Source organism: Mycobacterium mantenii (assembly GCF_010731775.1).
GTDB classification, from domain to species: domain Bacteria; phylum Actinomycetota; class Actinomycetes; order Mycobacteriales; family Mycobacteriaceae; genus Mycobacterium; species Mycobacterium mantenii.
This window is the reverse complement of sequence record NZ_AP022590.1, coordinates 1,083,480-1,140,320: the sequence shown is the minus strand read 5'-3', so window position 1 is coordinate 1,140,320 and position 56,841 is coordinate 1,083,480. Positions and strand designations below refer to the sequence as shown.

Below are 56,841 nucleotides of genomic sequence, written 5' to 3'. Positions count from 1 at the left end.
GACCGGTACCCGCACGTCACGGAAGTGCACCTCGTTGGTGCGATAGCCCGACCAGGCGTACAGCGGGCGGATTTCGACGCCCGGGCTGTCGATCGGCACGATGATCACCGAGATGCCGCGATGCCGGGCTGCGGCCGGATCGGTACGGACGCAGAGCCATTCGTGCGTCGCGCGCTGGGCGCCGCTGTTCCAGATCTTGGTGCCGTTGATCACCCATTCTTCGCCGTCACGAAGGGCACTGGTCCGCAGGCTGGCCAGGTCGGTTCCCGCATCGGGTTCGGAATAGCCGACCGCGCAGATCATTTCGCCCCTGGCGATCAGGGGCAGCCATTCGGTCTTGTTGCGCCCGGTGCCGTGCCGCATGATCATCGGCGCCACCGACGTCACGGTCAGGTCGGGTCCCGGCACGCCCCAGTATTCGAATTCGCTCATCAGCAGATGCAGGTGAATGGCGCCGAGGCCCCGTTCGCCGGCAAGCCCGCCATACTCGCGCGGCCAGTTCAGCCCGAACCAGCCCTTGGCCCCGATCTTGCGCCGAAACCGGGCAACCTCGCCACCGGGGAATTCCAAGTCGTGCTCGGCGAGCTCGGCGCGCACTTCCGGGGTGACGTTGTCGTGCAGGAATTCACGAACCTCGGTGAGCCAGGCGCGCTGCCCGGCGTCGAGTTCGAAATCCATTCCGGCGCCTGTGCCTTTCTGCATGCTTTTCACCGAGCAGCGTCAGCGTAACGCGACGGCGTGATGGCGCAGGGAATTCCGCGGTTGCGGCACGCTCGCCGCCGACGGCGCTGACTGTAAATACGCTGTCAAACTCCCGTTAATTCACGTGGACGCTATCGCGGTTATCCGCGCCAGCTGCGAAAATTCTCAGATCGGCCGGTCGACGCGGACCAGGCATTCTGCCCAGCCCGAGGGAGAAGTCATGCCAACTATTGAGATGCGCCTCCGCGAAGATTTGCGCAACTACGCCGTCGAATTGCGGCAACTGGCGTACACGTTGCCGCTGGGCGTGGGCGAGCACGATCTGCTGCAGCTGTCGGACCGCATGCGTGCCGCCGCCGAGGAGATGGTCCGCAGGCGCGCCTGACGGTCCCGCCCTCAGCCGCTCCTGAGGCGGATCTTCCAGCGCACGAAACCCAGGTAGACGGCGCTGATGACGAACAGCATGCCGACGTCGAACCACCACGTCGCCGGCGTGTGCCGCCAGTGCGCATCCTTCGGGGTCAGCGGGCCGGGCACCAACTTGGTCAGGTCGGCCGTCGACGCCGACGCCGCGAATCCCCACCGCGCCGGTGTGGCCCACGACATCTGGTCGAGCCCGATGCGCGCGGTGACCGGAATCATCCCGCCGGAGAACACCAGCTGCGACATGACCGCCACCACCAGCAGCGGCATGATCTGCTCGTTGGACTTCGCGACGGCCGACAGGGCCAGGCCGAGCATGGCCGACGCGACACACGTCAGCGCGACGTCGGCGAACAGCTCCAGGGCCGGCTTGCCCAGCGCCACGGCCCCCTGCGTGGGGGCGCCCTTGCCAAGCACCGCGATGATGCTGACGATCGCCGACTGGACGATCGCGAAGACCGTGTACACGCAGACCTTGGCCAACAGATAGGCCGACGTGGACAGGCCGACCGCCTGTTCGCGCAGGAAGATGGCGCGCTCGCCGATGAGGTCGCGGATGGTCAGGGCGGTCCCCATGAACACCGCGCCGACGTTCAGCAGCACCAGGATCTGCCCGGGCTCGTTGGGCGCGGCGCCCATCGGGTTCGGGATGCCGAAGCCGACGTCGCCGGGCACCGACATGGACAGCGAACCCATGATGAACGGCAGGAGCGCCAGGAAGACGAAGTAGCCGCGGTCCGAGACGATCAGTCGCATCTGGCGCCGGGCGATCGTGGAGAACTGCCGGAGCAGGCTGGTGTGTGCGGGATCGCCCAGCTCGGCGGGTTTCTCGGCGGGCGGCGGAGCGGGCGGCGGACCCGTGCGGGCCAGGTAGCGCGCGCGGGACCCGTCGGGGTCATTGGCGACGGTGCTGAAGATGTCGGCCCAGTTGGTGGTGCCCATGGCCGGCCCGATCTGGCTGGGCGGCCCGGAGAACGCCGTCTTGCCGCCGGGGGCCAGCAGTAACACCTGGTCGCAGACGTCCAGGTAGGTCAGCGAGTGGGTGACCACCAGCACCACCCGACCGGCGTCGGCCAGCTGCCGCAGCATGGTCATCACCTGCCGGTCCAGCGCCGGGTCCAGGCCGGAGGTCGGCTCGTCGAGGATCAGCAGCGACGGCCCGGTGAGCAACTCCAGCGCCACCGACGCGCGCTTGCGCTGACCGCCGGACAGCTTGTCGACCCGGGTGTGCAGGTGCTGGGTCATCTCGAGTTCTTCAAGTACCCGGGCCACCACCTGGGCGCGGTCGTCCTTCGTGGTGTCCGGCGGCAGCCGCAGTTCCGCGGCGTACATCAGCGCCTGCTGCACGGTCAGCTGGCCGTGCACCACGTCGTCCTGCGGCACCATCCCGATCCTGCTGCGCAGCGACGCGTATTCGGCGTGGACGTTGTGGCCCTCGAACGACACCGTTCCGGTCGTCGGGTGCGTGTACCCGGCGATCAAGCGGGCGAAGGTCGACTTGCCGGCGCCGGACGGCCCGATGATCGCCGTCAGCGTGCCGGGAAGCGCGGTCAGCGAGATGTTGTCCAGCAGCGATTTGTTGCCCTCGATCGTCCAGGTCACCCCCCGCACGTCGAGGCCACCGCTGCGCGTGGCGGTCGCGGCCTGGTCGCGGCGGGCCAGGTTGCCGCCGTGGAAGACCAGGTCGATGTTGCCGATCGTGACGACATCGCCGTCGTGCAGCACGGCCGAATCGACCCGCACGCCGTTGACGAAGGTGCCGTTGATACTGCGGTTGTCGTGGATCTCGGTGCCGGTGGGCGTCGGGACCAGGGTGGCGTGGTGACGCGACGCCAGCACCTCGGGGATGACGATGTCGTTGTCGTTGGCGCGCCCGATCTTGATCGCACCCGGCACGTCCGGCCCGGCCTTGCCCGGCCGCAGGATCTTCATCATCGACGTCGCGAGGATCGACGAGTCGCCGCCGATGCGGCCCGCCTGGGACGCCGCCGGCGCAGCGGTGGTCGGTGGCGCCGCGTGCATCGACGTCGACCGGTATATCTGCGGCGCGGGCTGGACTCCGCTGGGCGGCGCGCTCGGGAGGCCGCCGGTCGGGTATCGCGGCTGAGGTCCCGACGGATAGCTCGGCGTGGGCCCGCCGGCCGGCTGGCTGGGTTGCCCGGCGGTGGGCGGATGGACGGGGTGGCGGAACGATGCCGACGCCGGCTGCTGGGGCTGCCCGGGAGGCGGCGCGCCGAACGGCGCGCTCTGCGGCGCCCGCGACAGCGGTTCGCTGGGGTTGCTGACGATCGGTATCGACGTCGTCAGCGGGGGCCGCCCGGCCGAACCCTGATGGCGGCCGACCTCGAACGTGAGCGCCGGGCCGTCCGGATTGCCCATGTTGACCCGCAGGCCGTCCTGGATGTCGACGGCCGGGACGCGGCGATTGTGCAGATAGAGGCCGTTGAGGCTGCCGTTGTCGACGGCGATCCATCGCCCCTGGTCATACCGCACGATCAGGTGGCTGCGGGAGATCAACGGGTGGGCGACGCGCAGGTCGGCGCGCAGGTCGCGCCCGATCACTACGTCGTTGCCCGGCGCGAAGGTGCGTTCGGCTCCGTCGTACCGCACGGTCAGCGCAGGCGGGGCAGGTGAGGTCATCAGCACCAACTGTAACGGCAGCGGCGCGACTTATCCGCCCAGTTCTTCGTCGGGCACCGTTTCGCGCGATCTCCCGCGGGCGCGGGCCGCGAGGCATGGCGCGGTTGGGACAGAGCGGCGAACGTCAGCGAACCTGCTTGCGGTGCAACGACTTCCGCAGCCTTCAACCGGCCACCGCGGCGTTGCGCAGGCCGGTGACGCTGGGGACCTTGGCGCGAGCGGCGGTGACGTCCTTGATGAAGTCCCCGAGGTATTTGATGGCGCGCCTGCCCTCGGGCAAAATGTCTGCGGCCAAAGGGAAGTCGTGGATCTGTCCGTCCCACAGGTGAAGATCGCAGTGAATTCCGCTGGCCTCCAAGCGCTTCGCCATCAGCTCGGCATCGGCGAGCAGCAACTCGTCGGAGCTGGCGTGAATGGTGACCGGCGGCAACGACGACAGGTCGGCGTCCACCGGAGAAGCGACCGTGGAGTCGCCCTCGCCCTCCACAACCTGTGCGTTACTGAGGAATTGGGCGAACCGCGAGAAAGCCCGGCGGGTGAACATCGAGCACTTGCGGGCGTTGCGGTGCTTGAGTTTCCGCACCGGGTCGGCATCGGTGAACGGCGAGACGGTCGCGACGCCGGCGGGCTCCATGATTCCGTCCTGGATCGCCAAGAGCGTGGTCATGAACGCCAGGTATCCCCCGGCGGAATCCCCGGCCACGACGACCCGGTCGCCCTCGTAGCCACGATCCTGCAGCCAGCGCAGGCCGCTGATCCCGTCGTCGATGGCATCGGTGATCTGATGTTTGGGCAGCTTTCGGTACGCGACGGCGAGGATGGCGGCATCGGCTTCCTTCGACAGGCGGGTAACCATGGAACGGTGGGTGTTCAGGCCACAAGTCAGGAATGCGCCGCCGTGCAAGTACAGAATCGCGCGCTCCCCCGACACGCCGGGGGCGCGAACCCACTCGGCGGCACAGTTGTCCAAGCGCAGCGCTTCAATTGTCGCCGCGGATCCGAAACGCGGGACCAATCCCACGACACCGTCGACGTGCTCGAGCGGCCAATGCAGGTTCGGCGTCATGGACCACGCGCGGATCGCGTTCTTCACGATCAACCGGCTGGCAAGCCCCACGGCCACCGACTGCGGGCTGTGGCGGCGATGAACGCGCCTCGTCGTCGTCGCGCTCGGCAATATATGTGTCGGTTCGGCTGCACTCACCATTGGGTTTCAACCTCCTAAGTGGGGGGCGGGTACCCGCCGCCGCGGATGGTTAACTGCAAAAAGTCATCCGGCGGATGTTGGGTACGTCACTGTTTACCGACCATAGAGATGGGTATCACTCGTCCTCTGTCTCGCGGTCTCCGCGCGGGCGCCGTCGGGCTGGACCGGCTGTAGCCGAGGTCTCCGAATGGCCCAAGATATGAACGATGACACACGCTGGGCGGGCTGATCCGCTGCTGACCGGCCGGGTCGCGGTCGTCACGGGCGGCGCAGGAGGAATCGGCGCCGCGACCGCACGGCTGTTCGCCGACCACGGCGCAGATGTGGTCATCGCCGACATCGACGCCGGCCTCGCCGATGCGACCGCCACCTCGATCACCGAATCCGGTGGGTCGGCCCTGGCGGTCATCGGCGACGTCCGGAACCCCGAGCACGTGACCAACCTGGCGCGGACCGTCCTGGACCGGTTTGGCAGGGTCGACGTGCTGGTCAACAATGTGGGCCACTGGCTGCGCCATCCCGGCAACTTCGTCGACACCGATCCGCAGCTGTGGGACGACCTGTATCGGATCAACCTGCACCACGTCTTCCTGCTCACCCACGCGTTCCTGCCGGCCATGGTTGAGCGCCACGCCGGCGCGATCGTGAACGTCTCGTCGGTCGAGGGGCTGCGGGGCTATCCGGAGGACCCGGTGTATGCCGCGTTCAAAGCCGCCGTCATCGCGTTCACCCGCAGCCTCGCGGTCCAGGTGGGCAACGACGGGGTCCGGGTCAACGCGATCGCACCGGACGTCACCGAGTCCCTGCAAGTGCCCTATTCGCAATGGCTTTCGGACGAGGAGCAAGCGCAGTGGCCGCAGTGGGTCCCGGTCGGGCGGATGGGCCTGCCCGAGGATCAGGCCAGGGTCATCCTGTTTTTGGCCTCGGACCTCTCGGCGTTCGTGACCGGCCACGTTATCCCCACCGACGGCGGCACCGGCGCGGCCGGCGGGTGGTTCCGTTCGGCGCGCCGGCCCGACCGGCAGTGGACCAATCGGCCCAGCGCCCCCTGATCAGGCTCTGATCATGTATAGCCCAGCGCGGCGTTCTCCGCGCGGATGCGTACGGTGAGCACCAGCGCGTTGGCGGTACTGAACACGATCGCGGTCAACCACGCCGAATGCACCAGCGGCAACGCCGCCACCTCGGCCGCCACCGCGAGGTAGTTGGGGTGCCGGACCCAGCGGTACGGCCCCTGCCGCACCAACGGTGCGCCCGGGATCACGATCAGCCTCGGGTTCCAATGCTTGCCGAGCACGCTTACGCAGCGCCAGCGGACGACGGTGCTGAGCAGCACGATGCCCAGCATCGGCCAGCCCAGCCATCCGATGAACGGCCGACCCAGGCTCCAGGTCTCGACGATGCACGAAACCAGAAGCAGTGCATGCATGCTGACCATCGCCGGATAGTGATCACGCCCGAATTCCTTGCCCCCGTGTGTCATTGACCATCTGGCGTTGCGCTGGGCGACAGCCAACTCGACGAGGCGTTCGGCGCCGACGGCGAGAACGAACAGGTAGTAGTACATGGCACCGTTCCCCGTCACCATTGCAGCAGTAGCAGCTCGAAGCAGAAACCCGGCCCCATCGCGAGCATCACACCGAAGGCGCCCTCGCCCGGGGGCTCGGCGACCGTGCGGCGCAGCACGTCCAGCACCGACGCCGAAGACATGTTTCCGTTATCGCGCATCGAGTTTCGGCTGTGTCGCAGGGCTTCGGCAGGCAGACCGAGCGCGTTGTCGATCGAGTCGAGGACCTTCGGGCCGCCGGGGTGGCAGACCCACGTCGAAATGTCGGCGGTGGAAAGCCCGTTCACGGCCAGGAATGCGTCGACCTCGGCGCGCAGGTACTCGTCGGCCATCTTCGGGACGTCGCGCGACATCACAAGCTGAAATCCGCTCGAACCGACGTTCCAGCCCATCACGTCGACGGTCTCCGGGACGACGCGGCTGCGGGTCGCCAGTATGCCTGGACCAGTCGCGCTGTCCGACACAGGGATTCGGTCCGCCCCGACCGCGACGACGGCGGCGGCACCGTCGCCGAACAGCGACACCCCGATGAGCGCGGGGATCGAGGTGTCATCACGCTGCAGCGTCAGCGAGCACAGCTCGACCGACAGCAGCACGGCCACGTGCCCGGGATACCCGTGCAGGTAGTCGTGGACGCGCGCCATTCCGGCGGCGCCGGCCACGCAGCCGAGCCCGAACAGCGGGACACGTTTGACGTCGGGCCGCAACCCGATTCGCGTCATCAGCCGCGCATCGATGGTGGGCACGGCGATTCCGGTGCTGGACACCATCACGATGGTGTCGACGTCGCGCGGTGCCACGCCGGCGGTCGCCAGTGCCGAATTGATCGCCCGCTCACCGAGATCGACGGCCACCTCGAGGTAGGCGTCGTTGGCTTCGGTGAAGCCACTCAGCGTCGGGTAACGCGACAGCGGCAGCGCGAGGCTGCGCTGGTCGACGCCCGCGGTCTGCGCGAAACGTAAGAAACCCGGATCGGTGAACCCGGTGAGTTCGCGTGCGACATCGTCCTGGTTATAGCGGTGCGGCGTGAAAGCCACCGCGGTACCTGCGATCCGCGGCGCGCCGCACCCGCGGCCCGCTGCCCGATGCGGGAATGGGGAATACCTTGTTGCAGTCATGCCTATGCCGACGACCGCCACCCCGTAAAGGGTTCACCGAAAGAGCGCCGGGGTGAGATGAACCACAGACTGGCGCTTGGCGTTAACTTGCAGGAGGGGATAAAGGCTCATGGGACTTTAGAGTTTGTGCGCCGGGCGGAATCGGGCCTGATCGTCGATGATCGTGACCGGGATGCCGTTGAGCACCATGTTGCCGGATGGCTCGTCGAGAAACATTGGCGGGGACAGCACATTGGTGTTCGCGCCGGGCGAGTTGTTGGCCACCGACATGCGGGTGCCCGGCTTGCCATGTCCCCCCAGCCATGGGGCATCGAGACCACGCCGGGCCTGATGGACTCGGTGACCTCGACGGGAACTTTGATCTCGCCTGCTTCCGACTTCACCGTCACGATGTCGCCGTCGGCGATGCCGCACCGGACCGCGCCGTCGGGGTGAATCAGCAACGTGCACCGGTCCTTTCCCTTCATCAGCGCCGGAACGTTGTGCAGCCAGGTGTTGTTCGAGCGCAGGTGCCGGCGGCTCACCAGGACGAGCGGCTCGGCCGGACGCTCCATGCGCGCGGCCAGCCGGGGCAGGTCGTCGAGTAGGTATTGCGGGGCGAGCCGGATCTTCTTGTCGGACGTGGCGAGGATGTCGGGCAGTTGCGGCACCATCGGACCGAAGTCGATGCCGTTGGGGTTGGACTTGAGCATGTCCAGGGTGAGCCCGCCCGGGTTCTTGCCGTACTGGTCGCCGAACGGTCCGGTCCGCAACGTGAGGTAGAGCATTCGCTCGGGTCCGCCGTGGTCGTAGAGCTTGCGGATCTGCGCGCCGTCGAGCTCGCGGGTGAAGGCCAGGTAGTCGAAGAAGCCGTCGTCGATCGCCGCGACTCCACGTCCTTGGCGGGGGTGCCGGTGCACAGGCCGGTCAACCGGATCAGGATCTCCCATTCGTGCGGGCGATCGCCCGGATCGAACACCGGGGCCGAATAATTCGCGATGCTGTGGATCGCGAAGAGCAGGATCAGATCGTCGTGGTGCGGCTGCTCTAGCGGCGACAGGCCGGGCAGGATCACGTCCGCGTGCCGCGTCGTCTCATTGAGCCAAAGGTCAACGGAGATCATCGCTTCCAGCATCGGCAGCACTTCGTCGAGCTTGTCGCCGGCGGGGTGGACAACACCGGGTTGCCCGCGACCGTGATCAGCGCCTTGAGCTGGCCGTCGCCCGGCGTGGCAATCTCCTCGGCCATGCAGGACACCGGCGCCTGACCTTCTTGTGTTCGGAAAGGTGGGCGCTGACCAGTTCGTCCCCGCCGGGCGTCGACCGCAACGCCACCCAGACCACGCTGACCTGGGGGCTGCCGTCCGGATTTATGGTGACCAGGGTCGCGTCCGCACCCTTTCCGATGAGCTCGCGCGCGGCGTCGTTCAGTCTCATGTGTTGTTCGACAGCCGCGGGCGGCGATTCATTCTCCGGTCGCCGAGATGGCGGTGGCCCGGCCACGCCTGTGACCGGGCCACCATCGACTGCCGTTACTGTTCGGCTTTCTGGCGAGCCTCGTTGATGTCGGCGGCCTTGCGGGCGCTTTCGGCCTCGGCCTCTTTCTGGGCCGCCTCTCGTTGCGCGTCGGCCTTGTCCTGCTGAGCCTTGCCCTCTCGCATCAGGTCATCGCGGCCGGCAACCGCGCCGGCGACTTCCTTGACCTTGCCCTTGACTCCCTCGACGATGCCCTCGATGGCTTCCTCGGGACCACTCTTGTCCGACATGCGTTCTCCCTCCGTGTGGCGCACGACGCCCGTGTCGTGCGCTCGCCCCCCTTCTATGCCCAACCGGCGCATTCACGAAACGTGACCGGCGAGTAGCCTGCGCCACAGTCCCGAGCCGCCGGCCCGAGCTTACCGGCGGCCCACGCAGCGGGCCCACGTTCGCTCTGGTCAGCCTGCGGCCCGAAATTGCTTTGCCGTCGAACATAATTGACGACCCTGCGGCGACTGCGATGCCTACCCCGCCGCCTCATCACCGCGACGGCGCCGAAAGCGCTTACCCTGGTGGACCGAGGAGTCGGCGGCGGGGCGAGGAGTCGTGACGGTGGAAATGTGGGAATTGGTTGCCCGCGAGCGAATCCGGGATACCTTGGCGAGCTACAACTGGTCCGGCGACGCGGGCCGGCTCGACGGCCTTGCGGCGACGTTCTGCGTCGACGGCATCCTCGAAATTCGGGATTTCGAGCCCTTGCGCGGGCGTTCGGAGATCGCGGCCTTCCTGGACGGTGTCACGGGAAAGGTCGCCGCCGAGGCCGCGGTCAAACCGATTGTGCGCCATAACGTCGCGAACGTGTTGTTCACCGAGGTGACACCCGGGCAGGCCCGGGTCGACTCCTACTTCACCGTGGTCACCCACATCGGGCTCGACCACTCCGGCCGCTACCGCGACGTCCTGGTACCCGAGGGTGACAGCTGGCTGATCAAGCACCGCAAGGTCTCGATTGACTGGGCGGCGCCCGATTCGGCCATGGCCCGCCGGCCCACCGCAGGACAGTGATCGCGGTGCGGCGAGCGCACCAAACCTATTGCCCACGCGGGTATTTCACTGTGAGCGCCGGGGAGGCGCCGACTACGGCCGCTGCTGACACCGATCGAGTGGTGGCGTATCTGCTGGTTCGGCTGACCATCGAGGCGCTGCTGCTGGCCGGTGCGCTGACCCGCGCGCCCGTCATCGCCGGCGGCCTGGTGATGATCGTCTTGGTCCTGGACGCGGCCTCGATCGAGCACTTCAGCGCATCGGCGATCAGCTCGTGGACCGGCTGCTCGCGGCCGGCGGTCCACCCGCGCCTAACTGGCCGCGCCATGCGTCCGCGGAGTAGCGATTTCGTTAAATGTACCGGCACGATGTTTGCCGAACGCCCCGCAACGGCTACAGGTAAGAGTCACACCAAATAAGTTGCGGCCGCCCCGATCGTGCGTCCCCTCAGGAGCTCCGGGATGACCGCCGGTCACGTGACCAGCGGTCATGGCCGCGAAAAAGAGACGAGCAATTATGCAACGACTCAGTGGGTTAGACGCGTTCTTCTTATACCTGGAATCACCGACGCAGCCCTTGAATATTTGCTGTGTCCTGGAGCTGGACCCGATGACGATGCCGGGGGGCTACAGCTTCGATCGCTTCCGTGAGGCGCTGGGGGCGCGGGTGGATTCGGTGCCCGAATTCCGCCTCAAGCTGGCCGACAACCAACTCAACTTCGACCATCCGGTGTGGGTGGACGACGACCGGTTCGATCTGGCGCGCCACCTTCATCGCGTCGCGCTGCCCTCGCCCGGCGGCCCGAAAGAATTAGCGGACATCTGCGGCCACATCGCCGGACTGGCGCTGGACCGGGATCGTCCGCTGTGGGAAATGTGGGTGATCGAAGGTCTGCACGGCACCGACGGCTTGTCCGTCGTCCTCAAGGCCCACCACGCGGTGGTCGACGGCGTGGGCGGGGCCAACCTGCTCGCGCAGTTGTGCAGCGTCGCACCCGACGCCCCGGCACCGGAACCGGCCGAGCGCAGCGGAGCGGCACATCCGCTGCAGATCGCGGCCAGCGGGCTGATCGGCGCGGCGCTGCGGCCGTGGCGCCTGGCCAAGGTCGTGCCGGCGACGGCGCTGACGCTGGCGGCAACGCTACTGCGCGCCCGCGGCGGTGGGCACACCATGGCCGCCCCGTTCGCGGCGCCGCCGACGGCGTTCAACGGGCCGTTCACCCGGCGCCGCAACATCGCCTTGACCAGCGTGGACCTCGAGGACGTGAAAAAGGTCAAACGCCGGTTCGGGGTGACCGTCAACGACGTCGTGACCGGGCTGTGCGCCGGGGCGCTGCGGCAGTTCTTCCAGGACCGCGACGCGCTGTCGGGCATCCCGTTGGTCGCCAGCGTGCCGGTGTCGGTCCGTGGCAAGTCCAGCCGGCCGGGCCGCAACCAGATGACCTGGATGCTCTGCCGGCTCGAAACCCACATCGACGACCCGGTCGAGCGGCTGGCCAGCATTGCCGCCGGAAACGCCGCGGCCAAGGACCACGTCGCCGCGATGGGCCCGAGCCTGCTGCACGACTGGACGCAGGTGGCCGGACAGACCCTGTTCGGCGCCGCCATCAAGCTGCTGCCTCGCATCCCCCTGCCCGACAGACCGCCACACAACCTGGTGATGTCCAACGTGGCCGGCCCTCAGGACCAGCTCTACTTCCTGGGGTGCCGGCTCGACGCGATGTATCCGCTCGGCCCGATCATCGCCGGCGCCGCGCTGAACATCACAATGATGTCGCTCAACGGCAGGCTCGGCGTCGGGATCATTTCATGCCCCGACCTGGTTCCGGATCTCTGGGGCCTTGCCGACGGGTTCCCCGCGGCGCTCAAAGAGCTGTTGAATTGCGCCGAGCCCGCCGACGACCGGATCTGAGCGGCCCGGTCAGCGGAACCCCGTCCACCCTCGCCGTCTCGGCATGGCAGGGTGACAGCCGTGGCGGACACTTCTGAACCGACGACCATCGCAGCGCAAGACCTGCGTGAAATCGGCACCGAAAAGGGCGTTTTGCGCTACTACGACAGCGGCGGCCCGGAGTCCGGTCCGGTGCTGCTGTTTCTGCACGGGTCCGGCCCCGGTGTCACCGGCTGGCGCAACTTCCGCGGGGTGCTGCCCGCCTTCGCCGCCCGCTATCGGTGCCTGATCCTGGAATTTCCCGGTTTCGGCGTGAGCGACGACTTCGGCGGCCATCCGATGGTGACCGCGTTCGGCACTGTGTCGCCCTTCCTGGACGCGCTCGGTGTCGAGCGGGTGCACATCGTCGGCAACTCGATGGGCGGCGGCGTCGGCATCAACTTCGCCACCCACAATCCGGACCGCGTCGGTCGGCTGGTGACCATCGGCGGCATCGGCACGAATATCTTCAGTCCCAGTCCCAGCGAGGGGATTCGGCTGCTGCAGGAGTTCGTCGAGGACCCTACGCGGCAACGGCTGGTCGACTGGCTCAAATCAATGGTCTACGACCAGGCGCTGGTCACCGATCAGCTGATCGAGGAACGCTGGGAGTTGGCCACCGACCCCGACACCCTGGCTGCGGCGCGACGCATGTACGGCAAGGCGGCGTTCGCCGGGATGAACGCCGCGCTGAACGCCTCCGACCGGCCGCTGCCGTGGGCGACCATGCACAAGCTCACCGCGCCCACCCTGCTGACGTGGGGCCGCGACGACAGGGTGAGTCCGCCGGATATGGCGCTGATCCCGATGCGCACCATCCCCAACGCGGAGCTGCACATTTTCCCCAACTCGGGTCACTGGGCGATGATCGAGGCCAAGGAGGCGTTCGAAAGCACGGTGCTGGCGTTCCTTTCGCGATAGGTAGCGGCGATCGCGAGCGCGGCGTAGCCGGGCGAAGCGGGTCCCGCCATCAGGATCAGCCCTCTCCCGCAAGGCCTTTCGTGAGCAGAGCGTGCGCGTCGGGGTTACCGTCCAGTACCCGGCTGGTGCGGGTGGCGATCCGCCAGTCACCGTCGATCCGCCGCAACACGAAATGGTGTGCGGTGGCCCGCCACACCCGATAGCCGTCGCCGTCGCGGACGAGCACCAGCGATTCGCACACCGCCACCGCCGCGTCACCGTCGACCGTGACGACACACGGCCCGAGGAAGTGCGAGCAGCCCTTGGCCACCAGCTTCTGGTGGGCCTGCGAGCTGATCATCGCGTGCACGTCGGCGCGGCCCTCCATGCGCCAGCCGTCCACGTCGTACACGCCATCGGTGGCCCAGAGACTCGCGGCGGCGTCGGCGTCGCCGGCGTCGACCGCGGGACCGTATGAGGCGATCAACCGGGCGATGTCGCGTTCGTCCTCGAGCCGGCGCACCCGGGCCAGCAGCTCGTCGATGTCGGTCATGGGGTTCTCCTCATCGTTGGGTGGCTCCGGCGTCGACGGGCAGGACGATCGCGGTGATGTAGCGCGCCTCGTCGGAGGCCAGGAACAGCGCGGCATTGGCCACGTCCACCGCGTCCACCCACGGCACCGCAAGCATGTTCATCGAGCGGGCCGCCTCGGCGAACTCGGCGCGCGTGGGCGGACGGTCCAGGTCGGGCCGAAAGGCGGTGCTGACGACGTCGTTGTGGATCATGGGCGTGTCGACGTTGGTGGGGCTGATGCAGTTGACCCGGACATTATGCGGCGCAAGCTCATTGGCGAGGCTGCGCATCACGCCGATCACACCGTGCTTGGCGGCGGTGTAATGCGCAACGCCGACCAGCCCGCGCAGGCCCGCGATGGAGCTCGTCAGGGTCATCGACCCGACCCCGCGCGCGATCAGGTGCGGCGCGGTCGCGCGGCAGGTGTGCCACACCCCGGTGAGGTTGACGTCGAGCATGGTGCGCCAGGCGTTTTCGTCCAGGTCGACCGCCATGCCGCGGGAGGTGATTCCGGCCGTCGCGCAGACCGCGTCCAGGCCGCCGAACCGCTCGACAGCGCGATCGGTGGCGGCCTGCACACCGGAAAGGTCACGGACATCGACGATTTCGGTGTGCACCCGCCCGCCCGCCGCACCCACCAGCGACGCGGTGGTGTCGAGGTCGGCCGGGGTGCTGTGCGGGATGATCACCGTGTCGACCGGGCCGCACACGTCGAGCGCCACGATGTCGGCACCCTCCTGCGCGAACCGCACCGCCTGCGCGCGACCGATCCCCCGCGCCGCACCGGTGATCAGGGCGACCTTGTGTCTTAGTCGCCCGCCGGCCAGCCGCCCGGTCATGTCGTCTTCTGGGTGAGGCCGGCGTCGACGACGAGCTGGGTGCCGGTGATGTAGCGGGCCGCGTCGGAGGCCAGGAACAACACGGCGTTGGCGATGTCGACGGGCTCGACCCACGGCACCGGAAGCAGGTTCCGGGCCTGCAGCACCTCGGCCGCATCGGCGGCCGTCGGATTGTCCAGGTCCGGCCGCAGCCGCCGAAAGGTGGCCTCGTTGAGCACCATCGGGGTGGCCACCGGCCCGGGGTGCACGGTGTTGACCCGGATGCCGCGCGGGCCGAGCTCGTTGGCCAGCGTGCGCGCCAGTCCCACCACCGCGTGCTTGCTGGCGGTGTAGTGCGCCGTGTTGGGCAGGCCACGAAGACCGCTGGTGGAGCTGATGATGACGACCGAGCCGCCCTGGTCGCCTTCCCCATCAAACATGTGCGGCACGCTCGCGCGGACGGTGTGCCAGACGCCGGTGAGGTTGATGTCGAGCGTGCGCTGCCAGACCTGGGGGTCGAGTTCCCACGAGGGCGCGCCGGGCAGGTGGACGCCGGCGTTCGCCACGACGACGTCGAGCCGACCCAGCTCGGCCACCCCTGCGTCGACGGCGGCCGTCATCGCCGCGAGGTCGCTGACGTCGGCCAGGCCGGTCGCGCACCGCCGGCCGCGGACCTCGACTCCCCTTGCCGTGGCCCGTAACTCGTCGGCCGCGGTGTCGGCGTCGAGTGCGATCACGTCGGCTCCTTCATCGGCGAAGCGCTCACAGTGCACCCGCCCGGTCCCCTTGGCCGCACCGGTGACCACGACGACCTTGTTCAGCAATCCCGTCATCGTTCGATTAGATCGAAGCCCCGGTAGCCGGCGGCGGCGACCTCGGCGCAGATGTCGTTGTACGTGGCGAAGCCCCCGGTGAACAGCATGAAGCCGCGCGGCTTGCCGGGCACGTTCGCGCCCATGTACCAGGAGTTCGCCTTGGTGAACAGCGTCGCTTCGGCTCGGCGGGCGCATTCGGCGCCCCACCCGTCCACGCTGTCCACGCGGGCTTCCAGCGCGGCGTAACCGTGATCGTCGAGGAAGGCGATGGCCTCGGCGATCCAGTTCACCTGGGCCTCGGCGTGCAGCACCATGTTCGCCAACACGGCGGGTGATCCTGGGCCTGAGATCAAGAACAGGTTGGGGAAGCCGTCGACGCCCAGCCCCAGATACGTGCGGGGCCCGTGTGCCCAATCGTCACGCAGGGCGGCGCCGCGGCGTCCGATGATATCGATGTTGCCAAGCGCGCCGGTCATCGCGTCGAAACCCGTTGCCAGCACGATCATATCGATGTCGTAGTGGGCTGTGGTCTTATCGATCCCGACGGTGTTGATTCCGGCGGCGTCGACGGATTCGATCGGGGTGGTTCGGACGCTGATGAGTGACACGTTGGCGCGGTTGAAGGTCTGAAAGTAGTTGGTGTCGGTGCAGATTCGCTTGGTACCGATCGGATGGTCGGTGGGAATCAGTAGGTCGGCCAGGGCCGGATCGTCGATGACGGCCCGCACCTTCTGCTCGTAGAACGTGCGGGCCTCTTCGTTGGCCTCCAGGTCGGTCATCTGGTCGGGGAAGGTCTTGGAGAACAGCACGCCCCCCAGCTGCCAACGCTTTTCGAATGCCGCGCGGCGTTCCTCGGCGGTGAACTGCATCGTCGGCTTGGGGGCGGTGATGTGCGGCGAGCCGCCGGCGCTGCGCCACGACAGCGCACGCCGCCGCGGGTAACCCGCCTTGATCTCGCCGAGCTCATCGGCGGACAACGGCGTGTTACCCGCCGGGACACTGTAATTGGGGGTGCGTTGGAAGACGTAGAGGTGGGTCGCGCGCTCGGCGATGATCGGAATCGATTGAATGCCCGAGGACCCGGTCCCGATGACCGCCACCCGTTTTCCGGTGAAGTCGACGGGCTCGTGCGGCCAGTGTGCGGTGTGGTAGATCTCGCCGGCAAAGGTGTCCAGGCCGGGGAAGTCCGGGGTGAGCGCGGCCGACAGCGGCCCGGTTGCCATCACACAGAACCGCGCCGAAAGCCTCTGCCCCGCATCGGTGGTGACCGTCCAGCGCAGCGTCGTCTCGTCGAGTTCCGCCGAGACCACCCGGGTGCGGAGCGCGATGTCGCGGCGCAGGTCGAGCTTGTCCGCGACCCAGTTCAGGTACGCCAGGATCTCGGCCTGGGTCGCGTACTTCTCGGTCCAGTTCCATTCCTGCTGGAGTTCGTCGGAGAACGAGTAGCAGTAGTCGACACTCTCGACGTCACAGCGGGCCCCCGGATACCGGTTGTGGTACCAGGTGCCGCCCAGCTCGGGCGCGGCTTCCAGCACCCGCACCGACAGGCCCCGGCCGCGCAGCTTGTGCAGGGCGTACAGGCCGGCGAACCCCGCGCCGACCACGACGACATCCAGGGACTGTGGACCGGCATCGTTCACAAGCAGTCACCGTAGGGCCTTCGCCGGCGCGATCCGCGTGCCCTCCCGGTCACCGGACGGTTCGGGCGAGTTTTCCCGGCTGATTCATCCCCCGCCGGGCGTCCGCCGGCCGGTTGTTCACGTCGAAATTCGACGGCGGGGTGTCCGCTCATCGGGATTTCCTTTGGGACGGCCCGGAACTGCGGTAGACCATTACTAGGCCCACAGACGTAAGGACAACGATATGAGCGACCGGGTACTCGACCGGGTGGTGGCGATGGCCGACCAGTTACGCGACCAGGCCGCGGAAGCCGAACGCATCGGCCGGCTCACCGACGACACCGTCAAGCTGATGAAGGGCGCCGGCCTGATCCGGCTGCTGCAGACCAAGCAGTACCAGGGCTTCGAGGTCCATCCCCGCGAGTTCGCCGAGACGACGATGGCCACCGCGGCGCTGGATCCGGCGGCCGGCTGGATCGTCGGCGTGGTGGGCGTGCACCCCTACCAACTGGCCTACGCCGATCCCAGGGTGGCCGCCGAGATCTGGGCCGACGACGTCGATACCTGGATGGCCTCCCCGTATGCGCCGCAGGGGGTGGCCAAACCCGTCGACGGCGGCTACCTGTTCAATGGCCGCTGGCAGTTCAGCTCGGGCACCGACCACTGCGACTGGATCATCCTGGGCGCCATGCTCGGCGACGACAAGGGCATCCCGTTGATGCCGCCGCAGATGCTGCACATGATCCTGCCGCGCAAGGACTACCAGATCGTCGAGGACTCGTGGAATGTGGTGGGGCTGCGCGGAACCGGCTCCAAGGACGTCATCGTCTCCGACGCGTTCGTCCCGGCCTACCGGACCATGGACGCCACGAAGGTGATGGACGGCACCGCGCAGCGCGAGGCCGGCATGACCGAGCCGCTGTACCTGATGCCGTGGTCGACGATGTTCCCGCTGGGCATCTCGGCGGCCACCATCGGCATCGCCGAGGGCGCGCTGGCCGCCCATCTGGACTACCAGCGCGAGCGGGTCGGGGCCACCGGAACCGCGATCAAGGACGACCCCTACGTCATGCACGCGATCGGCGAGGCCGCCGCCGACATCAACGCCGCCCGCCAGGAGCTGCTGGCCAACGCCGACCGCATCTACGACATGGTCGCGGCCGGCAAGGAGGTGTCATTCGCCGACCGCGCCGCCGGACGCCGCACCCAGGTTCGCGCGGTGTGGCGCGCGGTCTCGGCGGTCGACGAGATCTTCGCCCGCTCGGGCGGCAACGCGGCACGAATGGACAAGCCACTGCAACGGTATTGGCGCGACGTGCACGTCGGGCAGATGCATGCGATCCATGTGCCCGGCACCACCTATCACGCGGCGGCGCTGAGTTCGCTGGGCGTCGAGCCGCCCGAGGGTCCGCTGCGGGCGTTGATCTGAGCAGGAGAACACAACGATGACGGACCTGAGAAGCCTGGGCTACATCACGATTTCGACCAACGACATCGACCGCTGGCGGCAATTCGCGTTCGGCGTCCTCGGTTTCGCCGAAGGGAAGGGCCCCGACCCGTCCGCCCTGTATCTGCGGATGGACGAGCGGGCGGCCCGGCTCATCGTGGTGCCCGGTGACACCGACCGGGTGCTGACCGTCGGCTGGGAAGTACGCGACCACCCGGCCCTGCAGCGAGTGCAGGCCGCGCTCGACGGGGCGGGCGTGGCGTACAAACAGCTGTCCCCCGACGAGGCCGAGGCCCGCCGCGTCGAAGAGGTGATCACCTTCTCCGATCCCGCCGGCACCACGCTCGAGGTGTTCCACGGCGCGGTGCTCGACCACAGTCCGGTCATCACTCCGTTCGGCGCGAAGTTCGTCACCGGCGATCAGGGCATGGGCCATGTGGTGGTGCCGGCCACCGATCCCAACGGCCTGTTCGACTTCTACACCGAAGTGCTGGGGTTCCGCGCCCGCGGCGCGTTCCGGGTGCCGCTGCCCAAAGAGTTTGGGCCCGTGCGGGTTCGGTTCCTCGGCATCAACGAACGCCACCACAGCCTGGCGATCGTCCCGGCCGCACACCAGCGCGACCCGCGCCTGGTCCACATCATGGTGGAGGTCGACACCCTGGACGCCGTGGGCCAAGCCCTGGACCGGGTCAACGCCGAGGGATTCCAGCTGTCGTCCACCCTCGGGCGGCACACCAACGACAAGATGGTCTCGTTCTACGTCCGCGCACCCGGTGACTGGGATATCGAATTCGGCACCGAGGGGATGCGGGTCGACGAAACCTACTACACCGCAGAGGAAATCACCGCCGACAGCTACTGGGGCCACCAGTGGGTCGGCGAAATGCCCGCGGCCATGCGGCTGTGACTCCCGAATCGGACGTGACGCCGGTCGCGGCGTCCTCGATCACCTCGTGGGATGACGAGGCCGACGTCGTCATCGCCGGCTACGGCGTCGCCGGTGCGGCCGCGGCGGTCGAAGCGGCCGCGTCCGGCGCCGAGGTCCTGGTGCTGGAACGCACCGGGTCCTGGGGTGGGGCAGCGGCGATGGCCGGCGGCTTCATCTATCTCGGCGGCGGCACGCCCATCCAAAAGGCATGTGGTTTCACCGATTCCGTCGACAACATGGCGGCGTTCCTCAACGTCGCGATGGGGCCCGGCGCCGACGAGCAGCGGATCGCCGATTACTGCGCCGGCAGCGTCGCGCACTTCGAATGGCTGGTCGGGTGCGGCGTGCCGTTCAAGGCGGAGTTCTTCTCCGAGCCCGGCTGGGAGCCGATGGGCGACCAGGGGTTGATGTACAGCGGTGGCGAGAACTCGTTCCCGTTCAACACCATTGCCTCCCCCGCGCCGCGCGGCCACGTCCCGCAGATGCAGAACAAGAAGCAGGGCGAAGCGAGCGCCGGCTACATGCTGATGAAGCCGCTGGTGGAGACCGCGACCATGGCCGGCGCGCGGGCCCTGTACGACGTGCGGGTGCAACGGCTGATCACCGAATCCGACGGCCGGGTGGTGGGGATCCGCGCCCGAAAGTACGGCACCGAGATGAGCATTCGGGCGCGTTCCGGGGTGGTCCTGGCGACCGGCAGCTTCGCCTACAACGACTCGATGGTGGCGCGCTTCGCGCCGCGGATCGCCGGGCGGCCGGCCGCGTCGATCGAGCAGCACGACGGGCAGGCGATCCGGATGGCCCAGGCGCTGGGCGCCGACCTGGCGCACATGGACGCCACCGAGGTCGCGATCTTCATCGACCCGCAGCAGCTGGTGCGCGGCATCCTGGTCAACGGCCGCGGTCAGCGCTACGTCGCCGAGGACACCTATCCGGGCCGGATCGGGCAGCTCACCCTCTACCAGCAGGACAACGTCGCCTACCTGATCATCGACGGCGACGCGCAGGAGGCGGCGATGGCTTCCTGGTCGCCGAAGTTCATGCTGCGCCCGGCGACCTGGGTGGCCGACACCGTCGCCGACCTGGAGCGCGACATGGGGCTGCCGCCCGGGTCGCTGCAGGCGACGGTGGCCGCCTACAACGAGGGCGCCGCGCGCGGCGAGGATCCGCTGCTGCACAAGAAGCCGGAGTGGATCAAGCCGATCGGCTCCCCAGTCGGCGCGGTCGACCTGCGCGAGAACACCGGCGGGTTCACCCTGGGCGGGCTGGCCACCACGCTGGACGCTGAGGTGCTGCACGTCAGCGGTGCGCCCATTCCGGGGCTGTTCGCCGCCGGCCGGTGCACCGCCGGCCTGGCCGCCTGGGGTTATGCCAGCGGCGTCTCGCTGGGTGACGGCAGCTTCTACGGCCGCCGCGCGGGGCGCTCTGCCGCGAAGGGCTGATCTCGTTCCGACGCCGCGAGCTGGGGGCACCTCCCCTTGCGGGGGAAAGCACACTGCGACAAATCCACCCAGGATTCGCAGTGTGCTTACGCTCGCGCGCTCGAGGTATTTCGTCCGGCGGCTTCAATTCACGCGCGTCGTGTGACAGTGGCCACAGCGGTATGGTAAACAGATATTCCTATTAGGAATATGCCAGCCAGGAGGACGCATGTCGGCGCCTGTCGAAACCCCCACCGCGGTCATCGACCGCATCTCGCTGGTCCTCGACGCATTCGACGGGCCCGGGCGGCTCACGCTGGCCCAGATCGTCCGGCGCACCGGCCTGCCGCGCTCGTCTGCGCACCGGATGCTCGAGCGCCTGGTGCAGCTGCGCTGGCTGCGCCGCAGCGGCCGTGACTACGAGCTGGGCATGCGCCTGGTCGAGCTGGGCTCGCTCGCGGTCCATCAGGACCGCCTGGTGCGCGCCGCCGGTCCCCTGCTGCGCGAACTGCACCGCGCCACGGGCCTGGTCGTGCACCTCGCGGTCCTCGACGGACCCGACGTGCTCTACCTCGACAAGGTCGGCGCCTCACCGCTGGCCCCGATACCCACCCGAGTCGGCGGCCGACAGCCCGCGCACTGCACCGCCGTCGGAAAGGCGATCCTCGCCTACCGCGACGAGGATGCCCCGGTGGACCTGGCGGTCCGCAAAACCAGGTACTCGATCGCCACCGGCGCGCAGCTCGCCGTCGAATTGTCCCGGGTGCGCGCGCACGGCGTCGCCTTCGAGCGCGAGGAATCGCTGCCCGGATTCGGTTGTGTCGCAGCGCCCATCGGCGAACCCGGCGAGGGCCAGGAGGTCAAAGCCGCCGTGTCGGTGTGCGGTCCGATGAGCCGGATGACGTTCGATCAGCGGTTGATCGCCCCGCTCCGGATGACGGCGATGGGCATCTGGCGGCACGCCGAGGACGGCCCGCACCGCGTCGCGCCCACCCTGCAGCCGTTGCGTCCGCTGCGCCCCGTGTTGCAGTACGCGTGAGCCTCGGTACCCCTCCTAATCGACACGCCGGAAGCCGCTGTGCTGTCGACTGACCTTGAGCCGGTGGCCGACGCCGTAGCGTGAAATGCCAGTCGGTGTCCGCGCTCATCCCCTCGGTCAACGGGATATCCAACCGGTGAACGGCGCCTCCCAGTGGACGGGACTTACTCATTCCGAACGCGAGACAGCGCCATACCCTTTGCATATGGCCAACGGTGAGATATTTGTCGTCGACCGCGTCATCACGCGCCCCGGTTGTGCCAGGGAATTTGTGGACACCTACCTCAACGAGTACGCCCCAGCCGCGCGCGACCGAGGTATGACGCTGCGTGACATCCTGGTCAGCCCGCCGATCTGGTTCGACGATCAATCCAACACCGTGACCGTCACCTGGTCACTGCCCAGTCTGCAGGCGTGGTGGGAGATGACGTGGCAGGGCCGGCCGGACCCCACCCTCGGGCCATGGTGGGAAGGCATCGGCGATCTCGTCGAGACGCGCGGGCGCAGTGTGGCCGCCGCGGCCAACGACGTCGATCTGCTCTGCGATGTATAGCGTGACCCAACTGCTCGACGTCATCGAGCAGGATCGAGACCGTGTGCTGGCCGCTGTGCGCGCCGCCGCCGCAAGCACCGCGGCGCAACGCCGACTCGTCGAGCCAACGCTACCGGGTGCACGCAACGGCGGCGATGTCCTGGTGCACCTGCGCTTCGAGGCGGAAAGCCAATGGCGTTCCGCTGAGCCCGATTTCGCGGCACTGCTGAATGATCCCGCGATCACCGCCATCAATGGCGCATGCTATTCAGGCGCGGCTTCCTGTACCGGCGCAACCGGCACCGTCTACCGCGCGCTGTTGCTCTGTGTGCGTCCCGGCACCGACTGCGACACCGTCGCTCGCTTCGAAGATGAGCTGCGTTTGATGCCGCGGTATGTCAAGACGATCACGGCCTGGCAGCTGAGCCGTGTCGAGCAAGCGGTCGGGACGCAGGGGTGGACCCACGTGTTCGAGCAGGAATTCACCGACGTCGACGGGCTGACGGGCGCGTACTTGATGCACCCGATTCACTGGGCCGTTGTGGACCGCTGGTTCGATCCCGAGTGCCCCGAAGTCATCATCCGGAATCCGGTGTGCCACAGCTTCTGTGCGATCACCGACCCGGTGCTGAGCTGAATCCTGCTAGATTCCCGCCGGCAGGATGTTCGGGTTGGCCGTCGTCGGTGGCTCCAGCGCGGGTAGCTCGCCTTCGCCGTCCAGTGTGTGGACTTGCAACTGCTGTGACCACGGATAGTGCAGACTGAATGCAACCAAGCCGGTGCGCTCGGCCGCGGGAAGGTGACACATTGCCAACACTGTTTCGGCCAGGTATTCCACCGATTCGGTCGGAAACGAGTCGGGAATCAACTGGGCTGCCCCGGGTGTCCGAACCGCCGTCGATGGACCCACGCAGTTGACCGCGATGTTGGCGTCGAGCAGTTCCGCCGCGACACCCTGGGTGAAGCGGTGCAGCGCGGCCTTCACGGACCCGTAGATCACGTCGCCCGAAGTCTTGTTGTAGTCCCGGTACGGCCTCACCGGCGCCACCCCGGTCACCGACCCGATGTTCACGATCCAGCCCGCACCCTGCTTGCGCATATGGGGCACTGCGGCTTTCGTCAGGACAAAAGGCGTGCGCAGGTAGTGCTCCACCGTACGGTCGAACGTCTCCAGACTCATCTCCTCGATCACCGAGTAGTCGGCGAAGCCCGCATTGTTGACCAGGATGTCGATACGGCCGGTGCGGTCGAGCACCTGGTCGATCAGACCGTCACGGGCACCGTTGTCTTCGAGGTCGACGGCCAGCCCGAACGCCGATCCCCCCGTGTTCTCGATCAGGGCAATCGTCTCGTCAATCGTTCCCGGCAGCACCGCATCTAGCCCCGCCCGGGTGGACCGCGAGGGTGTGTGGCTTCGCGCCGTCACCGCCACCGTGGCGCCCTCGGCAGCCAATCGCTGCGCGATCGCCCGGCCAATCCCCCGGCTGCTGCCGGTGACTAAAGCCGTTCTACCGGAAAGTAATCGCGTCATCGCAACTCGAAGTGCTCTTCGATCGGCGCTCGGTGTTCATGCCAGAGGTCCACCAGCCGGTACGGAGTGGCCACTACGACCCGCCCCGAACCGGAGCGGTAGTAAGTGTGCGCGTTCGGGGTGTGACACCACACTGTGTTGGCCATGGCCTCGTCGATGGCGGCCACATAGTAGTCGTAAGCCTGCTGCGTGACCTCAATCGTCGTCGCACCGCGCAGTGCCATCAGTTGCAGGCATTCAATGATGTAGTGCGACAGCACTTCCATCGAGAAATTGGCGCCGGCGCCATGACCGGGACTGTAGTTCGGGGCTGAGGTGATGAACAGGTTGGGAAAGCCCGGCACGGTGCCGCCGCGGTAGGCGCGGGGGCTGTCACCCCACTCGTCGGTGAGCTTGCGTCCGCCGCGGCCGCGAATATCGATGGTCGACAAGAAATCAAGGTGGTAGCCGGTGGCATAAATGATCACGTCGAGATCGATCTGCCGACCGTCCTGCGTGACAACACCTTTGGCGTTGACCTCGGCCGGCTCACTGGCTTCCACATCGACGTGCTCACGGGTCAGAGCCTTGTAGTAGCCACCTGGATCACGGATGATCCGTTTGCCGTAGGGCGCAAAATCCGGCGTCACCTTCTTCGCCAATTCAGTTCCCGAACCAAAGGTTGTGTCGATGTAGTCCATACACATACGCAAGAGCACGTCGTTCGCGGGCGAGATCGAGAGATGCGTTTCCGCCCACTCCGCGTCACGCAGGATGACGGGATAGTTGTTGTCCGCCGTGCCCCAGTAGGACTTCAGCCTGTTCCACTTGGCGTAATACGGGACGTGACGGCCGAGGTAACGTCGGTACTCGGGAACGTCGTCGGTCAGCCGCTTACGCGGCGCCACCCAGTGTGGCTGGCGCTGAAACACTGTGAGGTGCTCGACTTCGTCCACACAGGCGTCAACGATTTGCACCGCTGTGCAACCAGCACCGATGATCGCCACTCGCTTTCCCGCGAGATCTAGAGATGTATCCCATCGTGCGGAGTGAATACTGTTGCCTGCGAATGCCTCTCGGCCCGATAACTCGGGCCAACGCGGCCGGTTGAGGTAGCCTGCGGCGGTAACCACCACCCGCGAATGAGTGACGTCATGCTTACCGTCGCGGTCAACCGAGTGGACCTGCCAGCAATCACGGTCCTCATCCCACCACAGCGCCGTCACCTCGGTGCCGAATCGTATGTGCTCACGCAGTCCGTACTTGTCGGCCAACGCAACCAGGTAGGCCTGGTACTCAGCACCCTGCGGGTAGTAGCTCGTCCACTCCGGATTCACCTCACGCGACAGCGAGTAGTACGCCGAGGGCGTGTCGACCCCGATGCCGGGGTAGGTCGTGGTCAACCACGTCCCACCGACTTCGTCGTTGCGATCGATGACTTCGTAGCCAACCCCCGCTTCGGCGGCCGCGAGCGCGGCGATGATGCCGGCGATGCCCGCACCGATGATGGTCACATTCGTCGTTTCAGGGATCGGCACCGTTCGCGGCAGCGTGGGCCGTGAGAGTTGAAAGCCGCCCTGCTCGAGCAGCAGCGGAACGAACTCGTCGTCCACCTCCGAGCCCAGCGCCAGCGGAAGCAAGCGCCTGAACAGCTCGGGATCATCGACGGGCGGGGCACTCGCCTGCCGGTTCTCGACCAGGGCCGCAACCAGGGCGCTCACCAATTCCTCCGCGGTGTCGTCATCGGTGACGCCGGCCCGCTCGGGGGGATCGGGGACGTGGGAGATCTTAGGCCCGAACTTGTCGATCACAGACGAGTCGCCGGTCAGCTGAGCCAGGACTGCGACCAGCACGCCGGGGTCGGCCTGACCGAGGTGCGCCCGCAGTTCCTCGAGATCGAGCGCGGCCGAGATGGGAGGCGACGTCGATTCAGTGGCGGAGGTCATGGCACCGAGTATCGGAGCGTGTAGGCGGCTCGGGCACTGCCTTGTCTACTCAGCGGGAGGTGAGAAGTCCCGTCTCGACTATCGCGGCCTACCCTCCGACGTATGCAACGCGTGGATCCCTCCGAACTCGACGCTGTGATCGCAAAGGCACGCAGTCACACGCTCAGCGATATTCCGCGCCGGTCGGCCCGAAAGCATCCGGGCAAGCCCGCGATCATCGACGGAGCCGTCCTTCTCACGTTCGCTGAGTTCGACGCTGTGGTGGACAGGGCCGCAGCCGCGTTGCACGACAACGGCTTTGCACCCGGCGACCGCATCGCCCTGCTGTCGCACAACTGTTGGCAGTATGCGGTCCTGGTGTTCGCCACGGCGCGCGCCGGTGTGGTTTTGGTGCCGATCAATTTCATGCTCACCGCTGAGGAAATCTCCTACATCCTCGGTCACAGCCGAGTCAGTGGATTCGTAGTCGAGGGCGATTTGACGGCGACCGCCGAGCGTGCGATGCAGCTCGGCGGTGTGGTCACCACCAGGGTGGCGCTGATGCGGGCGGGGTGCACCGTTCCCCCGGGTTGGGATGACTTCGCAGGGTGGTTGACGACGAACACCACCGCGCCGGACCTCAACATCGGCGACGACCAACTCGTGCGGCTGATGTATACCAGCGGGACTGAGTCGCGCCCTAAGGCCGTGATGCACTCCAGCCGCAGCCTGATGTGGCAGTATGCGAGCACGATCGAGGCCGGCTCGATGTCGGGAGACGACGTCGAGATCCATTCGCTACCGCTTTATCACTGCGCACAGTTGGACAATTTCCTGGCCACCGACATCTATCTGGGCGCCACCAGCATCATCCTGCCACGTCCCGAACCGGACGCGGTACTGCGCACCATCGAGCGCTATCGGGTAACGAATTACTTTGCACCACCGACGGTGTGGATCAGCCTGCTGCGCTGCCCGACCTTCCAGGAGGTAGATCTGACCAGTTTGTGCAAGGGGTACTACGGCGCCTCGGCGATGCCGATCGAGATACTGCAAGAGATCCGCCAGCGGCTGCCGCGTCTGAGGTTGTGGAACTTCTACGGCCAGACCGAGATGGCGCCATTGGCCTCCGCACTGGGCCCCGATGAGCAGGATGCCCACGCCGGCGCGGCCGGGCGGCCAGTTGTCAACGTGGAGACGGCGATCCTCGATGACAACGACATCCCCCTGGGCACTGGTGCCGTGGGCGAGATCGCGCACCGCAGCCCGCACTTGATGTTGGGCTATCTCGACGATCCCGAACGCACTGCCGAGGCCTTCCGCGGCGGCTGGTTCCACTCGGGCGACCTCGGCTACTACGACGAGCACGGCATGCTGCACGTGGTGGACCGCAAGAAGGACATGATCAAAACCGGCGGAGAAAACGTGGCCAGCCGCGAGGTCGAAGAGATCGTCTACCGGCATAGCGGTGTCAAGGAAGTCGCGGTCTTCGGTGTGCCGCACCCTCTTTGGATGGAAGCCGTGGTGGCGGCGGTGGTGCCGCGCGATGGCATCGGGCTCACCGAAAATGACATTCTGAACCATTGCCGCAAGCATCTATCCGGCTTCAAGACACCTAAGCGCGTTTTCTTCGTCGATGCACTGCCGAAAAATCCCAGCGGCAAGCTGCTCAAGCGAGAGCTTCGGGATCGGTTCGGTCTCGAACCTGCCGGTCGCTGAAGCAGGCACCGCGCAAATCAGTGGCCGTGTTCCACTGACCGGGCATCCCGGTGTTTGCATGGCCACACCGGGGGTTGACTGATGCCATGAGCAACGACATCACGCTGTCCGACCTGCAGGAGTTTATCGCCGGGTTTTGGTACCACTACGACGAGGCGCACTACGACGAGCTGGCAGCACGCTACGCCGAGAACGTGCGCTATGTGAACCGAAGCGATTCGGGCACAAGTCCATTCGAGGAACTGATGTCGCCCGAATTGCATGGCCGCGCCGCCGTCATGGAATGGATGTCGGAACACCGCAAACAAAGTCCGTACCCGCTGCGCCACCACGCCACCAACGTGTACCGCACGGGTACCGATGATGACATCACCCACGCGCGGTTCTATATCTTCGTCAATCAGACCGCAAACTTCGTACCGTTCGCGGTGTCCAGCGGCGTAGCAACTGTCGGCGTGCGCCGTGGCGCCGACGGGCTGGAGTTCACCGAGATGGATATTGTTCTCGACACCACCAACTCGGTCTTGCTGTCGGAGCTCTCCGCCGACAGCGCCACCGTGTCGTAACCGGTGAGCGCTTACGAAATCTTCTGCGGCGGCGTCGCGGTCATTACCGGCGCCGGCGCAGGCATCGGCGCCGGACTGGCTCGACACGCCAGCCGGTTGGGGATGACGGTGGTGCTGGCCGACATCGACGCCGACGCCATCGCCGCACTGCGCGACGAGCTGTGCGCTGCGGGGGGCTCCGCACTGGACGTGGTGTGCGATGTTCGCGAATACGACGCTATGCAGGCGCTGGCAGAAATGACCTACCGCGACGTCGGTGCCGTGCGGCTACTGGTGAACAACGCCGGGGTCGAACAGTTCGGCTATCTGTGGGATACACCCGTCGTCAACTGGCAGCGCGTGATTGACATAAACATCAGCGGCGTCTTCCACGGTGTGCGGGCCTTTCTGCCCAGAATGATGGCCACCCACGAGCAGGTGTGGGTGTGGAATCTGTCGTCGGTCGGTGGGGTGGTGTCGATTCCGTTGCAAGCGCCCTACATCGTGAGTAAGCACGCCGTACTGGCGTTGACCGAATGTCTGCATCTTGACGTTCAGTCAGCCGGGCACCACCATCACATTCACGTGCAGGCTGTGCTGCCTGGCGCAGTGGTGTCCAACATTTTCGAGTCGGCGGGCGGCGTCGACGCCGACGACGCGAGCGACCGCGCAGCGGCAGAGTCTCAGCGATCGGCGATGCTCGACGTCAAGGCTGATGCCATGCATCCGCTCACCGCCGCCGAAGTGGTGTTCGAGCAGGCCGCCGAAGGGCGGTTCTATCTCCTCACACAACCCGAATTCGTGGGGAATGCGATGCTCGAACGAGCGAACATGCTTGCGGCACAACGGCCACCGATGCTACGCACCAAACGCCGCTTCGATCCCGCAGAACAATGAGCGTGCCAGCTCTTGACCCCGATGCCGCTGCGAGGGTGGCGTCCTTAGGCCCCGTCCTTCCGATGCGGCAACGGGGTCTGGCAACGGTGCGCGACTCCCTTGAGTCAATGCCGCTGCCCCCGATGCCCGACATGGCCGAAGTGACCGATCGCGTCATAACCGGCCCTGACGGCGAGCTTCCGCTGCGCATCTACCGTCCGACCCGCGACGTCGATGCGCCGGTATTGGTCTATTTCCACGGTGGTGGCATGGTGCTGGGGTCCAACCATTCCTTCGAGCCGCTGGCCCGCAATCTCGCACAGTCGTCCGGTGCAACCGTCGTCGCCGTCGAATACCGCCTGGCACCAGAAGCCCCGCCCCCAGCACAATTCGACGATGCGTACACCGCTACCGAGTGGGTCGCCGCGAAGGCAGCCGAATTGCAGCTGGATCCAACCCGACTAGGGGTGATCGGTGACAGCGCGGGTGGCACGCTGGCCGCGGGCGTCGCCCTGGCTGCCCGTGACCGAGGCGGCCCGGAGTTGTTCTGCCAGGTGTTGTTGTACCCGGGTGTGGATCGAGACATGACGGTGCCGTCGGTCGCGATGCTGGAATCGGCGCCCATGCTGAGCCTTGACGACATCCAGTACATGCACGAACTGGCTGATGCGGGAACCGGCCCGCTCGATCATCCGTATCTCGTGCCGGCGTACGCCACCAACCTGTCCCACCTCCCGCAGGCCATCGTGGCGACCGCCGCGGTCGATCCGATCCGCGACTGGGGAGAACGGTACGCGGAGCGGTTGCGGGATGCCGGTGTGCAGACCACCGTCACTCGATATCCCGGCGTGTATCACGGCTTTCTGATGCGTTCAGAATCGGTGGCGCGTGGCGGCCTCGCGCTGGCCGAGATCGGCGCGCTGCTGAGGGCGAAATTCGCGAATCCACTTCCATTTTGAGAACCGGTCCGGGAACATTGCGCTAGCCGTGCCCGAGCCGCGACGAGGCCCGTTAAGTGGAATTTTCCTCCCAATCACCGGACATAAGTTGCTCGTTGCCGTCCTAACACGGCCAGGATCGATTGCACCAACGTGACCGAGGGTCGTCCAGAAGGAGATCTCGATGCTGACTGACGAGCGGCGGATGGAGTTGTCCGACGTCCTGCGCCCCGCCGCACCGCCCCGGGAAATCAGCGATGTCTACACGGACGATCAGCGGGAGCGGCTCCTCGACGTCGTACGCACCGAAGGCCCGTGGAAGCTGATCATCGCGCAACACTTCGCATCGGCCGACGAACTGATCGCCACCATGAGTGGTGCCTTCCCCGAGGGGTTCACGCCGTCGCTGGACCTCTTCCTCACCCCGACGTTCCGCGGCTACCTGGCCAACTACGGCGCGGCGCTCTACCCGCAACTACATGATTGCTTCTACAACGCGCGATTCCTGGAGATGGCCAAAAGCTACTGGAACGCCGAGTACGCCAAACCACAGCTGATGCTGTTCAACATCAACGGGCCGTGCGCCAATCGCGATCCGGGGCACCTGGATTCGCCAAGCTTCCGCGGCGTGCGGCACGAAAATGCGCCGACCTGGCTCACCAGTGTCATGGGCAAGTCCGGGCTTTTCAAGGATTACCTGATCAAGATGGCGCAGGTAATCACCTGGTTTTCGCTGGATGGCGGTAGTGGATTCACCTACTGGCCCGACGGGCCACTCCAGGCTCCCAAGCGAGTCCTGCCGCCGATCAAGAACCGCGGCGTTGTGGTGCAGAACGAGATGATGGTGCACCGCGGCGAGGCGAATGGGCCTCTAGAGCAACAGATTCCGCCGGGATTGGCGTTCGACACCGTTTTCACCGGCGATCCTGACGACCGCAACCACTGGCTATTGAAGAACGGCGCCAATGTGATCGCCCGCCACCACACGGACGAGCTGCGGTTCCTGGTGCACTGGTCGGCCGAGGTCTTCGCCGATTTCGACGAGCTGAAGAAGAACATGGAGGGTTCGGATGACCTGTCCGTGGAGCGGGCCATCGACATGATGGTCGACGACCTCAACAGCAGGGGGATCAGGCTCGACATTCCCAGTGAACCGCTGCACGACGCGGCTTTCATCGGTGCGCTCAACGCTGCTTACGATCTGGGCGGACCCGCCGTTTACCCCGAAGAGGCGCCGATCAGCGCCTTCCAGCTCGCATGACCGCTGCTATGCGACACCGCCGATGAGCGCTGGCGCACATGACTGATACCCACGAACGACTGACGGAGTCGGTGCGGCGACTCATCGACGTCACCATTCGCAGCGAGGCCGACGAACGAGCTGTCGCGAAGGCGTTGGCTCTCGTCGACCAAACCGTCGACTTATTGAGCACGCGGCTCATGCCGGGGTCGTTTGGTGTGCGCACCAATACCGAAGGCGAAAACATCGTTTGGGGCAATGTGGCCGTCGGGCTGCGCAACCCGATCGCCCCGCCCCTAGTCATCCGGCACAACGAGGCGGGCGGCGTGCACACCGATGTGCACCTGGGCGCCGGCTACGAGGGACCGCCCGGCCATGTACACGGTGGCATGTGCGCTCTAATCCTGGACCATGTTCTGGGCGCGACGGCACATCAGCCGGGTAAACCGGCTTACACAGGCACCATCACAGTGCGCTATCTGCGCCCCACGCCGTTGGGCGCACTGCGAGCCGAGGCCCGGGTGGAGCGGGTCGACGGCAGCAAGACGTATGCGACCGGCCATCTCAGCAACGTTGACGGTGTCACGGTGGAGGCCGAGGGCGTCTTCATTACGCCGCGGGAACACTTCGGGCTGGGCGACCCACGACCTGGCCAAAAGTCGTGAGTTAAGTCGCGATCCGCCGGCACGGTGATGTGCCGGTACCGATGACCTCTCTTCGCTGCCATAGGCGTTGTGCCCACCTCTGAGCGACACCACCCGCTGACGAGGCCAACCGCACGGGTTACCGGCGGGTCAACACGCCGGGTGAACTACCACTAGTCGGGAATGCCGTCATGATATGCGGCAAAATCGGGGCATAACAACGAAGCGTCGGTCCCGTCCCCTGGGTTCGGTTTCGGCACGACCACCCACATCAGGGAGCGCGTCAGACATGGTTGCCCGCCTGCTCGTCATTCTGGGGGCTGCATCGGTCACCCTGCTGGCGGCGATGCCGCTCGCCTATGCCGACACGACCGACCAGAAATTTTTGGCGGCCCTCGAGGAGCAGGGCATCATCGACCAATCCTCGGCCGGACACGCGATCGAAGCCGCTCACTACGTCTGCGCGAGGCTCGACGCCGGCGACACGCCAATGGAGGTGATGCAAGAAGTGCTGAACAGCAGCGGTTTACCCGAGTTTCACACCGGCTTCTTCGTTGCCCAGAGCATCTATTCCTACTGCCCGCGGCACAAGGACGAGATCCCCAGGGGATAGCCGGATCTCGTGAATCACTTTGGTGCGCCGTCTGATTCGTCGACGACAGGTAGATCCCCATCACGCACCGCGTTGAGGATCGACGCGCTCAGCGCCGAGCACACCAGGAACACACCCCGACTCCCCGGTGTCACGATCTTCTGCGCATCGGCACGCTCGGCGCACCGGGCCGTCGCCTCGGCGTTCCACTGCACACTGGTCTGATTCCAGCTGCTCTTGCGGGCCAGCACGCGCGCACCACAGTCCCGGCACGCGACCGGCACCATGGGCATCTCGTCGAGTCGATTATCCTCGCGCACCGACGATTCCAGCATCGTCAGGCCCGGGCCGCCATGTTGGCCTCGACCTCTTTCATCCACGCCTCATAGGGCCGGGTGGTGTCGAGCTCGTATTCGAAGCGGTCCACCATGTCCGGTTGCACGTGGGCGGCATCAACGTAGAACTGCTGATACCAGCGCCGCAACTGGTAGACCGGACCGTCCTCCTCGACCAACAGCGGGTTGTCGATGCGCGCCTTGTGTCGCCAGATCTCCACGTCCTGCTCGAATCCGAGTTTGACGTAGTCACCCAGGGTGATGGCGGTCTGCATGGCCTGGTCATCAGGCAGCGCGTCGGATTTCTTGACAATGATCCCGTATTGCAGCACAAAGGAATTCGAGTCGATCGGATAGTGACAATTGATGAGGATGGTGTTGGCGTCGCCGTGCTCGTAGTGATAGGTCAAGTCGTCGATCATGAAAGATGGGCCGTAATAGGACGCCACCGATGTGGTTCCGAGCATTTCGGAACCCACGCTGCCGCCCATGTCGGGCCGGCTTCCGCCGTTCATGTACTGCGTCGCCACGTGCCCCTCGAAGATGTTCTTGAAGTAGGTGGGTAGTGAGCCGTGGATGTAGAAGAAGTGCGCCATATCCACCACGTTGTCGATGATTTCGCGGCAGTTGCTGTTGACGATGGTGGTGTACCAATGCCAGTCAGTCCACTGGTCGCTGGTGGCGCCCTCGATGCGCGGGATCGTCACCTCCGGTGGCGGCGGCTTGCGCTCCGAGTCGTTCCACACGAACAACATGCCGTCCTGCTCCAGCGTCGTCCACGCTTGGGTGCGGGCCAGTTTGGGGGCGCGCCGGCTGTAGGGCACCTGCTTGCAACGACCGTCGCCGCCCCAGCGCCAGTCGTGGAACGGGCAGGCGATCTCGTTGCCCTTGACCTCACCCTGGGACAGGTCGCCGCCCATGTGCCGACAGTAGCCATCGAGCACGTTGATGTTGCCGTCGCCGCCGCGGAAGACGACGAGCTTCTGCCCGAAGGCGTTGATCGAGTGAGGTTTGCCGTCACCGAAATCCCTAATCAGCCCCAGACAGTGCCAGCCGCGGGCGAACCGCGTCGGCGCGGCCTGCGCTTCAATGAACCGAATCTGGTCGGCCTCGGTGTGCGACGTCATGCGTCTGATTCAACTCCCCCGAGACCGGTCCGCGGGGCGGCTTGTTCCACTCATCAGGACGGCTCTTCCTGCGTCGCGGTGCCGCGGCCTACCGTTTTGGACGTGACGACGCACAGCGCGACGATTCCTGCCGGACTTCCCGTGGCCGACACCGCCGTCGACCTGCTTGTCGTCGGCTCCGGTACCGGCATGGCCGCCGCGCTGACCGCCCACGAATTGGGGCTGTCGGTGCTGATCGTGGAGAAATCGTCGTACGTGGGGGGCTCCACCGCCCGCTCCGGTGGCGCGCTGTGGCTGCCGGCCAGCCCGGTGCTGACCGAAGCCGATGCCGGCGACACCGCGGAGCGCGCCCGCACCTACCTGGATGCGGTGGTCGCGGGATCGGCCCCCGCGCAGCGCTCTACGGGGTTCGTGGCGCACGTGTCCGCGACGGTGGACATGCTGCGCCGGACGACACCGCTGCGGTTGTTTTGGGCCCGTGATTATTCCGACTACCACCCCGAGGAACCGGGCGGCAGCGTCGCCGGCCGCACCTGCGAGTGTCGGCCCTTCGACACCTCGCTGCTCGGCGCGTACCGCACCCGGTTACAGCCGGGTTTGATGGAGGTCACCATCCCGATGCCGACGACGGGCGCCGACTACCGCTGGATGAATCTGGTGGCCCGGATGCCGCGCAAGGGCATTCCCGTCTACGGCAAGCGCCTGGCGCAGGGCGTGGGCGGCCGCATGGTGGGCCGGCGCTACGCCGCGGGCGGTCAGGGCTTGATGGCCGGGCTGTTGACCGGGGTGCTGCGCGCCGGTATCCCGGTGTGGACCGGCACCGCGCTGGCGCGCCTCGCCGGCGATGGCGAACGGGTGACCGGCGCGGTCGTCGAGCACGGCGGTCGCGAGGTGACGGTCACCGCGCGGCGCGGCGTGGTGCTGGCGACCGGCGGTTTCGACCACAGCATGGACATGCGCTGGAAGTTTCAGTCGAAGTCGTTGGGCGCCAACCTGAGTCTGGGCGCTACCGCCAATACCGGCGACGGGATACGCGCGGCCCAGGAAATCGGCGCCGACATCGACCTGATGGATCAGGCATGGTGGTTCCCCGCCATCGCGCCGCTGCCCGGCAAGGCGCCCGCGGTGATGCTGGCCGAGCGCTCGCTGCCGGGCTGCCTGATCGTGGACCAGAACGGGCGCCGGTTCGCCAACGAAGCCGCGGATTACATGTCGTTCGGGCAGCGGGTGCTCGAGCTGGAACGCTCCGGCAGCCCGGTCGAGGCGATGTGGATCATCTTCGATCAGCAGTATCGCAACAGTTATGTCTTTGGCGCCGAACTCTTTCCGCGGATGCGCATCCCGCAGGCGTGGTACGACGCCGGTATTGCGACGCGCGCAGACAACCTCGGCGACCTGGGCGCACGGATCGGCGTTCCGGTTTCGGAGTTCTTCGCGACCGTGACTCGTTTCAACCAGCATGCCGCCGCCGGCGAGGATCCCGACTTCGGCCGGGGTCGCAGCGCCTACGACCGCTACTACGGGGACCCGACCGTCAAGCCGAACCCGAACCTGCGCGCGTTGGTCAACGGCCCGTTCTACGCGGTGAAAATGGTGCTGTCCGATCTCGGCACCTGCGGTGGGCTGAAGACCGACGAGCGGGCGCGGGTGCTGCGCGAAGACGGTCGGGCGATCGCCGGGCTGTACGCGATCGGCAACACCGCCGCCAATGCGTTCGGGACGACGTATCCGGGCGCGGGGGCGACGATCGCGCAGGGGCTGGTGTACGGCTACATCGCGGCGAGGGACGCGGCGATCGCGAGCGCGGCGCAGCCGGGCGAAGCGGGTCGCCGCCACCAGGACTAGCGGCGATCTACGACGTGTCATGCCGCCCCCGGACTGTGGTCTTCGTCGTCGTCTCCATCGCGAAGCAGCTTCTCGGGGTGATGGAAGGTGTTGATCCGCGGCTGGCCTCGGTCCAAGTGCGGGGGCGGGATCCATTCGGTGTCACCCTTGGCGTTCTTTCGGGTGGTCCAGCCTCCCGGATTCAGGAGGCGGTGTTGAGGTCCGCAGGCGAAGGTCAAATCGTTGACGTCGGTGCTGTGGCACTTGGCGTAGTCGGTGACGTGATGGACCTCGCAGTAGTAGCCGGGCACGGTGCAGCCCGGAGCTGAGCACCCGCGATCCTTGGCGTACAACACAATTCGCTGTCCGGGGGAGGCGAGTCGTTTGGTGTGATAGAGCGCCAGCGCCTTGCCCTTGTCGAAGATCGCCAGGTAGTGACGGGCGTGGCGGGCCAGGCGGATCACGTCGCTCATCGGGAGGATGGTGCCGCCGCCGGTCAGCCCCCGGCCGGCCGCGGCCTCTAGTTCGTTGAGCGTGGTGGTGACGACGATGGAGGCCGGCAGCCCGTTGTGCTGACCCAGTTCGCCGGAGGCCAGCAGGGCGCGTAGCGCGGCGCCCAGCGCGTCATGGTTTCGTTGGGCGGCCGATCGTGGGTCGTGGTCGATGGCGTCCTGGGTGGGCGCGCCGTCCACGCACGGCGTCTCATCGAACGGGTTGCACATGCCTGGTGCGGCCAGCTTGGCCAGCACCGCTTCCAGGGTGGCGCGCAGTTCGGGGGTGAGCCATCCGCGCAGTGCCGACATGCCGTCGGATTCCTGGTTGCCCAGCGTCAGCCCGCGGCGGCGGGTTCGGTCCTCGTCGCGGTACGTCCCGTCGGGGTTGAGGCAATCGGCCAGCGTGTCGGCCAGCGCGGCCAACTGCTCGGGACGGTATCGCGTGCCCTGCTTGGCCAGATCAGCTTCGGCGCGCTCCCGGGTGAGCTGGTCGATCCAGCCGGGCAGCTGGTGGCAGAACCGGCGGATGACGGCGACGTGGCCGGCCCCGAGCTGTCCCGCCCGCTGCGCCGCGGCGGTGCCCGCCAGCGCAGGCGCTAACGGCTCCCCAGTCAGCCCTTGCCGTGGCCCCAGGTCGGTGGCTTCGCGGATGCGGCGCGCGGCCTCGGCGCGGCTGATCAAGGTCCGTTCGGCCAGCGCGTGAGACAGCTTGCCGCCGAGCTCCGCTGGGGTGGCTTGCCGGGCAACGTGGTTGATCAGCTGATGCTCGGCTACCGGCAGCCGTCGGCGCGCCTTCTCACAGCGCTCCAAGAGCGCCAGGCATTCTCGGGGAGTCAGCGCGTCGAAACTCAGGTCCGCTACGCCGTCGAGCGCGTCATCGAGCGCATCGAAGGCCGCAGTGATCGCGTCCCGATCGATGATGCCGCCCGAACTCATACCCCGAAACTATCGGAGCCCACCGACAGAAAAACCCCGCATATTGACGGTTGAAACCACGGTGGCACAAGTGATTTCGCTATGCGTTTTCGATATCCATAATCGCTCGGGTAGGGATCCCCAGGCCGGCGGCACGCGAAACCCGTCACCCCCGTCAGAACTAGTCAGCTTCCCGCTTTGCCTGAACCTGTTTCTCGACTTCGCGCCAATAACCAGGCCTAGGCCGCGGCTTCCCGAGACCGCCCGTCGCAGCGCTCTGCAAGATGGCGTCGGCCTCGTCGATCTCCTTGATCATCTCGAGGGCGAACTCGCGCTCGGCGGCGTAGTACTTGGCCGCCCAGCGCAGCGCGAGCACCGAGTACGCCCACGCGGGTTCCGCCTCCGCCCCCTCGGCGTCCTCGACGGCCTTGCGGTGCTTGGCTTCCGAAGACGCCACATGCTCCTGCAGTAATTCCTTGAGCCGGGCCGGGTTACTCAGATGGCCGAACGTAACCCGCAGCAGCACACTGTGCTTGAGCACCGGCGGGTCCACGGGCGCATGGTTGGTCCACTCGGTGACGGCATCCATCCCGGCCGGGGTGATCTTGTAGAGCCGGCGGCTGCGGGTGCCCTCGTCGCGTTCGACGCGAGACGTCACCAGCCCCAGCGACTCCAGCTTCTTCAGCTCGGTGTAGATCTGGCTGTAGGACGGGCTCCAGTAGTAGAGGTCGACGCTCCAGTCGATCCACTTTTTGAGGTCGTAGCCCGAGACTTCCTCTTCGTAGGACATCATCCCCAGCAGCGCCCAGCTGGTGGCGGCGAGCGCCGCACCGGTCGGCTTTTGACCGGCAGGGTCCGTTTCGGAGTCCATGTCGCCAGGTTAACAACACCGACCCCTACATTGGAGGGCATGGACCGCTGGCTGGGACGCCCGTGAAATTCGCCTTTCCCGTTCCGCACCTGCTGCGCCTCAAGGCGATTACGCAGCCCTGGGAAGCCGCCGTCACCGGACCCGAACAGCGACGCATGATGCAATGCGCCGACCGGTGGGGCTACGACATGATCGCGGTACCCGAGCATCTCGTCATCCCCACCGACCAGGTCGAGTTGTCCGGGCCGCACTATCTGCACTCGACGACCGCGCAGGCGTTCATCGCCGGCGCCACCGATCGGGTGGCCATCAACTCCTGCGTCACCATCCTTCCGCTGCAGCACCCAATCGTGCTGGCCAAGGCGCTGGCCACAGCGGACTGGATGAGCGGCGGCCGGATGATGGTGACGTTCGGAGTGGGATGGCTGGCCCGCGAGTTCGAGCTGCTGGGAGTGCCGTTCGGGGAACGCGGCCGCATCGCCGACGAGTACCTGGCCGCGCTCGTGGAATTGTGGACCAGCGACACACCCCGATTCGAGGGCCGGTACGTGTCGTTCGCCGACATCGCCTTCGAGCCGAAACCCGTTCAGAAGCCGCATCTTCCGATCTGGATCGGCGGGGATGCCGACGCCGCCCTGCGCCGGGCGGCCACCTTCGGGTCCGGGTGGTGGCCGTTTCTCACACCGCCCGAGCGGATCGCGGAGAAGCTCGATTACATCAAGTCCCAACCGTCGTACGAAGGCCGGGAATTCGAGGTGATGCACGGGCTGGGCACCAACCGGGTCGGCGAAGGACACGTCGCCCGCCACGCCGGCGACCGGCCGGGCATGAGCGAGGGGGAAATCGTCAACCGGTTGAATTGGCTCGCCGAGCAGGGCGTGACCGTGACCGCGGTTCCCGTCCCCGCGGTGGGCGGCGTGGACGAATATCTCGATTACGCGCAGTGGGTGATCGAAGAAATCAAACCGCAGGTGTCCTAGCGGATCTGCAATCCGCGCCTGCGCACCCACGACACCGCGGCGATGCTGCCGGCGATCCACACGCTCATGGCGATGACGAGGTGGACGAAGCTTTTCGTGTCACGCCCGAACACCGGCCAGATCAGGGCGGGCGCCTGCTGCCACAACACGCGGTGCTCCACGCCGTTCATCGGATCGGCCACGTAGTACAGCGCGTACGGCAACGTCAGGGCCAGCACCCAACTGCGGGTGCGGCGCAGATCGCCGCGCTGGCGCCAGCGCCTCAGCAGCGGCTCGACACCGACCGGGTGCAACACCGAGATGAGGTTGCCGACGCCCAGCCAGGACACGATGGGCACCGCGACGGTCGGGATCGTAATGCCCAGCCGCGCAGGCGTTTCCAGCCAAAGCGTCAACGTGACCGCGGCACCCAGGGTGGGCAGCCCGACGATCGCGAGCAAGGCGAGGTTCTTGATCAGGAGGATTCGCCAGAACGGCACCCCGTCCGATAACCCCCGAAGGATGCGGTAATGGTCGGCGCCCAGGAAGTTGGTGGTGGTGACGTCGACGAGGACCCACGAGGAGAAATAGGTGCCCACCAGGATCACCCAATCGGGGTGGTGGTGGCCCACCGGGGTCAGCGGCTGCACCAGCAACCAGCCGGCGGCGAAGATCACGTTGGCCACCACACCCATCAGCCAGGTGCGCGGCCGGGTGAACGACCACCGGATCTCGGCGATGACCGCCGGGATCAGGCCCTTCTCGAAGTCCTTGGCGGCGCGCTGGGCCGCGGCGGGACGCGGGGCCGACGCGCGCACCATGGCAGTCAGAAAGGTGCGCAGGGCGGCGTTCACCCGCGGGCGCCCCGACCTCCCTGACTCCCCCGGCCGCTCCGGGCGACCGCTTCGGCGCGAGACGATCATCTGACGTGGCCACCTCGCTCTCGTATCGGTCAACGGCTCGTCCGCACTGTACGCAGGGCAGGATAGCGGGCATGAAGCGAAAGCGTGTCGTCGTCGCCGGGCTCGGGGACGCGGGCGTCCTCGCGGCGATCCGGCTGTCCCGGCATGCCGACGTCGTCGGGATTTCGGCCAAACCCGCGCTGGTCAGCGGACAGGAACTCGGTGTCCGGCTCTCGCGTCCGCACGATTGGGCCCGCGACTACTGGATTCCGTTCGACCGGTTCCGCCGCCTCGATGGCGTCAGGACGGTGCAGGCCACGCTGACCGGAGTGGACCTGGCTGCCCAAACCGTCTTCGGCCGAACCGAAGACGGCAAGACCATCACCGAGGGATACAACGCGCTGGTCATTTCGACCGGCGTCAGCAACGGCTTCTGGCGCCAGCCGATCTTGCAGTCCGCAGCCGAGATCGAAGCGGGGCTGCGCGCCGCGCATGACCGGCTGGCCGCGGCCGGGTCGGTGATTGTGGTGGGCGGCGGCGCCGCGGCGGTCAGCAGCGCGCTCAACATGGCAACCACCTGGCCGGACAAGCAAATTGACCTGTACTTCCCCGGCGAGTCCGCCCTCGAGGGGCACCATCCGCGGATATGGCAGCGGATCCGTGCTCGACTGTCCGAACTGGGCGTCGGCCTGCACCCCGGACACCGCGCCGTGCTCGCAGAGGACTTCACCGGCGACGAACTCACCAGCGAACCGGTCCGATGGAGCACCGGCCAACCGCAAGCCGACGCCGACGCCGTGCTCTGGGCGATCGGGCGGGTGCGGCCCAACACCGAGTGGCTGCCGCCGGAGTTGCTCGACGAGCGCGGATTTGTGCGCGTCACTCCGGAGCTGCGGGTGCCCGGTCACCTGGGTGTGTTCGCGGTCGGCGACGTCGCGGCGACCGATCCGTTGCGCAGCTCGGCCCGTAACCGGGGCGACGCCCTGGTGGCCCGTAACGTCCTCGCCGACTTCGCCGGCCGGCCGTTGCGCGCGTACAAGGCGCCGACGCGGCGGTGGGGTTCGTTAGTGGGTATACAGCCCAATGGGCTGGAAGTCTTCCTGCCCACCGGCCATGCCTTCCGCTTCCCGTCCTGGTCGGTCGAACGCGTGGTGATGCCGTGGATCGTGCGTTGGGGCATGTATCGGGGGGTGCGCCACAACAACCCGCTGGGGTAAGGGGGGACCTCTTCGGATCAGCGGCTGTTAAGCAGCAGCATGAGCCCGTAATCCATGTGGATCTGTTGATGGCAGTGCAGCAGCGAAAGGCCGCCTTGGTCGGCGACGAAATCGACCTCCATGCTTTGGTACCCGCCGAGCATGGCGACGTCCTTGCGGATGCCGGCGGTGGGCGTCCCGGCGAACCGGGTGATCTCGAACGTGTGCCGGTGCAGGTGCATGGGGTGCAGGTCGTCGCTGGCGTTGCGGAACCGCAGCCGGTAGCGCTTGCCGCGCTCGATATCGAGCACGGGCTTGTTGGTGTCCATCGCGAACGGCGCGCCGTTGATCGTCCAGACGTTGAAACCGTTGTCGGCGGCGTTGCGTTTCTCGATCAACAGGTCGATGGTGTGATCGGGCGGTGCCACCCCCGCCGGCCCGGAGGCGCCGAACGGCCGGTAGTCCCAGGCGAACGGTGGGGACGGCGCCCATTGCGGATCGCCTGTGCGCCCGGCGTATTCGACGACCATCCCCATTCCGCGGCCGCGGTCATCGTCGGACAGATCGCCCAAAACCCAGACACCCGGATTGGTCATGTTCACGACAGCCGAGATCCGTTCGCCGGCGCCGAGCCACAACACAGGCACGGTGGCACGCGTGGGCACCGGGTTGCCGTCCAGCGCGACGACGTCGAAAGTGTGCCCGGGCAGGGCCAGACTGCGTGTTTCGGTGGCGCTGCCGTTGAGCACGTGCAGCAGCACTCGCTGACCGGTGCGCACGCGAAGGGGATCGCCGTGGCCCAGCATGCGTCCGTTGATCGCGAAGGCCCCGTATCCGACCTCGTTGCCGGGCGAGTCACCACGACGCAGCGAGGCGGCCATGGACGACTCGCCTCTCTCCTTGAGATCTTGCTCCTGCTCACCGGCCAGAAAATCGCCGGCCATGTCGCCCCCACGGCTGAACTTGGGCTCAAATTCCTTGAGCGTCAAGAAGACTTCCTGGTCGTAAGCGCCCGCGTTCTCGGCGGGCTCGATGTAGACCGGGCCCACCAGACCGCTGTACTGGCCACGGGACAGATCCGCGCGCGGGACGACGTGGGTGTGATAGAAGCGGAAGCCCGCCGGGCCGGGGACGAAGGAAATCCTGCGCATGCCGTGTGCGGGGATGTAGGGGGTCCCCTCCTCGGCGGCGCCGTCGACGTCCACACCGACATGCTGGCCGTGCCAATGCAACTGTTCCGGGGCGTCGGTGTCGTTGAAGACGTCGACCCAGGTGCGCCGGCCCTCCGTGAACCGCAGCAGCGGGCCCGGAAATTGCCCGTTGTAGGTCAGGGTCGACACGATCCGGTCCGGGGCCAATTCGACCTTCCCCGAGCCGATTCGCAGCGTGTAATCGGCTTTGCCGCCGGGTGGGCCGGACGCCGAGGGGCGCGAACAGGCGGCCCCCGCCCCGGCAGCGGCGCTTCCCGTCACCGCCGTCAATGCGGCCCATGTGCAGAACTGACGCCGGTTGAGGGCCATGGTCACCGCCCGCCCGCGCGGGTGGCCAGCAGGGGCAGGAAGAAGTCGACGCGGTGGCTCAATTCGCTTGCTACACGCCGGAATTCGGGGAAACCGGCGTTCGACGGGTCGGGCACGCTCCAATGCGTTGTGGTAGCCAGATCGTGGTCGCGCGCGTACTCGCGCACCTTGTCGCACAACGTGATCACGCAGTCGAAGCGGTGCCGGGAAACCGCGGCCAACGGCTGGGGCCGGGTGCCGCCGAGATCGATGCCGTATTCGTCGCGCATGACCCGCAGAGCGCTGGCGTGCAGCTCGGCTTTCGGATGGCTGCCCGCGCTCGCCGTTCGAATGCGGCCCTGCCCCCGTTGCTTCAGCAGCGCCGCGGCCATGGGTGAGCGCGCGCTGTTGCCGGTGCACAAGAACAACACCGACCGCGCAGCCGGCTGCGCGGTCGGCGCGGGCGCCAGCGCCGGATGCAACGCGGCGGCGGCCTCGCCGAATGCCTTGGCGCACTTCGCCAGGTCCAACCGGTAATAGGTGTCGCGGCCGTCGAAGTTGCTGCGCCGCGCGTCGACGAGTCCGGCCGAACGTAACAGTCGCAGGTGATACGAGACCAGGTTCTGCGGCTCCCCGACGGCGGCGGCCAGTTCCCGCACCCGGTGGTCCCCGGATGACAGCTCCATCAGCAGCGCCCACCGCAGTGGATGCGACGCTATCTGCATCAGCGGCGGGACGGCCGCGCGACCTGCTGCCGGCATAGTTCCGCAGAATACATCAAATGGGTTTGATAGGTTAGGCGCTGCGCAGGGTGACACCACGCCTATCCGACATGCCAGGAGACGAAAGTGTCCGAAAGCACCCCGATCCACACCCCGGCCGGCGGCGACGAATTGCGCCGCAGTCTCGGGGTTTTCGATGCGGTGGTGATCGGGCTCGGCTCGATGATCGGGGCGGGGATTTTCGCGGCGCTGGGACCCGCCGCGCATGCCGCCGGCTCGGGACTGCTGCTTGGCCTGGCGCTGGCGGCGGTGGTCGCCTACTGCAACGCCACGTCCTCCGCGCGACTGGCGGCGCGCTACCCCGCATCGGGCGGCACCTACGTCTATGGCCGAAAGCGGTTGGGCGACTTCTGGGGATACCTGGCCGGGTGGGGCTTCGTCGTCGGCAAGACCGCGTCGTGCGCGGCGATGGCCCTGACCATCGGCTACTACGCCTGGCCGGCGCAGGCGCACGCGGTGGCCGTCGCGGCGGTGGTCGCGCTCACGGCGGTGAACTACGCCGGCGTGCGGAAGTCGGCCTGGCTGACCCGCATCATCGTCGCCGCGGTGCTGGCCGTGCTGGCCGCGGTGATCGTCGCCGCATTCACCTCCACGGCGGCCGGCACCGATTCGCTCCGCCCGACCGGCGCGACCATCGGCGGTGTCGTCCAGGCCGCGGGTCTGCTGTTCTTCGCCTTCGCCGGCTATGCGCGCATCGCCACGCTGGGCGAGGAGGTGCGTGACCCGTCCCGCACCATTCCACGGGCGATACCGTTGGCCCTCACCATCACCCTGGCCATCTACGCACTGGTGGCCGTGGCAGCCCTTTCGGTGCTCGGGCCGGCCCGCCTCGCCCGCAGCGCCGCCCCGCTCGTGGACACGGCCCGCGCGGCGGGAGCGGCCTGGCTGGTCCCCGCCGTCCAGGTGGGCGCGGTGGTCGCGGCGGTGGGCTCCCTGCTCGCCCTGATCCTCGGCGTCTCGCGCACCACGCTGGCCATGGCGCGAGACCGCCATCTCCCCCACGCGCTGGCGGCCGTGCACCCACGGTTCCAGGTGCCCCACCGTGCCGAGCTGCTGATCGGCGTCTGCGTCGCCATCCTGGCCGCCACCACCGACCTTCGCGGCGCCATCGGGTTTTCCTCCTTCGCCGTGCTGATCTACTACGCCATCGCCAACGCCTCCGCGTTCACCCTGGGCCCCGACGAAGGGCGCCCGCACCGGGCCATCCCGGTGATCGGGCTGCTCGGCTGCGTGCTGCTGGCATTCGCGATGCCGCTGCCCTCGGTGCTGTCCGGTGCGGCGGTGCTGGGCATCGGCGTCGCCGCCTACCTGATTCGGCGGGCCATGAAGGATCGATCGCAGGGATAGCCGAAGGAAAGTCGCATGCGAACACTCGCCGCCCGGATGATTTCGACGCTCGCTACGCGAGCGCCGGCCGCGGTGGCGCTGATTCGTCTCTATGTGGGAGTGGTTTTCGCGTGCGAGGGCATCCTCAAATTTCTCCGTCCGGCCTCGCTGGGCACCGGGCGATTCGAGAAAGCGGGGATACCCGCAGCAGGGTTCTTCGGCTCTTTCGATGGGGTAATTGAAATCGCCTGCGGCACTTTGATTTTACTGGGCCTGCTGACCCGCCTTGCCACGTTGCCCATGATCGTCGACATGGTCGGCGCCTGTTGATCACCAAGCTGCCCATCTTCTGGGGCGACGCCCCGCTCTTCCGTGGCGAGCACGGCTGGTGGAATTTCATTCACGAAGCGCGGGTGGACCTGGCTCAGCTGTGCGGCTGCCTGTTCCTGGTGATCGTCGGGGGCGGCACCCTCTCACTCGATGCCCTGCTCACCAAGTCGGCGCGTGCGCCAAAATCACGGGAACACGATTCCACCAAGCCCTGACGGGGAAGACTGACCGGATGTCCGACCCGGGAACCGACGCCTTCGACAAGCTGGTGTCGCTGCTCAACTATCCGATGTACGTCGTCACCACGCAGGCCCACGGCACCCCGGCCGGCTGCCTGGTGGGTTTCGCCAGCCAGACCAGCATCCATCCGTCCCGATTCCTCGTCGGGCTGTCCCGGCGCAACCACACCTTCCGGATCGCCCGCGACGCCACCCACCTGGCCGTGCACGTGTTCGACCACGAACACCTCGACGTGGTGGAGCTTTTCGGCAGCCAAACCAGCGACACGGTCAACAAGTTCGACCGCTGTTCCTGGCATCGCGGGCCCGAACAGATGCCCATCCTCGACGATGCCGCCGCATGGTTCGTCGGCGAGATCCTCGAACGCTTCTCGCTGGGTGACCACGTCGGGCACCTGCTCGCACCCGTGGGCGGCAGTCCGCCGAAGGAACTGGAAACCTGGGTGTCCTTCGGCGACGTCCGCCAGCTGCAGCCCGGCCACGAGGCCTAGCGCGTGAACGAACCGCCCCGGATCAGCGCCGTCCCCAGCATCATCGAACTCGCACCCTTCTACGCCGATCCCCCGGATGGCGTGCGCGCCAACATGATCTTCAGCGCCGACGGTGCCGCCGCGTTCGGCGGCCGCGCCGGTCCGCTGTCGTGCCCCACCGATCAACGGCTCCTGAAAATCCTGCGCGGCCTTGCCGACGTCGTGCTGGTCGGCGCCGGCACCGCGCGCGCCGAGAACTACGGCCCGGTCGTGCTCAGCGATGCGGCGGGGGCCAGACGCCACCACGAAGGCCGAGCCGAACCACCGCCGATCGCCGTGGTGAGCCGTAGCGGTGAGCTACCGGACCGGCTGTTCGGCAAACCCGAGCAGCCGCCGATCCTGGTGACCTGCGCACGAACCGCGGCGCGACACGACCGCAACGACGACCGGCGACACATCCTGGTCGCCGGGGACGACTCGGTGGACGTCTCGCGCGCCGTCGCGATGCTGCGCGAACTCGGCATGCAGCGCATCCTGTGCGAAGGCGGACCGACGCTGCTCGACGAGCTGGTGCAAGCCGACGCCGTCACCGAGCTGTGCGTGACGATCGCGCCCAAACTCGCGGCCAGTCAACCGGTGGGCTACCGGCCCCCGGCCCCGCTGGCCGCCCCCGTCGCCATGCACCTCGATCACGCGTTGGTGTGCGACGGCTATCTGTATTTGAAGTACCGCCGTTGAGCCCGCACAGGCTCGCGGTAGTGCGCGGACGGCGCTCGACATGCAGCCGACGGCGCGTCTTCCTATGATGAAAATGCCCGGTTTGACATTCGATCCGATCGCCCCCGGTGACGTCACCTTCAGTTGATCGCTGTCCACTTCCTCGATGCACACAGAAAAGGATCACCGGCCAGGTGAGCAGTTCAGACGACGACCATGACTTCCGTAATCTGGCGGTGAACCGATTGCGTCCCAGCGAAATTCAATGGGCGCTGAACCACGATGCGGTGCATGGGATCGCCTATGCGTTCAGGAATCCCGTTGCGGTCGCCGATTCCATCGAGGATCCCGACGACGACCGAAAGACCTACCTGGTGCGGGTCAAGCGCGACGACCTGGCCAACGCGCTGGAAAAGATCAACGAATGGATTTTCGACAATCCCGGCCCGTCCGGAATGCAGGCTTACGGATTCGTCCGGGCGCTGTCCCGAGAAGGGCTCACCGAACGCGCCACCGGTGATGACGACAACCATTAATCGCGCGCCGTCGAATTAGCTGGCTTTCGCTATTCGCCGTGCCTCGCGGTCGCGAAAACCTTAGCCTTATGCCTGCATGCCACCGTGAACACGGATTCGGCGCCGGCATTGGCCGGGTGCCCGAGGACGCCGGTCGGCGGTTTGCGGAGCACGGCTGGCGGTGAGGAGTCTTGGATGGGTGACGCGACCGCGGATTCGCGGGAGGGTACGCAATTCGGGCCGTATCGGCTGCAGCGGCTGGTCGGTCGCGGCGGCATGGGCGACGTCTACGAGGCCGAGGACACGGTGCGCGAGCGCATCGTGGCCCTGAAACTGATGTCGCGGACCCTGTCCAACGATCCGGTATTCCGCTCGCGGATGCAGCGCGAGGCCCGCACCGCCGGGCGGCTGCATGAGCCGCACGTCGTGCCCATCCACGACTTCGGTGAGATCGACGGCCAGCTCTACGTCGACATGCGGCTGATCGACGGCAAAGACCTGGCCAGCATGCTGAAACGCTTCGGACCGATATCCCCGCCGCGGGCGATAGCGATTGTCCGCCAGATCGGTTCGGCGCTCGATGCCGCGCACGCGGCCGGGATCCTGCATCGCGACGTGAAGCCGGAGAACATTTTGGTGAGCGCCGACGACTTCGCCTACCTGGTCGATTTCGGCATCGCCAGCGCGACTTCCGACGAAAAACTCACCCAAATCGGCACCACCGTCGGCACCGCCAAATACATGGCCCCGGAGCGGTTCGGCGACTCCGAAATAACGGCCCAGGCCGACATCTACGCTCTGGCCTGTGTGCTGTACGAGTGCCTGACCGGCTCGCCGCCCTACACGGGCGACCAACTGAGCGTGATGGGCGCGCACGTGCGCCAGCCGATCCCGCGCCCGAGCGCGGCGCGGCCCAGCATCCCGGCGGCCTTCGACGGGGTCATCGCCCGCGGCATGGCCAAGGACCCCGCGGACCGCTTCCTCACCTGCGGTGACCTGTCGGCCGCGGCCTACGGGGCGCTGGCCGCGCCCGATCAAGACCGGGCCACCGACATCCTGGAGCGCAGTCAAGTGGCAGCGCCGCCAGCCGCGTTCGCCGGCCAGGCGGTCGGCGGCCAGGCGGCGGGCGGCCAGTCCGTCGGCGGGTTCGCGCCCGCTCCGCCCGCGCCGCAACAACAGCCGGTCGGTCCCTGGCCCACGCCGCCGGGTGCGCTGTTGGCTTCCGGCGCACCGGGGTTACAGCCGACGGCGTGGAGCCGCCCGCCGGTCTGGACGAACGCCGCTGGCGCGGCGACCCCGCCCTGGGGCCAGCTGTCGCGCGCCAGCCGCAAGCCCTGGCTCTGGGTCGGTGTCGCCGCCACCCTCACGGTGGCCCTCATCGGGGTGATCCTCGGCGTCATCCGCCCCTGGGAATCGAAGTCCCGGCCGGCACCGGTCCCGCCTCCGCCGCCGCCGGACGCGGTCGCGCTGCGGGTCCTCGACGACGGTGTGTTCGTGGGCAGTTCGGCGGCCCAGACCACGATCGACCTCTTCAACGAACCCATCTGCCCGCCGTGCGGCAGCTTCATCAGGTCGAATGCCGCGGACATCGACACCGCGGTGAACAACAAGAAGCTCGCCGTGCGCTATCACCTGCTCAACTTCCTCGACGACAAGTCGCACAGCCAGGACTACTCGACCCGCGCGGTGGCGGCCACTTACTGCGTCGCCGCGCAGAACGACCCCAAGCTCTACGCCGCCTTCTATGCCGGCTTGTTCGCCAGCAACTTTCAGCCACAAGAGGGCGCCGCCGAGGACCGCACCGACGGCGAGCTCGCGCAATTGGCCAAGACGCTCGGCGCCGACGCCGGCGTCATCACCTGCATCAAGTCCGGCGATGATCTCGGCACGGCGAAAACCAAAGCGGCGAACGGCTACTCGACGCTGTCGGCGGACAACGCCAACTCCACCCCGTTCGTGTGGGACGGCAGCACGGCCGTGAACTACCAGAACCCGGCCTGGCTGACGAAACTCACCGGATAACACACGGTCCGCCGCCGCCGAGGGGATGTTGTACTTTTCCTGCGGCGATCGGTGGACGGAACCGCCTGGCGTTGTGAGTTGATTGGAGTCAGCGATGAGCGACGCGCAGGGGTCGCGGTCGGGGACGATGTTCGGGCCGTACCTGCTGAAGCGGCTGCTCGGCCGCGGCGGAATGGGCGAGGTCTACGAAGCCGAGCACACCGTTAAGCAGTGGACCGTCGCGGTGAAGCTGATGTCGCACACGTTCAGCCAGGATCCGGTGTTCCGCAAGCGAATGGAGCGCGAGGCCCGCATCACCGGCAGGCTGCTGGAGCCGCACGTGGTGCCGATCCACGACTACGGCGAAATCGACGGCCAACTGTTCCTGGAGATGCGCCTCATCGAGGGTGTCGATTTGGACAGCTTGCTCGAACGGGAGGGACCGCTGCCCGCGCCGCGGGCGGTGGCCATCATCCACCAGGTCGCGTCGGCTCTGGACGCCGCGCACGCCGCCGGGGTGACACATCGTGACGTCAAGCCGCAGAACATCCTGATCACCGGCGACGACTTCGCCTATCTGGTGGACTTTGGTATCGCCAGCGCCAAGACCGACGAGAAACTCACCCAATTGGGCACCGCGGTGGGAACCTTGAAATACATGGCGCCCGAACGCTTTTCGAGTGACGAGGTGACTTCCCGCGCCGATGTGTACGCGCTGGCCTGTGTGCTCTACGAATGCCTGACCGGGATCCCGCCGTACGGCGCCGACAGCACCGGCGCGCTAGTGACCGCGCACATGATGCAGCCCATCCCCAAACCCAGCGCGCACGGCGTGAGCCGGGCCTTCGACGCGGTGATCGCGGCGGGGATGGCCAAAGACCCCGGCGAGCGCTACGCCACCGCCGGGGCCCTGGCGGACGCCGCGCACAAGGCGCTGACCAGCCCCGAGCGCGAGCGCGCCGACACGATCCTGGAACGCAGCGACACCGCGGACGCCGACATCCCGATCAGCCCGCCCGCGCCGCCGCGACGCAAGCGCACCCGGTGGCCGATGGTGGCCGCTGCGGCCGTCGTCACCGTCGCGATCGCTGCCGTCGGCGTCTGGCTGGTGCTCAAACCGACCAGCCAGCCGCCGCACCGGACCGGTTCGGGCAAGACCGCGCCACCGTCCACCGCCGCCCCCACCGGCGACCAGGCGCGGCTGATCAGCCTGCTCCCGCCGGGTTACCTGCCCGGCACCTGCACGCCGGCCACTCCCGAATCGGGCAGCGTCTGGGTGCACGCGGTGGCCATGGTGACCTGCGGACAGAACACCCAGCCCGGCGGCCCGACCCGGGCCACCTACGGACTGTTCGGAACGCCCGACCGGCTGAAGACGGCCTTCTCCGACGACGTCGGCAACGTCAGCCTGGTGAACTGCCCCGGCGAGGGACGCTCACCCGTCAGCTGGCACTACGACGAGACCCCCAACAACATGGCCGGCCTGATCGCGTGCGGCAGCTACAACAACCACCCGAACGTGATCTGGTCCAACGACGCGAGACTCATGCTCAGCGACGTCACCGGGGATCCGGCCACGGTCGAAGACCTGCACACGTGGTGGGATGCGTACGGCTGATCCGGCCGGCCTAGTCCGATACCGGTTCCGAATCTTCTTGACGCTCAGCGTCTTCCACGGTCAGCGGCAACGCCAGCTCCTCCAGCGGACGCTGCTCGGCGGCGATGCCGAGCCACAGTTCGACCAGGCCGGCCGCGGCCATCACGACCGCGCCGATGAGGAACGACCAGACGACCTCGCTGCGCATGCCCGAGTTGATCAGCTGACCGAACAGCAGCGGGCCGGTGATGCCGCCGATCGCCGTGCCCATCGCGTAGAAGAACGCGATCGCCAGCGCCCTGGTCTCCATCGGGAAGATCTCGCTGACCGTCAGGTACGCCGCGCTGGCGCCCGCCGACGCCAGGAAGAACGCGACGATCAGCACGCCGATGAAGGCCCACACACCGCCGGCCTGGGTGAGGAACACCACCGCCAGCGCCACCACCGCGACGCCGGAACCGATGTAAGTCAGCGTGATCATCGGTTTGCGGCCGACGGTGTCGAACAGATGCCCGAGGACCAGCGGGCCGACGAAATTGCTCAGCGCCCACAGCACGAAGAACACCGGCACCATTCCGGACGGCACGGCGTAGAACTGGCTGAGCAGCGTGCCGAGGTTGAACGTGACGCCGTTGTAGAGGAACGCCTGCCCGATGAACAGCGCCAGTCCGAGCACCGCGCGCCGCGGGTAGAGCTTGAACGCCACGGCGGCGATCTCCCGGAACGAGATCGCCGTGCGCTGGCGGATCCGCAGCGCCTTGCCCTGCGGTTCGGGCAGGGGTTGGCCGGTCTCCTGCCGGACCGCCTCTTCGATCTCGCCGACGATCTGCTCCGCCTCGTCGTCGCGGCCGTGGATGAACAACCAGCGCGGGCTCTCCGGGACGTTGCGCCGGACGAGCAGCACGAAGATCCCGAGGATGGCGCCGATGCCGAAGGCGAGCCGCCATCCGATGTTGGGCGGGAAGTTCGACGTGTTCAACAGGATCAGCGCGCCGCCCGCACCGGCGGCCGAACCCAGCCAATAGGTCCCGTTGATCACCAGGTCGACCCGACCGCGCACCCGCGCCGGGATCAGCTCGTCGATGGCCGAATTGATGGCGGCGTATTCGCCCCCGATGCCCGCCCCGGTGAAGAAACGGGTCAGGAAGAAATACCACGGGGCGAACGCGAACGCGGTCGCGACGGTCCCCGCCAAATAGATCGCCAGGGTAAGGATGAACAGGTTCCGCCGGCCGAACCGGTCCGTCAGGTGACCGAAGAACAGCGCCCCCGAACACGCACCGGCGATGTAGATCGCTGCCGCCATGCCGATCTGCGCGGCGTCCAGCGCGATGCCACTGTTGCGCTCCATCAGCCGGGCCGACACGTTGCCCACCATCGTGACCTCGAGCCCGTCGAGCACCCACACCCCGCCCAGGCCGACGACCACGCGCCAGTGGAACCGCGACCACGGCAGCCGGTCCAGCCGCGCCGGCACATGCGTCGAGATGGTTTTGGTCTGCGCGCTCGCACTCATGCGGTCTCCGTTCTGGTTTGACAGAGATTTACCCACTCAGTACCCGTCGCTAGCCCTCGACCGGGTACCAAATCGGCGCCGCGCCCGCAGGCGTCAACCCCGGTCGGACCGGGACTCCTCGGGAGTCCAGGCCTGCGGCTGGCCGGGGTGGCCGGGGAAGAGAAAGTCGATGAAAGCCGCGGCCGTGGGCTGGGGCTCGTGGTTGGCCAGCCCCGGGCGCTCGTTGGCTTCGATGAAGACGTACTCGGCGCCGGTGACGTCGGGCACCAACAGGTCGATCCCGGTCACCGGGATGCCGATCGCCTCGGCCGCCGTTACCGCGACGCGGCACAGTTCGCTGTTCACGTGCGCGGTGACGTCGTGGATGGTGCCGCCCTGATGCAGGTTGGCGGTGCGGCGAACCCGCAGCCGGGTTCCCTGCGGCAGCACGTCGTCTAGGGTCCAGCCGGCTTCGGCGATCGTCGACTCCGTGAGGTCGTCGAGCGGAATGCGGGACTCACCGCCGGTGGCCGCCGACCGGCGCCGGCTCTCGGCCGCGATCAGGTCCCGCACGCTGTGCTCCCCGGTGCCGATGACCTCGGGAGGCATCCGCAGCGCGGCCGCGACGACGCGGCCGTCGATCACCACCAGCCGAAGGTCGTCACCGTCCACCCGCTGCTCGATCAGCACGTCCGGGTATTGCTGGCGGGCCCGGGCCAGGGCGGCGCTGAGGTCGTCGGGGCCGTTGTCCGGGACGACCCCAACGGTGATGCCCTTGCCCTGCTCGCCGCGCGTCGGTTTGACGACGACCTCGCCGACCTCCTCGAGGAAGGCGAAATCGCTCTCGTCGAAGGTGGCCAGCCGGGCCCGCGGTACGGTGATGCCCGCCTCGGAGACCAGGCGCCGCGTCAACCGCTTGTCGTCGCAGCGGCACATCGCCACCGCCGAGGTGTACTCGGACAACGATTCCCGGGTGATGACGCTGCGGCCGCCGTGCGTAAGCCGCATCTCGCCGGTCTCGGCGTCGAGCACCTCGACCCAGATCCCCCGGCGCAGCGCCTCGTCGGCGATGATCCGGGCGTAGGGATTGAGGTCGTCGACCGTCTCGGGCGGCGGGCTGAAGAGCGGTTCGTTGATCGCGTTCTTGCGCTTGATCGCCAGCACCGGGACGCGACGGAAACCCAGCTTCTCGTACAGGCCGATGGCGGCCGCGTTGTCGTGCGCCACCGACAGATCCATGTAGGCGCGGCCCGCGCTGCGGAAGTGCTCGGCCAGCGCCCTGGTGAGGGCGCCGCCCACGCCGGGCAGCCCGGCGGCCGGATCGACCGCCAGGGTCCACAGGCTCGATCCTTCCTCCGGGTCGTTGAACAGCAACTGGTGATCGACGCCGGTGACGGTGCCGACCACGGCCCCATCCTCGTCGCGCACCGCGAGCAGGTACTTCACCGCGGGCACGTTCCGGTGGTTGTCCCAGATCACGTCCACCCCGGCCGGGACCATGCCGCAGCGCACGTAGACGCGATTCATGGCGTCGGCATCGATCGGGTCGTTGAGGGTGCGCACCGTCACGCCCAGCGGCGCCGGCGCCAGGTTCTTCGTCTCCGGGGTGAAACGCAGCCGATAGGTGTGGCTGGGGTCGATGAACAGCTCGGTGGGCGCCTCGGCGACCACCACGTGGGATTCGCGGGCGTAGATGCAGATGTCGCGCCGCCCGGGCCCCTCGCGGCGCAGCGCCTCGACCAGTTCCTGGGAATTGGCGAAGGTCTGCCCGAAAATCAGTCGGCCCCAACCCAGCTCGAGCTCAACATCTTTGGCCATCGCGTCGACCAGCTCGGGCGGCGAGGCGTCGTGCAGACCGAGCGTGATCGCCTCGGTGTGGTCGCCGGAGGGGTCGACCACGGTCATGCAACCGGGCCCGTCACACCGTGACGCTGCAACCAGAGCTCGAGCAGCGCGATCTGCCAGAGCTCGTTGCCGCGCAGCGGGGTCAGCCTGCCGTTGGGGTTGGCCAGCAGCACGTCGACCGCGTCGGTGTTGAACAGGCCGCGTTCCTTGGCGGTGGGCGCGTAGAGGGCGTCGCGGACCATGTCGAGGTAGGGGCCTTCGAGGTGGGTCAACGCCGGGACCGGGAAGTAACCCTTGGGGCGGTCGATGACCTCCGACGGAATCACCCGTCGCGCAGCCTGTTTCAGGACGCCCTTGCCTTCGTGCGCGATCTTGTATTCCGGCGGGCAGGTCGCGGCCAGGTCGACCAGCTCGTGGTCGAGGAACGGCACCCGACCCTCCAGCCCCCACGCCATCGTCATGTTGTCGACCCGCTTCACCGGGTCGTCGATCAGCATCACCGTCGTGTCGAGCCGCAGCGCGCGGTCGATGCCGGTTTCGGCGCCGGCCTGGGCGAAGTGCTCGGTGACGAACCGCAGGCTGGGGTCGTCGGGCGCGACGATGCCCGACCCGACCAGCGCCTGGACCCCGGCCGCATCGCGGTCGAAGAAGGCGCCGCGGTACTGGGCGACCGCCCCGTCCAGGGTGGCCGCGGCGGGATCACCCATCGGCGGATACCAGTGGTAGCCGGCGAACACCTCGTCGGCGCCCTGGCCGGACTGCACGACCTTCACGTGCCGCGCCACTTCCTGGCTGAGCAGGTAGAAGGCGACGCAGTCGTGGCTGACCATCGGTTCGCTCATCGCGCCGATGGCCCCGTCGAGCGCGGGCAGCATCCGGTCGGTCTCGATGCGGATCTGGTGGTGGTCGGTCTCGAAGCGCTGGGCCACGATGTCGGAGTACTGGAACTCGTCACCCTTGACGCCGCCGGCCGACTCGAAGCCGATGGAGAAGGTCGACAGCCCGTGCTGACCGGCTTCGGCGAGCAGACCCACGATCAGGCTGGAGTCCACGCCGCCGGACAGCAGGCAACCGACCGGAACGTCGGCGACCAGGCGGCGTTTGACCGCCAGTCGCAGCGTGGACAGCACGGCGTCTTCCCAGTCGCGTTCCGACCAGTCCGCGCGGTCTGAGTGCCGGGTGAAGTCGGGGGCCCAGTAGGTGGTGACGGTGCGTTTGCCGTCGGGCTCGATGGCGACCAGCGAGGCGGGCGGCACCTTGCGGACCCCGCGCAGGATCGTGTTCGGCGCGGGCACCACCGAGTGGAAGCTCATGTAGTGGTGCAGGGCGACCGGGTCGATCCGGGTGTCCACGCCCCCGCCGGCCAGCAGGGCGGGCAGCGTCGACGCGAATCGGATCCGGTGGCTGTCCTCGGTCAGGTACAGCGGTTTGATGCCGAGCCGGTCCCGTCCGAGCAACACCCGCCCGCTGTCGCGTTCGACGATCGCGAAGGCGAACATGCCGAACAGATGGCTGACGAAGTCGTCGCCCCACCGGTGGTAGGCCTTGATCAGCACCTCGGTGTCGCTGTGCGAGAAGAAGCGGTAGCCGTACCCGCTGAGTTCCTGGCGCAGCTCCTTGTAGTTGTAGATGCAGCCGTTCCAGGCGATGGACAGACCCAGCTCGGAGTCGACCATCGGCTGGGCGCCCGCTTCGGTCAGGTCGATGATTCTCAGACGACGATGGCCCAGCGCAACCCGGCCCTGCGACCAGGCGCCGCCCGCGTCGGGGCCCCGTGGTGTCAGCACCGCGGCCATCGCTGAGACCGCCGCTACATCGGGCGCCCGCCCGTCGAGCCGGACCTCCCCGGTGACTCCGCACACGTCTTCGACCCTACCGTTGCCCGAACCGAAGCGCGCGTGACCTCCGCGAAAAGTGCTGCAACGGGCCACCTACCGCCACGATCAACGCGTGTTGATCACCGTGATCGGCGGACGTGTGAATTGGATCGCACGGTCGACGTAACCCGGGGCCCGTCATGACTTGGCGGGCGGCTCGTCCGCACCGGGCGCCGCGTTGAACCGTTCGTGCGGGGCCAGTTCTCGGCGACGTTCCGCGCGGATCAGCTGCCGGAGCCGCTCCACATACGTCTCCACCGAGCCGGCGGTCAGCATCTCGTCGTGGGTGCAGTCCACCGGGTACGCGAGAACGTCGCCCGAGGCATAGGGCTCCCAGTATCGGGCCAGCAGCAAACCGCGATCGCTTTGATCCCGCACGGCGGAGAAGACGCTGATGTCACCGTCGAACAGCCCGGGTTCGTGAAGCCGGTAGAGCTCGATGTTGTCACCCAGGTTTCGGACCAGCAGATCGGCGAGCCATCGGTGCCGGGAACTGTCCGTGACCCCCGATTCGCGCAGGAGTTCCGCCAGCTGCTCATCGGTGGGCGGGCCGGCATGCCCGTCGGTGCTGATGTGGGTGCCGAGGTGATAGCCCCGCAGGACGTCGTCGAGGACGTGCTGCTCGCGCAGGGCGTGCTCCGACAGGGCGATGCCGTCGCCGATGCTGGGTTGGGCGTCGAGCAGGATCAGACGCCCGATCACGCAGCCGCGCCGCTGCAGCTCGATGGCGATCTCGTGGGCGACGACCCCGCCGAACGACCAGCCAAGGATGTTGTAGGGCCCGCCGGGATAGACGTCCTGGATCCGGTCGGCGTAATTCTCGGCCAACTCGCGGATAGACCGCGGCGCGGCCTCGTCCGGCCGCCGGGTTTGCTGGATGCCGAAGATCGCGCAGTTTAAATACTTCCCAAGGACCTGATACGGCCAGCTCACCCCGCCGGCCGGGTGGATGCAGAACAGCGGCACGCCGGGCCCGTCGCGCAGCGTCTGTACGGGCACCACCTCGTCGGCATCCGTCGCCCCGGTGTGCAGCCGCCGGCTCAACCCGCTGATGGTGGGCGCCTCGAACAGGGTCCGAACAGCCAGCTCAATGCCGAGGCTGGCGTTGATCGCGGCGGTCAGGCGCATCGCGGAGATGCTGTCGCCGCCCAGATCGAAGAACGAGTCGTCGACGCCGACGCGCTCGACACCGAGCACGTGGGCGTAGCTGGCCGCGAGGGCCTCCTCGAGGGCGGTGGACGGTGCCCGGTAGCTGCCTCCGGCGTACTGCGCTGCCGGCAGGGCTCGGATGTCGAGTTTGCCGTTGGTGGTCAACGGCAGCGCGTCGAGTGCCACCACCGCCGCCGGCACCATGTAGCCG

At 67.3% G+C, this 56,841-nt stretch carries 53 protein-coding genes and 2 pseudogenes (2 of these 55 running past the window's edge); 30 read left to right on the top strand and 25 right to left on the bottom strand.

Annotated features, from left to right (window positions below; genetic code table 11):
• A protein-coding gene (locus G6N50_RS05130) for an acyl-CoA dehydrogenase family protein (RefSeq protein ID WP_083095222.1) crosses the window boundary here: on the bottom strand, positions 1-678 show its 5' portion. 513 nt of this gene lie to the left of the window's left edge; only the first 678 of its 1,191 coding nucleotides appear in the window; its start codon is at positions 676-678; its stop codon lies beyond the left edge, outside the window.
• A gap of 244 nt (positions 679-922) precedes the next feature.
• Here G6N50_RS05130 and G6N50_RS05125 point away from each other — a divergent pair, with 244 nt between their 5' ends.
• A complete protein-coding gene (locus tag G6N50_RS05125) occupies positions 923-1,087 on the top strand; it encodes a hypothetical protein (RefSeq protein WP_158086071.1) in 165 nt (54 codons plus the stop codon).
• 11 nt (positions 1,088-1,098) lie between these two features.
• Here the strand turns inward: G6N50_RS05125 and G6N50_RS05120 are convergent, their stop codons facing one another.
• On the bottom strand, positions 1,099-3,765 hold the full coding sequence (locus G6N50_RS05120) for an ATP-binding cassette domain-containing protein (protein WP_083095284.1): 2,667 nt from the start codon (positions 3,763-3,765) through the stop codon (positions 1,099-1,101).
• 163 nt (positions 3,766-3,928) lie between these two features.
• A complete protein-coding gene (locus G6N50_RS05115) occupies positions 3,929-4,972 on the bottom strand; it encodes an alpha/beta hydrolase (protein WP_083095223.1) in 1,044 nt (347 codons plus the stop codon).
• Positions 4,973-5,178: 206 nt separating this feature from the next.
• On the opposite strand from G6N50_RS05115, the gene G6N50_RS05110 reads away from it, so the two are divergent.
• Entirely contained in the window at positions 5,179-6,024 is an 846-nt protein-coding gene (locus G6N50_RS05110; RefSeq protein WP_083095224.1) for an SDR family NAD(P)-dependent oxidoreductase, read from the top strand.
• 11 nt (positions 6,025-6,035) lie between these two features.
• Here G6N50_RS05110 and G6N50_RS05105 read toward each other — a convergent pair whose 3' ends face one another.
• From G6N50_RS05105 to mbp1, 5 genes and pseudogenes are all read right to left on the bottom strand, one after another.
• On the bottom strand, positions 6,036-6,539 hold the full coding sequence (locus tag G6N50_RS05105; RefSeq protein ID WP_083095285.1) for an isoprenylcysteine carboxyl methyltransferase family protein: 504 nt from the start codon (positions 6,537-6,539) through the stop codon (positions 6,036-6,038).
• Positions 6,540-6,553: 14 nt separating this feature from the next.
• Entirely contained in the window at positions 6,554-7,576 is a 1,023-nt protein-coding gene (locus tag G6N50_RS05100) for a type III polyketide synthase (protein WP_179970095.1), read from the bottom strand.
• Between the two features lie 198 nt (positions 7,577-7,774).
• Positions 7,775-8,977 (bottom strand): annotated as a pseudogene (locus G6N50_RS05095) (molybdopterin dinucleotide binding domain-containing protein); the annotation flags it as partial.
• Positions 8,887-9,072: pseudogene (locus G6N50_RS29230) on the bottom strand (PPOX class F420-dependent enzyme); the annotation flags it as partial. The pseudogenes G6N50_RS05095 and G6N50_RS29230, both read right to left, overlap by 91 nt.
• Positions 9,073-9,167: 95 nt before the next feature.
• A complete protein-coding gene (gene mbp1 / locus G6N50_RS05085; RefSeq protein ID WP_067836020.1) occupies positions 9,168-9,401 on the bottom strand; it encodes a microaggregate-binding protein 1 in 234 nt (77 codons plus the stop codon).
• Positions 9,402-9,723: 322 nt separating this feature from the next.
• Between mbp1 and G6N50_RS05080 the strand changes: the two genes are divergently transcribed.
• From G6N50_RS05080 to G6N50_RS05065, 4 genes are all read left to right on the top strand, one after another.
• On the top strand, positions 9,724-10,176 hold the full coding sequence (locus G6N50_RS05080; protein WP_083095287.1) for a nuclear transport factor 2 family protein: 453 nt from the start codon (positions 9,724-9,726) through the stop codon (positions 10,174-10,176).
• 50 nt (positions 10,177-10,226) lie between these two features.
• A complete protein-coding gene (locus G6N50_RS05075; RefSeq protein ID WP_142275560.1) occupies positions 10,227-10,574 on the top strand; it encodes a hypothetical protein in 348 nt (115 codons plus the stop codon).
• Between the two features lie 97 nt (positions 10,575-10,671).
• Positions 10,672-12,066 (top strand): WS/DGAT/MGAT family O-acyltransferase, encoded by a 1,395-nt coding sequence (locus tag G6N50_RS05070; RefSeq protein WP_083095226.1) that lies wholly within the window; start codon positions 10,672-10,674, stop codon positions 12,064-12,066.
• Positions 12,067-12,126: 60 nt separating this feature from the next.
• Positions 12,127-13,005 (top strand): alpha/beta fold hydrolase, encoded by an 879-nt coding sequence (locus G6N50_RS05065; protein ID WP_083095227.1) that lies wholly within the window; start codon positions 12,127-12,129, stop codon positions 13,003-13,005.
• Between the two features lie 55 nt (positions 13,006-13,060).
• Here G6N50_RS05065 and G6N50_RS05060 read toward each other — a convergent pair whose 3' ends face one another.
• The 4 genes from G6N50_RS05060 to G6N50_RS05045 are packed head-to-tail and all read right to left on the bottom strand — an operon-like array spanning position 13,061 to position 16,830.
• Positions 13,061-13,537 carry a nuclear transport factor 2 family protein gene (locus G6N50_RS05060; RefSeq protein WP_083095228.1) on the bottom strand — a complete coding sequence of 159 codons (477 nt, stop codon included), beginning with the start codon at positions 13,535-13,537 and terminating at the stop codon, positions 13,061-13,063.
• Positions 13,538-13,547: 10 nt separating this feature from the next.
• Positions 13,548-14,396: a mycofactocin-coupled SDR family oxidoreductase gene (locus G6N50_RS05055; RefSeq protein WP_083095229.1), complete on the bottom strand. Its 849-nt coding sequence runs from the start codon at positions 14,394-14,396 to the stop codon at positions 13,548-13,550.
• Positions 14,393-15,208, bottom strand: a complete 816-nt coding sequence (locus G6N50_RS05050) for a mycofactocin-coupled SDR family oxidoreductase (protein WP_083095230.1) — start codon at positions 15,206-15,208, stop codon at positions 14,393-14,395. The genes G6N50_RS05055 and G6N50_RS05050 overlap by 4 nt, the downstream gene beginning before the upstream one ends.
• Positions 15,205-16,830, bottom strand: a complete 1,626-nt coding sequence (locus G6N50_RS05045) for a flavin-containing monooxygenase (RefSeq protein ID WP_083095231.1) — start codon at positions 16,828-16,830, stop codon at positions 15,205-15,207. Before G6N50_RS05045 ends, G6N50_RS05050 begins: the two co-directional genes overlap by 4 nt.
• A 223-nt stretch (positions 16,831-17,053) precedes the next feature.
• Here G6N50_RS05045 and G6N50_RS05040 point away from each other — a divergent pair, with 223 nt between their 5' ends.
• The 6 genes from G6N50_RS05040 to G6N50_RS05015 all read left to right on the top strand — a co-directional run bounded on the left by G6N50_RS05040 (position 17,054) and on the right by G6N50_RS05015 (position 22,813).
• Positions 17,054-18,238 carry an acyl-CoA dehydrogenase family protein gene (locus tag G6N50_RS05040; RefSeq protein WP_083095232.1) on the top strand — a complete coding sequence of 395 codons (1,185 nt, stop codon included), beginning with the start codon at positions 17,054-17,056 and terminating at the stop codon, positions 18,236-18,238.
• Between the two features lie 16 nt (positions 18,239-18,254).
• Positions 18,255-19,163, top strand: a complete 909-nt coding sequence (gene bphC / locus G6N50_RS05035; RefSeq protein ID WP_083095233.1) for a biphenyl-2,3-diol 1,2-dioxygenase — start codon at positions 18,255-18,257, stop codon at positions 19,161-19,163.
• Positions 19,160-20,626: an FAD-dependent oxidoreductase gene (locus G6N50_RS05030; protein ID WP_142275561.1), complete on the top strand. Its 1,467-nt coding sequence runs from the start codon at positions 19,160-19,162 to the stop codon at positions 20,624-20,626. Before bphC ends, G6N50_RS05030 begins: the two co-directional genes overlap by 4 nt.
• Positions 20,627-20,834: 208 nt before the next feature.
• Positions 20,835-21,644: an IclR family transcriptional regulator gene (locus G6N50_RS05025; protein WP_083095235.1), complete on the top strand. Its 810-nt coding sequence runs from the start codon at positions 20,835-20,837 to the stop codon at positions 21,642-21,644.
• 205 nt (positions 21,645-21,849) lie between these two features.
• A complete protein-coding gene (locus tag G6N50_RS05020) occupies positions 21,850-22,197 on the top strand; it encodes a hypothetical protein (RefSeq protein ID WP_083095236.1) in 348 nt (115 codons plus the stop codon).
• The gene (locus G6N50_RS05015; RefSeq protein ID WP_083095237.1) at positions 22,190-22,813 is read left to right on the top strand and encodes a Dabb family protein; all 624 of its coding nucleotides are present in this window, start codon (positions 22,190-22,192) and stop codon (positions 22,811-22,813) included. Before G6N50_RS05020 ends, G6N50_RS05015 begins: the two co-directional genes overlap by 8 nt.
• 6 nt (positions 22,814-22,819) lie before the next feature.
• Here G6N50_RS05015 and G6N50_RS05010 read toward each other — a convergent pair whose 3' ends face one another.
• Both G6N50_RS05010 and G6N50_RS05005 read right to left on the bottom strand, forming a co-directional pair.
• Positions 22,820-23,707 (bottom strand): SDR family NAD(P)-dependent oxidoreductase, encoded by an 888-nt coding sequence (locus tag G6N50_RS05010; RefSeq protein WP_083095238.1) that lies wholly within the window; start codon positions 23,705-23,707, stop codon positions 22,820-22,822.
• Positions 23,704-25,632, bottom strand: coding sequence for a flavin-containing monooxygenase (locus G6N50_RS05005; RefSeq protein WP_083095239.1), 1,929 nt, complete (start codon positions 25,630-25,632; stop codon positions 23,704-23,706). The genes G6N50_RS05010 and G6N50_RS05005 overlap by 4 nt, the downstream gene beginning before the upstream one ends.
• Before the next feature lie 102 nt (positions 25,633-25,734).
• On the opposite strand from G6N50_RS05005, the gene G6N50_RS05000 reads away from it, so the two are divergent.
• From G6N50_RS05000 to G6N50_RS04970, 7 genes are all read left to right on the top strand, one after another.
• Complete coding sequence (locus G6N50_RS05000; RefSeq protein ID WP_083095240.1) at positions 25,735-27,330, top strand: acyl-CoA synthetase; 1,596 nt, start codon at positions 25,735-25,737, stop codon at positions 27,328-27,330.
• 86 nt (positions 27,331-27,416) lie between these two features.
• Entirely contained in the window at positions 27,417-27,896 is a 480-nt protein-coding gene (locus G6N50_RS04995) for a nuclear transport factor 2 family protein (RefSeq protein ID WP_083095241.1), read from the top strand.
• A gap of 3 nt (positions 27,897-27,899) precedes the next feature.
• Positions 27,900-28,772, top strand: coding sequence for an SDR family NAD(P)-dependent oxidoreductase (locus G6N50_RS04990; RefSeq protein ID WP_083095242.1), 873 nt, complete (start codon positions 27,900-27,902; stop codon positions 28,770-28,772).
• Positions 28,769-29,710, top strand: a complete 942-nt coding sequence (locus G6N50_RS04985) for an alpha/beta hydrolase (RefSeq protein WP_083095243.1) — start codon at positions 28,769-28,771, stop codon at positions 29,708-29,710. The genes G6N50_RS04990 and G6N50_RS04985 overlap by 4 nt, the downstream gene beginning before the upstream one ends.
• A 163-nt stretch (positions 29,711-29,873) precedes the next feature.
• Complete coding sequence (locus G6N50_RS04980; RefSeq protein ID WP_083095244.1) at positions 29,874-30,950, top strand: hypothetical protein; 1,077 nt, start codon at positions 29,874-29,876, stop codon at positions 30,948-30,950.
• A 38-nt stretch (positions 30,951-30,988) separates the two neighbouring features.
• Positions 30,989-31,594, top strand: a complete 606-nt coding sequence (locus G6N50_RS04975) for a PaaI family thioesterase (protein WP_083095245.1) — start codon at positions 30,989-30,991, stop codon at positions 31,592-31,594.
• Between the two features lie 268 nt (positions 31,595-31,862).
• On the top strand, positions 31,863-32,186 hold the full coding sequence (locus G6N50_RS04970) for a DUF732 domain-containing protein (RefSeq protein WP_158086072.1): 324 nt from the start codon (positions 31,863-31,865) through the stop codon (positions 32,184-32,186).
• A gap of 14 nt (positions 32,187-32,200) precedes the next feature.
• On the opposite strand, the gene G6N50_RS04965 is transcribed toward G6N50_RS04970, so the two are convergent.
• Positions 32,201-32,500, bottom strand: coding sequence for a ferredoxin (locus tag G6N50_RS04965; RefSeq protein WP_083095247.1), 300 nt, complete (start codon positions 32,498-32,500; stop codon positions 32,201-32,203).
• 2 nt (positions 32,501-32,502) lie between these two features.
• A complete protein-coding gene (locus G6N50_RS04960) occupies positions 32,503-33,627 on the bottom strand; it encodes a Rieske 2Fe-2S domain-containing protein (protein WP_083095248.1) in 1,125 nt (374 codons plus the stop codon).
• A 102-nt stretch (positions 33,628-33,729) separates the two neighbouring features.
• On the opposite strand from G6N50_RS04960, the gene G6N50_RS04955 reads away from it, so the two are divergent.
• On the top strand, positions 33,730-35,472 hold the full coding sequence (locus G6N50_RS04955) for a 3-ketosteroid-delta-1-dehydrogenase (protein WP_083095249.1): 1,743 nt from the start codon (positions 33,730-33,732) through the stop codon (positions 35,470-35,472).
• 17 nt (positions 35,473-35,489) lie between these two features.
• Here G6N50_RS04955 and G6N50_RS04950 read toward each other — a convergent pair whose 3' ends face one another.
• Positions 35,490-36,881, bottom strand: a complete 1,392-nt coding sequence (locus tag G6N50_RS04950; RefSeq protein WP_083095250.1) for an HNH endonuclease signature motif containing protein — start codon at positions 36,879-36,881, stop codon at positions 35,490-35,492.
• Between the two features lie 160 nt (positions 36,882-37,041).
• Positions 37,042-37,731: a PadR family transcriptional regulator gene (locus G6N50_RS04945; protein ID WP_083095251.1), complete on the bottom strand. Its 690-nt coding sequence runs from the start codon at positions 37,729-37,731 to the stop codon at positions 37,042-37,044.
• A gap of 62 nt (positions 37,732-37,793) precedes the next feature.
• Between G6N50_RS04945 and G6N50_RS04940 the strand changes: the two genes are divergently transcribed.
• Positions 37,794-38,711 carry a TIGR03619 family F420-dependent LLM class oxidoreductase gene (locus tag G6N50_RS04940; protein WP_083095252.1) on the top strand — a complete coding sequence of 306 codons (918 nt, stop codon included), beginning with the start codon at positions 37,794-37,796 and terminating at the stop codon, positions 38,709-38,711.
• On the opposite strand, the gene G6N50_RS04935 is transcribed toward G6N50_RS04940, so the two are convergent.
• Complete coding sequence (locus G6N50_RS04935; protein WP_179970094.1) at positions 38,708-39,613, bottom strand: hypothetical protein; 906 nt, start codon at positions 39,611-39,613, stop codon at positions 38,708-38,710. The two genes, G6N50_RS04940 and G6N50_RS04935, sit on opposite strands and share 4 nt — an antisense overlap.
• A gap of 71 nt (positions 39,614-39,684) precedes the next feature.
• Here G6N50_RS04935 and G6N50_RS04930 point away from each other — a divergent pair, with 71 nt between their 5' ends.
• On the top strand, positions 39,685-40,809 hold the full coding sequence (locus tag G6N50_RS04930) for an FAD-dependent oxidoreductase (protein WP_083095253.1): 1,125 nt from the start codon (positions 39,685-39,687) through the stop codon (positions 40,807-40,809).
• Between the two features lie 17 nt (positions 40,810-40,826).
• Here G6N50_RS04930 and G6N50_RS04925 read toward each other — a convergent pair whose 3' ends face one another.
• Together G6N50_RS04925 and G6N50_RS04920 are read right to left on the bottom strand one after the other, a co-directional pair.
• A complete protein-coding gene (locus tag G6N50_RS04925; protein WP_276053621.1) occupies positions 40,827-42,308 on the bottom strand; it encodes a multicopper oxidase family protein in 1,482 nt (493 codons plus the stop codon).
• A 2-nt stretch (positions 42,309-42,310) separates the two neighbouring features.
• Positions 42,311-43,048, bottom strand: coding sequence for an arsenate reductase/protein-tyrosine-phosphatase family protein (locus tag G6N50_RS04920; RefSeq protein WP_083095255.1), 738 nt, complete (start codon positions 43,046-43,048; stop codon positions 42,311-42,313).
• 105 nt (positions 43,049-43,153) lie between these two features.
• Here G6N50_RS04920 and G6N50_RS04915 point away from each other — a divergent pair, with 105 nt between their 5' ends.
• From G6N50_RS04915 to G6N50_RS04885, 8 genes are all read left to right on the top strand, one after another.
• A complete protein-coding gene (locus G6N50_RS04915; RefSeq protein WP_142275566.1) occupies positions 43,154-44,416 on the top strand; it encodes an APC family permease in 1,263 nt (420 codons plus the stop codon).
• A 15-nt stretch (positions 44,417-44,431) separates the two neighbouring features.
• Positions 44,432-44,725, top strand: coding sequence for a DoxX family membrane protein (locus G6N50_RS30015; protein WP_372509969.1), 294 nt, complete (start codon positions 44,432-44,434; stop codon positions 44,723-44,725).
• On the top strand, positions 44,722-44,940 hold the full coding sequence (locus G6N50_RS30010) for a hypothetical protein (RefSeq protein WP_372509970.1): 219 nt from the start codon (positions 44,722-44,724) through the stop codon (positions 44,938-44,940). The genes G6N50_RS30015 and G6N50_RS30010 overlap by 4 nt, the downstream gene beginning before the upstream one ends.
• A 17-nt stretch (positions 44,941-44,957) precedes the next feature.
• Entirely contained in the window at positions 44,958-45,455 is a 498-nt protein-coding gene (locus G6N50_RS04905) for a flavin reductase family protein (RefSeq protein WP_083095257.1), read from the top strand.
• 3 nt (positions 45,456-45,458) lie between these two features.
• Positions 45,459-46,172: a pyrimidine reductase family protein gene (locus G6N50_RS04900; RefSeq protein ID WP_083095258.1), complete on the top strand. Its 714-nt coding sequence runs from the start codon at positions 45,459-45,461 to the stop codon at positions 46,170-46,172.
• Between the two features lie 173 nt (positions 46,173-46,345).
• Positions 46,346-46,687: a hypothetical protein gene (locus G6N50_RS04895; RefSeq protein ID WP_083095259.1), complete on the top strand. Its 342-nt coding sequence runs from the start codon at positions 46,346-46,348 to the stop codon at positions 46,685-46,687.
• Positions 46,688-46,861: 174 nt separating this feature from the next.
• Positions 46,862-48,688 carry a serine/threonine protein kinase PknE gene (locus G6N50_RS04890; protein ID WP_083095260.1) on the top strand — a complete coding sequence of 609 codons (1,827 nt, stop codon included), beginning with the start codon at positions 46,862-46,864 and terminating at the stop codon, positions 48,686-48,688.
• Between the two features lie 94 nt (positions 48,689-48,782).
• A complete protein-coding gene (locus G6N50_RS04885) occupies positions 48,783-50,285 on the top strand; it encodes a serine/threonine-protein kinase (RefSeq protein WP_083095261.1) in 1,503 nt (500 codons plus the stop codon).
• A gap of 10 nt (positions 50,286-50,295) precedes the next feature.
• Here the strand turns inward: G6N50_RS04885 and G6N50_RS04880 are convergent, their stop codons facing one another.
• From G6N50_RS04880 to G6N50_RS04865, 4 genes are all read right to left on the bottom strand, one after another.
• Positions 50,296-51,780 carry an MFS transporter gene (locus tag G6N50_RS04880; protein ID WP_083095262.1) on the bottom strand — a complete coding sequence of 495 codons (1,485 nt, stop codon included), beginning with the start codon at positions 51,778-51,780 and terminating at the stop codon, positions 50,296-50,298.
• A 93-nt stretch (positions 51,781-51,873) separates the two neighbouring features.
• Positions 51,874-53,664 carry an N-acetylglutaminylglutamine synthetase gene (gene ngg / locus G6N50_RS04875; RefSeq protein ID WP_083095263.1) on the bottom strand — a complete coding sequence of 597 codons (1,791 nt, stop codon included), beginning with the start codon at positions 53,662-53,664 and terminating at the stop codon, positions 51,874-51,876.
• Positions 53,661-55,466, bottom strand: a complete 1,806-nt coding sequence (locus G6N50_RS04870) for an N-acetylglutaminylglutamine amidotransferase (RefSeq protein ID WP_083095264.1) — start codon at positions 55,464-55,466, stop codon at positions 53,661-53,663. The genes ngg and G6N50_RS04870 overlap by 4 nt, the downstream gene beginning before the upstream one ends.
• Positions 55,467-55,619: 153 nt before the next feature.
• Positions 55,620-56,841, bottom strand: partial view of a non-ribosomal peptide synthetase gene (locus G6N50_RS04865; RefSeq protein ID WP_083095265.1) — the final stretch only. The gene runs 30,077 nt beyond the window's last position; only the last 1,222 of its 31,299 coding nucleotides appear in the window; the start codon falls outside the window, past its right edge; its stop codon occupies positions 55,620-55,622.

Excerpts from the sequence above, each read along its gene's own strand:
- G6N50_RS05125 (WP_158086071.1), top strand. The coding sequence starts at position 923 with ATGCCAACTATTGAGATGCGCCTCCGCGAAGATTTGCGCAACTACGCC.
- G6N50_RS05120 (WP_083095284.1), bottom strand. The coding sequence starts at position 3,765 with ATGACCTCACCTGCCCCGCCTGCGCTGACCGTGCGGTACGACGGAGCC.
- G6N50_RS05115 (WP_083095223.1), bottom strand. The coding sequence starts at position 4,972 with ATGGTGAGTGCAGCCGAACCGACACATATATTGCCGAGCGCGACGACG.
- G6N50_RS05110 (WP_083095224.1), top strand. The coding sequence starts at position 5,179 with ATGACACACGCTGGGCGGGCTGATCCGCTGCTGACCGGCCGGGTCGCG.
- G6N50_RS05105 (WP_083095285.1), bottom strand. The coding sequence starts at position 6,539 with ATGTACTACTACCTGTTCGTTCTCGCCGTCGGCGCCGAACGCCTCGTC.
- mbp1 (WP_067836020.1), bottom strand. The coding sequence starts at position 9,401 with ATGTCGGACAAGAGTGGTCCCGAGGAAGCCATCGAGGGCATCGTCGAG.
- G6N50_RS05070 (WP_083095226.1), top strand. The coding sequence starts at position 10,672 with ATGCAACGACTCAGTGGGTTAGACGCGTTCTTCTTATACCTGGAATCA.
- G6N50_RS05060 (WP_083095228.1), bottom strand. The coding sequence starts at position 13,537 with ATGACCGACATCGACGAGCTGCTGGCCCGGGTGCGCCGGCTCGAGGAC.
- G6N50_RS05055 (WP_083095229.1), bottom strand. The coding sequence starts at position 14,396 with ATGACCGGGCGGCTGGCCGGCGGGCGACTAAGACACAAGGTCGCCCTG.
- G6N50_RS05050 (WP_083095230.1), bottom strand. The coding sequence starts at position 15,208 with ATGACGGGATTGCTGAACAAGGTCGTCGTGGTCACCGGTGCGGCCAAG.
- G6N50_RS05040 (WP_083095232.1), top strand. The coding sequence starts at position 17,054 with ATGAGCGACCGGGTACTCGACCGGGTGGTGGCGATGGCCGACCAGTTA.
- bphC (WP_083095233.1), top strand. The coding sequence starts at position 18,255 with ATGACGGACCTGAGAAGCCTGGGCTACATCACGATTTCGACCAACGAC.
- G6N50_RS05025 (WP_083095235.1), top strand. The coding sequence starts at position 20,835 with ATGTCGGCGCCTGTCGAAACCCCCACCGCGGTCATCGACCGCATCTCG.
- G6N50_RS05020 (WP_083095236.1), top strand. The coding sequence starts at position 21,850 with ATGGCCAACGGTGAGATATTTGTCGTCGACCGCGTCATCACGCGCCCC.
- G6N50_RS05015 (WP_083095237.1), top strand. The coding sequence starts at position 22,190 with ATGTATAGCGTGACCCAACTGCTCGACGTCATCGAGCAGGATCGAGAC.
- G6N50_RS05010 (WP_083095238.1), bottom strand. The coding sequence starts at position 23,707 with ATGACGCGATTACTTTCCGGTAGAACGGCTTTAGTCACCGGCAGCAGC.
- G6N50_RS05005 (WP_083095239.1), bottom strand. The coding sequence starts at position 25,632 with ATGACCTCCGCCACTGAATCGACGTCGCCTCCCATCTCGGCCGCGCTC.
- G6N50_RS05000 (WP_083095240.1), top strand. The coding sequence starts at position 25,735 with ATGCAACGCGTGGATCCCTCCGAACTCGACGCTGTGATCGCAAAGGCA.
- G6N50_RS04995 (WP_083095241.1), top strand. The coding sequence starts at position 27,417 with ATGAGCAACGACATCACGCTGTCCGACCTGCAGGAGTTTATCGCCGGG.
- G6N50_RS04985 (WP_083095243.1), top strand. The coding sequence starts at position 28,769 with ATGAGCGTGCCAGCTCTTGACCCCGATGCCGCTGCGAGGGTGGCGTCC.
- G6N50_RS04980 (WP_083095244.1), top strand. The coding sequence starts at position 29,874 with ATGCTGACTGACGAGCGGCGGATGGAGTTGTCCGACGTCCTGCGCCCC.
- G6N50_RS04975 (WP_083095245.1), top strand. The coding sequence starts at position 30,989 with ATGACTGATACCCACGAACGACTGACGGAGTCGGTGCGGCGACTCATC.
- G6N50_RS04970 (WP_158086072.1), top strand. The coding sequence starts at position 31,863 with ATGGTTGCCCGCCTGCTCGTCATTCTGGGGGCTGCATCGGTCACCCTG.
- G6N50_RS04965 (WP_083095247.1), bottom strand. The coding sequence starts at position 32,500 with ATGCTGGAATCGTCGGTGCGCGAGGATAATCGACTCGACGAGATGCCC.
- G6N50_RS04960 (WP_083095248.1), bottom strand. The coding sequence starts at position 33,627 with ATGACGTCGCACACCGAGGCCGACCAGATTCGGTTCATTGAAGCGCAG.
- G6N50_RS04950 (WP_083095250.1), bottom strand. The coding sequence starts at position 36,881 with ATGAGTTCGGGCGGCATCATCGATCGGGACGCGATCACTGCGGCCTTC.
- G6N50_RS04945 (WP_083095251.1), bottom strand. The coding sequence starts at position 37,731 with ATGGACTCCGAAACGGACCCTGCCGGTCAAAAGCCGACCGGTGCGGCG.
- G6N50_RS04935 (WP_179970094.1), bottom strand. The coding sequence starts at position 39,613 with ATGATCGTCTCGCGCCGAAGCGGTCGCCCGGAGCGGCCGGGGGAGTCA.
- G6N50_RS04930 (WP_083095253.1), top strand. The coding sequence starts at position 39,685 with ATGAAGCGAAAGCGTGTCGTCGTCGCCGGGCTCGGGGACGCGGGCGTC.
- G6N50_RS04925 (WP_276053621.1), bottom strand. The coding sequence starts at position 42,308 with ATGGCCCTCAACCGGCGTCAGTTCTGCACATGGGCCGCATTGACGGCG.
- G6N50_RS04920 (WP_083095255.1), bottom strand. The coding sequence starts at position 43,048 with ATGCCGGCAGCAGGTCGCGCGGCCGTCCCGCCGCTGATGCAGATAGCG.
- G6N50_RS30015 (WP_372509969.1), top strand. The coding sequence starts at position 44,432 with ATGCGAACACTCGCCGCCCGGATGATTTCGACGCTCGCTACGCGAGCG.
- G6N50_RS04905 (WP_083095257.1), top strand. The coding sequence starts at position 44,958 with ATGTCCGACCCGGGAACCGACGCCTTCGACAAGCTGGTGTCGCTGCTC.
- G6N50_RS04890 (WP_083095260.1), top strand. The coding sequence starts at position 46,862 with ATGGGTGACGCGACCGCGGATTCGCGGGAGGGTACGCAATTCGGGCCG.
- G6N50_RS04885 (WP_083095261.1), top strand. The coding sequence starts at position 48,783 with ATGAGCGACGCGCAGGGGTCGCGGTCGGGGACGATGTTCGGGCCGTAC.
- G6N50_RS04880 (WP_083095262.1), bottom strand. The coding sequence starts at position 51,780 with ATGAGTGCGAGCGCGCAGACCAAAACCATCTCGACGCATGTGCCGGCG.
- ngg (WP_083095263.1), bottom strand. The coding sequence starts at position 53,664 with ATGACCGTGGTCGACCCCTCCGGCGACCACACCGAGGCGATCACGCTC.